This window comes from Nocardia sp. NBC_00403, from assembly GCF_036046055.1.
Taxonomy (GTDB): domain Bacteria; phylum Actinomycetota; class Actinomycetes; order Mycobacteriales; family Mycobacteriaceae; genus Nocardia.
Map to the genome: position 1 here is coordinate 5338440 of NZ_CP107939.1, position 56734 is coordinate 5395173.

Annotated in this window: 56 protein-coding genes, 1 tRNA gene and 2 pseudogenes (2 of these 59 only partly in view); 30 read left to right on the top strand and 29 right to left on the bottom strand. The window is 66.2% G+C overall.

The window, feature by feature from the left end:
• Nucleotides 1–264, bottom strand: the beginning of a protein-coding gene (locus tag OHQ90_RS23545) for a TetR/AcrR family transcriptional regulator (protein WP_328400878.1). Its footprint begins 285 nt before the window's first position; 264 of the gene's 549 nt are visible here — the first part of the coding sequence; it begins with the start codon at nt 262–264; its stop codon lies off the left edge, out of view.
• 238 nt (nt 265–502) lie between these two features.
• On the opposite strand from OHQ90_RS23545, the gene OHQ90_RS23550 reads away from it, so the two are divergent.
• Genes OHQ90_RS23550 through OHQ90_RS23560 form a run of 3 tightly spaced genes read left to right on the top strand, consistent with a single transcriptional unit; the run spans nt 503 to nt 2650 of the window.
• Nucleotides 503–1108, top strand: coding sequence for a helix-turn-helix domain-containing protein (locus OHQ90_RS23550; RefSeq protein ID WP_328400880.1), 606 nt, complete (start codon nt 503–505; stop codon nt 1106–1108).
• Nucleotides 1109–1141: 33 nt separating this feature from the next.
• The gene (locus OHQ90_RS23555; RefSeq protein WP_328400882.1) at nt 1142–1822 is read left to right on the top strand and encodes an enoyl-CoA hydratase-related protein; all 681 of its coding nucleotides are present in this window, start codon (nt 1142–1144) and stop codon (nt 1820–1822) included.
• 45 nt (nt 1823–1867) lie between these two features.
• Nucleotides 1868–2650 (top strand): crotonase/enoyl-CoA hydratase family protein, encoded by a 783-nt coding sequence (locus OHQ90_RS23560; RefSeq protein WP_328400884.1) that lies wholly within the window; start codon nt 1868–1870, stop codon nt 2648–2650.
• Nucleotides 2651–3125: 475 nt separating this feature from the next.
• Here the strand turns inward: OHQ90_RS23560 and OHQ90_RS23565 are convergent, their stop codons facing one another.
• Both OHQ90_RS23565 and OHQ90_RS23570 read right to left on the bottom strand, forming a co-directional pair.
• Nucleotides 3126–4256, bottom strand: a complete 1131-nt coding sequence (locus tag OHQ90_RS23565; protein WP_328400886.1) for an IS630 family transposase — start codon at nt 4254–4256, stop codon at nt 3126–3128.
• Between the two features lie 31 nt (nt 4257–4287).
• Nucleotides 4288–4815: a response regulator transcription factor gene (locus OHQ90_RS23570; RefSeq protein WP_328400888.1), complete on the bottom strand. Its 528-nt coding sequence runs from the start codon at nt 4813–4815 to the stop codon at nt 4288–4290.
• Between the two features lie 70 nt (nt 4816–4885).
• On the opposite strand from OHQ90_RS23570, the gene OHQ90_RS23575 reads away from it, so the two are divergent.
• Nucleotides 4886–6019 carry a sensor histidine kinase gene (locus tag OHQ90_RS23575; protein ID WP_328400890.1) on the top strand — a complete coding sequence of 378 codons (1134 nt, stop codon included), beginning with the start codon at nt 4886–4888 and terminating at the stop codon, nt 6017–6019.
• 282 nt (nt 6020–6301) lie between these two features.
• Here the strand turns inward: OHQ90_RS23575 and OHQ90_RS23580 are convergent, their stop codons facing one another.
• Entirely contained in the window at nt 6302–7084 is a 783-nt protein-coding gene (locus OHQ90_RS23580; RefSeq protein ID WP_328400892.1) for a GNAT family N-acetyltransferase, read from the bottom strand.
• Between the two features lie 735 nt (nt 7085–7819).
• Nucleotides 7820–8089, bottom strand: a complete 270-nt coding sequence (locus OHQ90_RS23585) for a hypothetical protein (RefSeq protein WP_328400894.1) — start codon at nt 8087–8089, stop codon at nt 7820–7822.
• 277 nt (nt 8090–8366) lie between these two features.
• Here OHQ90_RS23585 and OHQ90_RS23590 point away from each other — a divergent pair, with 277 nt between their 5' ends.
• A complete protein-coding gene (locus OHQ90_RS23590) occupies nt 8367–9257 on the top strand; it encodes a tetratricopeptide repeat protein (RefSeq protein WP_328400897.1) in 891 nt (296 codons plus the stop codon).
• 1021 nt (nt 9258–10278) lie between these two features.
• Here the strand turns inward: OHQ90_RS23590 and OHQ90_RS23595 are convergent.
• The gene (locus tag OHQ90_RS23595; protein WP_328400899.1) at nt 10279–10917 is read right to left on the bottom strand and encodes a dienelactone hydrolase family protein; all 639 of its coding nucleotides are present in this window, start codon (nt 10915–10917) and stop codon (nt 10279–10281) included.
• Nucleotides 10918–11131: 214 nt separating this feature from the next.
• On the opposite strand from OHQ90_RS23595, the gene OHQ90_RS23600 reads away from it, so the two are divergent.
• From OHQ90_RS23600 to OHQ90_RS23610, 3 genes are all read left to right on the top strand, one after another.
• On the top strand, nt 11132–12304 hold the full coding sequence (locus OHQ90_RS23600; RefSeq protein ID WP_328400901.1) for a lipase family protein: 1173 nt from the start codon (nt 11132–11134) through the stop codon (nt 12302–12304).
• Nucleotides 12305–12735: 431 nt separating this feature from the next.
• Nucleotides 12736–12882 (top strand): hypothetical protein, encoded by a 147-nt coding sequence (locus OHQ90_RS23605; RefSeq protein ID WP_328400903.1) that lies wholly within the window; start codon nt 12736–12738, stop codon nt 12880–12882.
• Nucleotides 12883–12912: 30 nt separating this feature from the next.
• On the top strand, nt 12913–14286 hold the full coding sequence (locus tag OHQ90_RS23610) for a hypothetical protein (RefSeq protein ID WP_328400905.1): 1374 nt from the start codon (nt 12913–12915) through the stop codon (nt 14284–14286).
• Nucleotides 14287–14597: 311 nt separating this feature from the next.
• Here OHQ90_RS23610 and OHQ90_RS23615 read toward each other — a convergent pair whose 3' ends face one another.
• A complete protein-coding gene (locus OHQ90_RS23615) occupies nt 14598–15563 on the bottom strand; it encodes a 4-hydroxy-tetrahydrodipicolinate synthase family protein (RefSeq protein ID WP_328400907.1) in 966 nt (321 codons plus the stop codon).
• Between the two features lie 70 nt (nt 15564–15633).
• Between OHQ90_RS23615 and OHQ90_RS23620 the strand changes: the two genes are divergently transcribed.
• From OHQ90_RS23620 to fadD11, 3 genes are all read left to right on the top strand, one after another.
• Nucleotides 15634–16518: a LysR family transcriptional regulator gene (locus OHQ90_RS23620; RefSeq protein WP_328400909.1), complete on the top strand. Its 885-nt coding sequence runs from the start codon at nt 15634–15636 to the stop codon at nt 16516–16518.
• Between the two features lie 356 nt (nt 16519–16874).
• Entirely contained in the window at nt 16875–17981 is a 1107-nt protein-coding gene (locus OHQ90_RS23625; protein WP_328413061.1) for a class I SAM-dependent methyltransferase, read from the top strand.
• Nucleotides 17982–18064: 83 nt separating this feature from the next.
• Nucleotides 18065–19882 (top strand): fatty acid--CoA ligase FadD11, encoded by a 1818-nt coding sequence (fadD11, locus tag OHQ90_RS23630; protein WP_328400911.1) that lies wholly within the window; start codon nt 18065–18067, stop codon nt 19880–19882.
• A gap of 427 nt (nt 19883–20309) precedes the next feature.
• Here the strand turns inward: fadD11 and OHQ90_RS23635 are convergent, their stop codons facing one another.
• From OHQ90_RS23635 to mshC, 3 genes are all read right to left on the bottom strand, one after another.
• Entirely contained in the window at nt 20310–21410 is a 1101-nt protein-coding gene (locus OHQ90_RS23635; protein WP_328400913.1) for an MBL fold metallo-hydrolase, read from the bottom strand.
• Between the two features lie 49 nt (nt 21411–21459).
• The gene (locus tag OHQ90_RS23640) at nt 21460–21582 is read right to left on the bottom strand and encodes a hypothetical protein (protein WP_328400915.1); all 123 of its coding nucleotides are present in this window, start codon (nt 21580–21582) and stop codon (nt 21460–21462) included.
• 99 nt (nt 21583–21681) lie between these two features.
• Nucleotides 21682–22920: a cysteine--1-D-myo-inosityl 2-amino-2-deoxy-alpha-D-glucopyranoside ligase gene (gene mshC / locus OHQ90_RS23645; RefSeq protein WP_328400918.1), complete on the bottom strand. Its 1239-nt coding sequence runs from the start codon at nt 22918–22920 to the stop codon at nt 21682–21684.
• Between the two features lie 275 nt (nt 22921–23195).
• On the opposite strand from mshC, the gene OHQ90_RS23650 reads away from it, so the two are divergent.
• Nucleotides 23196–24062, top strand: a complete 867-nt coding sequence (locus OHQ90_RS23650; protein WP_328400920.1) for an LLM class flavin-dependent oxidoreductase — start codon at nt 23196–23198, stop codon at nt 24060–24062.
• Nucleotides 24063–24098: 36 nt separating this feature from the next.
• Here OHQ90_RS23650 and OHQ90_RS23655 read toward each other — a convergent pair.
• From OHQ90_RS23655 to OHQ90_RS23680, 6 genes and pseudogenes are all read right to left on the bottom strand, one after another.
• Nucleotides 24099–24260 (bottom strand): annotated as a pseudogene (locus OHQ90_RS23655) (nitroreductase/quinone reductase family protein); the annotation flags it as partial.
• 104 nt (nt 24261–24364) lie between these two features.
• Nucleotides 24365–24778: pseudogene (locus tag OHQ90_RS39500) on the bottom strand (aldo/keto reductase); the annotation flags it as partial.
• A gap of 62 nt (nt 24779–24840) precedes the next feature.
• Nucleotides 24841–25641, bottom strand: a complete 801-nt coding sequence (locus OHQ90_RS23665; protein ID WP_328400924.1) for an SCO1664 family protein — start codon at nt 25639–25641, stop codon at nt 24841–24843.
• Between the two features lie 3 nt (nt 25642–25644).
• Nucleotides 25645–26229: a DUF3090 domain-containing protein gene (locus OHQ90_RS23670; protein WP_328400927.1), complete on the bottom strand. Its 585-nt coding sequence runs from the start codon at nt 26227–26229 to the stop codon at nt 25645–25647.
• 71 nt (nt 26230–26300) lie between these two features.
• Complete coding sequence (locus OHQ90_RS23675; RefSeq protein ID WP_328400929.1) at nt 26301–27071, bottom strand: histidine phosphatase family protein; 771 nt, start codon at nt 27069–27071, stop codon at nt 26301–26303.
• Nucleotides 27072–27084: 13 nt separating this feature from the next.
• The gene (locus tag OHQ90_RS23680; RefSeq protein ID WP_328400931.1) at nt 27085–28029 is read right to left on the bottom strand and encodes an undecaprenyl-diphosphate phosphatase; all 945 of its coding nucleotides are present in this window, start codon (nt 28027–28029) and stop codon (nt 27085–27087) included.
• 279 nt (nt 28030–28308) lie between these two features.
• On the opposite strand from OHQ90_RS23680, the gene OHQ90_RS23685 reads away from it, so the two are divergent.
• From OHQ90_RS23685 to OHQ90_RS23700, 4 genes are all read left to right on the top strand, one after another.
• A complete protein-coding gene (locus OHQ90_RS23685; protein ID WP_328413063.1) occupies nt 28309–29283 on the top strand; it encodes an aldo/keto reductase in 975 nt (324 codons plus the stop codon).
• Between the two features lie 62 nt (nt 29284–29345).
• Nucleotides 29346–30410, top strand: coding sequence for a heme/hemin ABC transporter substrate-binding protein (locus OHQ90_RS23690; RefSeq protein ID WP_328400933.1), 1065 nt, complete (start codon nt 29346–29348; stop codon nt 30408–30410).
• Nucleotides 30411–30768: 358 nt separating this feature from the next.
• Nucleotides 30769–31842, top strand: coding sequence for a FecCD family ABC transporter permease (locus OHQ90_RS23695; RefSeq protein WP_328413064.1), 1074 nt, complete (start codon nt 30769–30771; stop codon nt 31840–31842).
• Nucleotides 31843–32233: 391 nt separating this feature from the next.
• A complete protein-coding gene (locus tag OHQ90_RS23700; protein ID WP_328400935.1) occupies nt 32234–33097 on the top strand; it encodes a heme ABC transporter ATP-binding protein in 864 nt (287 codons plus the stop codon).
• A 235-nt stretch (nt 33098–33332) separates the two neighbouring features.
• On the opposite strand, the gene OHQ90_RS23705 is transcribed toward OHQ90_RS23700, so the two are convergent.
• Genes OHQ90_RS23705 through OHQ90_RS23720 form a run of 4 tightly spaced genes read right to left on the bottom strand, consistent with a single transcriptional unit; the run spans nt 33333 to nt 36738 of the window.
• On the bottom strand, nt 33333–33731 hold the full coding sequence (locus OHQ90_RS23705; protein ID WP_328400937.1) for a YrdB family protein: 399 nt from the start codon (nt 33729–33731) through the stop codon (nt 33333–33335).
• 17 nt (nt 33732–33748) lie between these two features.
• Complete coding sequence (locus tag OHQ90_RS23710; protein WP_328400939.1) at nt 33749–35842, bottom strand: MMPL family transporter; 2094 nt, start codon at nt 35840–35842, stop codon at nt 33749–33751.
• Complete coding sequence (locus OHQ90_RS23715; RefSeq protein ID WP_328400941.1) at nt 35842–36381, bottom strand: hypothetical protein; 540 nt, start codon at nt 36379–36381, stop codon at nt 35842–35844. Before OHQ90_RS23715 ends, OHQ90_RS23710 begins: the two co-directional genes overlap by 1 nt.
• Nucleotides 36382–36738 carry a hypothetical protein gene (locus OHQ90_RS23720; protein ID WP_328400943.1) on the bottom strand — a complete coding sequence of 119 codons (357 nt, stop codon included), beginning with the start codon at nt 36736–36738 and terminating at the stop codon, nt 36382–36384. It abuts the gene before it with no gap.
• A gap of 165 nt (nt 36739–36903) precedes the next feature.
• Here OHQ90_RS23720 and OHQ90_RS23725 point away from each other — a divergent pair, with 165 nt between their 5' ends.
• Genes OHQ90_RS23725 through OHQ90_RS23735 form a run of 3 tightly spaced genes read left to right on the top strand, consistent with a single transcriptional unit; the run spans nt 36904 to nt 39288 of the window.
• A complete protein-coding gene (locus OHQ90_RS23725) occupies nt 36904–37926 on the top strand; it encodes a YncE family protein (RefSeq protein ID WP_328400945.1) in 1023 nt (340 codons plus the stop codon).
• Entirely contained in the window at nt 37926–38207 is a 282-nt protein-coding gene (locus OHQ90_RS23730; protein WP_328400947.1) for a DUF5703 family protein, read from the top strand. The genes OHQ90_RS23725 and OHQ90_RS23730 overlap by 1 nt, the downstream gene beginning before the upstream one ends.
• A gap of 4 nt (nt 38208–38211) precedes the next feature.
• Entirely contained in the window at nt 38212–39288 is a 1077-nt protein-coding gene (locus tag OHQ90_RS23735) for a quinone-dependent dihydroorotate dehydrogenase (protein ID WP_328400949.1), read from the top strand.
• Between the two features lie 46 nt (nt 39289–39334).
• Here the strand turns inward: OHQ90_RS23735 and OHQ90_RS23740 are convergent, their stop codons facing one another.
• The 3 genes from OHQ90_RS23740 to OHQ90_RS23750 all read right to left on the bottom strand — a co-directional run bounded on the left by OHQ90_RS23740 (nt 39335) and on the right by OHQ90_RS23750 (nt 40429).
• Complete coding sequence (locus OHQ90_RS23740) at nt 39335–39751, bottom strand: hypothetical protein (RefSeq protein WP_328400951.1); 417 nt, start codon at nt 39749–39751, stop codon at nt 39335–39337.
• 54 nt (nt 39752–39805) lie between these two features.
• Complete coding sequence (locus OHQ90_RS23745; protein WP_328400953.1) at nt 39806–40084, bottom strand: hypothetical protein; 279 nt, start codon at nt 40082–40084, stop codon at nt 39806–39808.
• 168 nt (nt 40085–40252) lie between these two features.
• The gene (locus OHQ90_RS23750; RefSeq protein ID WP_328400955.1) at nt 40253–40429 is read right to left on the bottom strand and encodes a hypothetical protein; all 177 of its coding nucleotides are present in this window, start codon (nt 40427–40429) and stop codon (nt 40253–40255) included.
• A 137-nt stretch (nt 40430–40566) separates the two neighbouring features.
• Here OHQ90_RS23750 and OHQ90_RS23755 point away from each other — a divergent pair, with 137 nt between their 5' ends.
• From OHQ90_RS23755 to OHQ90_RS23770, 4 genes are all read left to right on the top strand, one after another.
• Complete coding sequence (locus OHQ90_RS23755) at nt 40567–42036, top strand: carbohydrate kinase family protein (protein WP_328400957.1); 1470 nt, start codon at nt 40567–40569, stop codon at nt 42034–42036.
• Between the two features lie 215 nt (nt 42037–42251).
• Nucleotides 42252–43088 (top strand): GTP cyclohydrolase II, encoded by an 837-nt coding sequence (locus OHQ90_RS23760; protein WP_328400959.1) that lies wholly within the window; start codon nt 42252–42254, stop codon nt 43086–43088.
• A 95-nt stretch (nt 43089–43183) separates the two neighbouring features.
• Complete coding sequence (locus OHQ90_RS23765) at nt 43184–43912, top strand: GTP cyclohydrolase II (RefSeq protein WP_328400961.1); 729 nt, start codon at nt 43184–43186, stop codon at nt 43910–43912.
• Between the two features lie 543 nt (nt 43913–44455).
• On the top strand, nt 44456–46015 hold the full coding sequence (locus OHQ90_RS23770) for an amidase (RefSeq protein WP_328400963.1): 1560 nt from the start codon (nt 44456–44458) through the stop codon (nt 46013–46015).
• 6 nt (nt 46016–46021) lie between these two features.
• On the opposite strand, the gene OHQ90_RS23775 is transcribed toward OHQ90_RS23770, so the two are convergent.
• The 5 genes from OHQ90_RS23775 to OHQ90_RS23790 all read right to left on the bottom strand — a co-directional run bounded on the left by OHQ90_RS23775 (nt 46022) and on the right by OHQ90_RS23790 (nt 49322).
• A complete protein-coding gene (locus tag OHQ90_RS23775) occupies nt 46022–46342 on the bottom strand; it encodes a hypothetical protein (protein WP_328400965.1) in 321 nt (106 codons plus the stop codon).
• Nucleotides 46339–46767, bottom strand: a complete 429-nt coding sequence (locus OHQ90_RS39505) for a helix-turn-helix domain-containing protein (RefSeq protein ID WP_442941162.1) — start codon at nt 46765–46767, stop codon at nt 46339–46341. Before OHQ90_RS39505 ends, OHQ90_RS23775 begins: the two co-directional genes overlap by 4 nt.
• Nucleotides 46768–46841: 74 nt before the next feature.
• Entirely contained in the window at nt 46842–47369 is a 528-nt protein-coding gene (locus OHQ90_RS23780) for a YbhB/YbcL family Raf kinase inhibitor-like protein (protein ID WP_328400967.1), read from the bottom strand.
• A gap of 20 nt (nt 47370–47389) precedes the next feature.
• Nucleotides 47390–48751, bottom strand: a complete 1362-nt coding sequence (locus tag OHQ90_RS23785; protein WP_328400969.1) for a M20/M25/M40 family metallo-hydrolase — start codon at nt 48749–48751, stop codon at nt 47390–47392.
• A 214-nt stretch (nt 48752–48965) separates the two neighbouring features.
• Nucleotides 48966–49322, bottom strand: coding sequence for a winged helix-turn-helix transcriptional regulator (locus tag OHQ90_RS23790; RefSeq protein WP_328400971.1), 357 nt, complete (start codon nt 49320–49322; stop codon nt 48966–48968).
• Between the two features lie 422 nt (nt 49323–49744).
• On the opposite strand from OHQ90_RS23790, the gene OHQ90_RS23795 reads away from it, so the two are divergent.
• The 6 genes from OHQ90_RS23795 to OHQ90_RS23820 all read left to right on the top strand — a co-directional run bounded on the left by OHQ90_RS23795 (nt 49745) and on the right by OHQ90_RS23820 (nt 54962).
• Nucleotides 49745–49829 (top strand) — tRNA-Leu (locus tag OHQ90_RS23795).
• Between the two features lie 109 nt (nt 49830–49938).
• Nucleotides 49939–50397: an AbrB/MazE/SpoVT family DNA-binding domain-containing protein gene (locus OHQ90_RS23800; protein ID WP_328400973.1), complete on the top strand. Its 459-nt coding sequence runs from the start codon at nt 49939–49941 to the stop codon at nt 50395–50397.
• 28 nt (nt 50398–50425) lie between these two features.
• Nucleotides 50426–51511, top strand: a complete 1086-nt coding sequence (locus OHQ90_RS23805) for a tyrosine-type recombinase/integrase (RefSeq protein ID WP_328400975.1) — start codon at nt 50426–50428, stop codon at nt 51509–51511.
• Nucleotides 51512–51524: 13 nt separating this feature from the next.
• The gene (locus OHQ90_RS23810) at nt 51525–51725 is read left to right on the top strand and encodes a hypothetical protein (RefSeq protein ID WP_328400977.1); all 201 of its coding nucleotides are present in this window, start codon (nt 51525–51527) and stop codon (nt 51723–51725) included.
• Complete coding sequence (locus OHQ90_RS23815; protein WP_328400979.1) at nt 51722–53089, top strand: hypothetical protein; 1368 nt, start codon at nt 51722–51724, stop codon at nt 53087–53089. Before OHQ90_RS23810 ends, OHQ90_RS23815 begins: the two co-directional genes overlap by 4 nt.
• Before the next feature lie 349 nt (nt 53090–53438).
• Entirely contained in the window at nt 53439–54962 is a 1524-nt protein-coding gene (locus tag OHQ90_RS23820; RefSeq protein WP_328400981.1) for a hypothetical protein, read from the top strand.
• A gap of 526 nt (nt 54963–55488) precedes the next feature.
• Here OHQ90_RS23820 and OHQ90_RS23825 read toward each other — a convergent pair.
• Nucleotides 55489–55917 carry a hypothetical protein gene (locus OHQ90_RS23825; protein ID WP_328400983.1) on the bottom strand — a complete coding sequence of 143 codons (429 nt, stop codon included), beginning with the start codon at nt 55915–55917 and terminating at the stop codon, nt 55489–55491.
• 363 nt (nt 55918–56280) lie between these two features.
• Here OHQ90_RS23825 and OHQ90_RS23830 point away from each other — a divergent pair, with 363 nt between their 5' ends.
• Nucleotides 56281–56734 carry the 5' portion of an IS110 family transposase gene (locus OHQ90_RS23830; protein ID WP_328400985.1) on the top strand. The gene runs 695 nt beyond the window's last position, so the window shows 454 of its 1149 coding nt (coding positions 1–454); it begins with the start codon at nt 56281–56283; the stop codon falls past the right edge of the window.

Here is a 56734-nt window from a genome sequence, read left to right on the forward strand (position 1 = left end):
GAGGTCGGACATGGCGCGGATGTCGTCGTCGGGGTTGCCCTGGTTGAAATTCAGTGTGCGCAGGATCAGCACCTGACGGTTCTCCCAGTGCTCGAGTAGCGCGTCGACGAAGCCTTGCCAGCTGCCGAAGTGGTGGTAGAACGAGCCACTGGTGACTCCGAGGCGGCGGCACAACACGCCGATGTTGAGGCCTTTGAATCCGAGTTCGGCGAGCACCTCCAGAGCGGTGTCGAAATACTGCTCCTTGGTGACCACTCGTGACATCGGTGTGCCGTTCTGTCGTTCGGGCAAGGCGGGGGGAGGACCGAACAGTACCGCATTGTATTGCCGGCCCGTGCGAGCGTAACGAACCTACGATGCGGGGCTCCCATCGCCGGAAAGTATCCGTGACCGACCGAAACGTGAAGTGGCAGTGCGCAACAGGGGTTTCGATGCAGGGAGTCGACGCCGGAGGATTCGTGCAGATCGATAACAGAGCAGTTGCTCTGTTATCGTGGTCGGTATGCCTCGCCCACGGACCCACGACCCCGACGCCGTGCTCGATGCCGCACAGTTGCTGGCGGTGCAATCGGGCCCGGCGGCGGTCACCATCCGCGCGGTCGCCGCGGCGACCGGGGTGTCCAACGGCGCGATCTATCACACCTTCGGCTCGCGCGCGGAACTGCTCGGGCGCAGCTGGTTACGCGCCGCGCGCCGGTTTCTGGCCATGCAGACCGAACTGGTCGACACCCACCTCGCCGCGACCCAGCCCGCGGCGATCGAAGCGGTGCTCGCCGCGGCCGAGACCCCGGTGCTCTTTGCCGAGCAGTTCCCCGAATCCGCGAGGCTGCTGCACCTGGTGTCCCGCGACGAACTGCTCGGCGACGAGGTACCCGAAGCGCTCGCCGCGGAACTGGCAGGTACCGACCGGACCCTGGTGGAGTTGATGATCCGCCTCGCACGCGCCCTGTGGGATCGCGGCGACGCCCGCGCGGTCGAGGTGATCACCACCTGCCTCGTCGACCTGCCCACCGCCATCCTGTTGCGCCGTGACCAGCTCACCGATCCCCGTGCCCGCCACCAGTTGCGCGCCGCGGTGCGCGCGGTCCTGGATGTCGGCCCGCGCTGACCCGTTTCCCGAAGCCCCTCGAAAGGAATCACCATGCCCACCCTCGACTACCACGACAAGATCGCCGTCCTCGACCTCGGCGGCGACGAGAACCGCTTCTCCCCCGACTTCCTCGATGCCGTCGAGGCCCACCTCGACACCGTGCTGGCCGAGGGCGCACATGGTCTGGTGACCACCGCCGGCGGCAAGTTCTACTCCAACGGCCTGGATCTGGACTGGCTGATCGCCAACGGTGAACGCACCCAGTGGTATGTCGGGCGGGTGCAGGCGCTGTTCGCGCGCGTGCTCACCCTGCCCATCCCGACCGCTGCCGCGCTGCCCGGACACGCCTTCGGTGCCGGCGCCATGCTGGCCATCGCCCACGACTACCGCGTGATGCGCGCCGACCACGGCTTCTTCTGCTTCCCCGAGGTCGACATCCGCATCCCGTTCACCCCCGGCATGGCCGCGCTCATCCAGGCCAAGCTCGCCCCGAAGTCGGCCATCGCCTCGATGACCACCGGTCGCCGCTTCGGCGGTGCGGACGCCCTGACCCACGACATCGTCGATGCGACCGCTGCCGAGGGCGCGGTGACTGCCGCCGCGCTGGAACTGCTGGCCCCCTTGGGCGGCAAGGACTCCGGGACCCTCGGCGCCATCAAGAACACCATGTTCGCCGGCGCCCTCGCCGCGCTCACCACCGAGTCGCCCTCGACGATTCCATTGTCGGAGTAGGTTTTCCCTCAGCTGATCCAGCGCGCACCATTCGAGGAGACCGTCTTGAGCGAGGCCGCCACCCTGCAACGCCAGGGGCACATCGCCGTCATCACCCTGAACAGACCCGAGGCGATGAACGCGGTCAATGCCGCACTATCGGTTGCCGTCGGCGCGGCCCTCGAGGAACTGGCCACCGACCCGCAGTTGCGGGCTGGCATCGTCACCGGCGCGGGCCGGGCGTTCTGCGCGGGCGCGGATCTCAAAGAACTCTCCCGCGGCAACGGCATCGGCGACCCCGAGCACCCCGAATACGGATTCGCCGGCCTCGTCCAGCATTTCATCGATAAACCACTCATCGCCGCCGTCAACGGCTTTGCCCTCGGCGGCGGCACCGAGATCGTGCTGGCCAGCGACCTGGCTGTGATGAGTCGGGACGCCACCCTCGGACTGCCCGAGGTCAAGCGCGGCCTCATCGCCGCCGCCGGTGGACTATTGCGGCTGCCGCGCCAGATCCCACCCAAGATCGCGCTGGAAATGGCGCTGACCGGCACCCCCATCGACGCCGCCGCGGCCGCTACCTGGGGCTTGGTCAACCGTGTCGTCCCCGCCGACCAGGTGCTGCCCACCGCCATCGCACTCGCCGAGACCATCGCCGCCAACGCGCCACTGGCGGTGCGTGCTTCGAAACGAATCATCCACCGCGTCAACGACTTCGGCTCCGAGTGGGAAACCCCCATCTGGGAGATGAGCATGCAGGAGGCGATGGGGGTGTTCCTCAGCAAGGACGCCCAGGAGGGACCTCGCGCCTTCGCCGAAAAGCGCGCACCGCAGTGGCACGGCGAATGATGCCGTCCCGCTGCGGGCGGGTCCCTGTCCGATCGTGGTGGCGAGCTCTGGGCGGCGCGAACCGATTCGATGGGACCACTTACTGAGGTCGGGTTCGCACGGCATCGGCCGACCAGCCGCAGCGCAGGTGACGATCGGCGACCGAGATCCGAGTGCGGGTGCGCGTGGACTCCGCTCACCCGGTGCCGTATTGCTTCGGTGCTCGCTGGCGGTCGTAATCGCGGGCAACCGCGACCGAACGAGACCGCTCGACCACTTCCTTGGCCGCCGCCTCCCGAAACTCGGGTGAATACCGCGAATTCTTCTACGCCACAACAACTCCTGTCAGTGAACCCCAATCCTACGTTGGGCAACTGTCCGAGAGCCTTCCGGCACCTCAACTTCAATAGCGTGGTCAATCTTCATTCGGTTGGGAGATCGCGAAGCCCAGGACGTCATCGGCGAGCAGCGCAGCCTGGGTTCGACTAGTGCCGCGTCAAGCAACCTTCGGTAGGTAATCCGGCAGCCGGATCTTGGAGTTGACGGCGAACTCGCGCTTGGGCTGGGCGTGTTGGTTGTGCCAGCGGAGGTAGGCGCCGATCGCGGCGTCCTGTTCGCCGTGGCTGCAATGGTCGGTGCCGTTGAGAGCGAAGTAGCGCAACGCCGCGAATTCGGACTCGATCCAGTTCAACCACGACGAATAGGTCGGCAGGAACACCAGTTCCACGTCGTTGGCTGCGGCCCAGTCCCGGACCTCGGCTCGCTTGTGCGGGGAGAAGTTGTCGGCGATGACGTAGAGCTTGTCCCCGGGCCAGCGCTCCCGCAGCGACTTCAACAACGCCAGAAACTCCTGCCACCGCTTACGATCCCGGATCCGATAGTGGATCTTCCCGGTAGCCAGATCCAGAGCACCGAGTAGGTGCCGCACACCCTGGGTGCGGTGATAGGTCGCCCGCAACCGTTTCGGGCTTCGTCGCGGAAACCAGCCACGACCAGTGCGGGGTTGCAGGTTGAGCGGCCCGAACTCGTCCACGCAAACCACCCGCCCATCGGCCGGCGGATGATCGTAGAGGTCGAGGACGCGGTTCATCTTGGCAGTGAACTCCGGATCGGTACCGGCTTTCCAGGTCTTGGTGGTCTGCCACGACACCCCCTCGGCTTTGAGGATCTTGCGCAGAGTCTCGCGGCTGATATCGGCGATCTCGTTGGTGACCAGTACTTCTCGCAGTTTCGACAGACTCCACACCGAGAACGGCCAGCCCAGGTCCCGCGGACAGCACCGAGCGATGCAAGCGATGCGTTCACGCGCCGCCCGATCCACCTTCTTCGGCCTGCCCGCGCTCCATTTTGGGTCCAGAGCCTCGAACCCCCGTTCGTTGAACTCGTGGATCACTTGCCGCACATAAGCTTCGCTGACCTGCATCAACCTCGCGATCGCGGGGACCGGCTGCCGCTGCGCCGAGGCCATCACCACGATCGCACGTCGCGTCCTGATCGGTTGTCTGCTCGTCTTCGTGATCTTCTGCAACCGGCGCCCCTCTTCCGGGGTCACCGCTCGCACAAACACTTCCGGCCTCCGGGCCACCGGCACCACCTCCACCGGCAGCATCACCGGCCACGTGCCCACGATCAACTCGACACCCGGTTACCGGGGCAACCTACTTAGACGAGGCACTAGCCACCTGCAGCTTGGCCAACAGATTGCTGACGTGCACCTTCACTGTGCGTTCGGCCAGCCCCAGACTCGCACCGACATCACGATTGGATAGGCCGCGGCCAAGCAACATCAGTACATCTCGCTCTCGCGGGGTAAGTGCCGCTTCCGCCCGAAAACTCAGCACGCGGGTCAGCGACGAACTCATCACCATGACACCCTGGTGGACGGCGCGAACCGCAGCTGCCAGGTCTGCACCGCTCATGTCCTTCAAGACAAATCCATCGGCGCCCGCGGCAAGAGCCCTGCGCACCTCCTGCGGCCGACCTATGGTCGTCAACATCAGAACTTTCGGCTGTTTTCCCGGCTTACCCCGGAGCCTGCGCAGCACTTCGATACCGTCCATGACCGGAAGGTAAAGATCCAACAATACGACGTCACTCAGCACAGCCGATTCGGCCAGCAACTCTTGCCCATCGGCGTGGTCGCCGATCACATGGATGTCATGTTGCGCGTCGAGAATCAATGCCAAGCCCTCACGGACCAGAGCGTGGTCGTCAACGACTGATACATGGATCACTGTCGGGGCCTACATTTGTGTCGTGACAAAACTGCTCCAAAATCGGTCGCTGACTGACGTCGCGATGGTTGTCCTGATCACAGTGCTTTTCTGGGTGAGCAGAGTGTGGTCGCCCGACCATGCGTCGATCGGACTGATACTCAGTATCTGCCAGATCTTCCCGTTGTTGTTCCGTCGGTACTTCCCAGGCTGGGTACTGGGAATAGCCACGGGCGCGACAGTGGCCCACCTGTGGGCAGGCTTGCCATACAACATCGGCTACATGCCGGTACTGGTAGCCCTCCACGCCGCGGCCAGCTCCCGTGCCTACGCGGTCCACTGGTGCCTGTGCGGGCTGGCGACCGCCGCGGTCGGAATCGCAATAGTAGCGGCGAAGGGGCCCGTCGACGGAGCGCTGCTCGCCACGGCCGCGTGCTGGGTGGCGTGGATGTCGGGAATGGACCGACGACGACACGCCGCCGAAGGAGCAGACCGCGCAGCTCAACGAACGCGCTACCATCTCGCCAAGCTGACCGCCGAGCGCCGTGAGCGAACTGCAAGGCAGCTGCACGACACTCTCGGACGCTCCACCACGGTGATGCTCATTCAGGCCGAGGCATTACGGACTGTCGGCAATCTCGTCCAGGACGATCGGAAACGCGTGGACATATTGCTCGCCGCAGGACGGGACGCCCTCACGCAAGTTCGCCACGCCATCGACGATCTTCACATCGATGGCACAACCGACCCGACGCCGAGGCTGACCGATGTGTTGGCGCAACTCTCGGACGCTGGATTAGTCCTGGAACACGTTCCGGAGCTCAACGACGTTCCTGCGTACGCCGGCGGCATCGTTGATCGTGTCATCATGGAATCGGCGACCAATGCTCTACGACACAACGGCCCGGGTGTCCGGCTCGTAATCCACGCCGTAGTGCAACACGACCACATCCGGATCACAGCCCGCAACCATCGGCTGACCGATCGCCCGACCTGTATCGGTTACGGCTTGGCCAGCCTGCGAAAGCAGGTGGTAGCAACCGGTGGTTCGTTCGAATTCGGTCTCATCGAGAACAATGACTGGAAAGTCACTGCCGTCATCGGCCTTACTCCCCTGCGCATTCGACAACTGCGAGGTGGTGTCCAACCGTCAAACGCGATCGATCGGTCGGCATGAATCATCGACCGACTCCGCTTCGATGCAACCGAGACGGCAGGGCTGACGCCGAGTGCCAGAGATTCCGGTCGGATTGCCCTGTGCGGATGTCCCGGCACGAGCCCCGCTGACGCAGGTCCCGATGCGCGTGGCAAGACCGCACATCGCCACCAGGCCCAGACGTCAATCCGCGTAGAGCGGTTCGCAGGACAACTCCGATGTGCGGCGCGCGACCGCCTCGGATACTTCGCCCGCTCAGGACAGCGCGGCCAGGTTCTCGCGTCCGCGATGACCAAGGCGCATTCACGCGCGCATACGTTCGAGAAACAGTCGCCGGGCGTCGCGCGACAGAACCAACGGAATCTGGGGCGCGGTCAGGCCCGCCTCCACCATCTTTTCCGGCGTCTTCCGCGACTCGTGGTCTTTCGGCACACTCTCGTCTTCCTTGAAACCGACGCGCCGATGCGCCGCCTCGGCCACGGTGCCCTCGGTTGTGCCGGAGTAGGTGTCGACGTCACCCAGGAACTCGAGTGCGGTACGCATCAGGTGACTGCCGATCTTGTGACCGTGGAACTCCGGCAGCACATGCCATGCGATCAGCTCGTCCGAACGGTGCGATGCCCAGATGAAACCGGCGAACTCACCGTCCTGTCTTGCGACGAAAATGCCTGGGCTGCCGTCGGCCAGGCGCTCCCGATACCGCGGGCGCCAGCGCAATGCCATATCTGCCACGAGACGCTCCACCCCTCCGGTTTCGGCACCAGGGAGATCTTTGTAGGCGATTCCGGCGCCGGCCAGCAGCGCGCGGACGATGTCATCGGCATCCGTGACGGTGGCCGGAAGAATATCGGGCGGGCGCATTGCCACGGTCGGAGCGCTCGTAGCGAGCGGAAGATCGACGGGCATCGACCGAGCGGCGCCGTCTCGGCCGTTGTGTGGCCGCAATCCAGCGCCGACTTTAGTGATTTCACCTTGGTTATCGACATCGACCACCGCACTGCGCCGCGCTATTTCACGCAGCCCGCCACTGTCGTTCGTATAACGGTGGTGGACCAAACCGGCAGCCTCCTCGGCCGAATCGACCACACGTTTGGCTCCTATGGAGAGCGTTCGACCAATATCAAAGACCACAAATGAACCTTCCTCGAGAGGTTCGGGAGTTCATGCCACGAAAAAGCGGGAACCGTCGCTGAGCAGCACAGCAGAAACCATCGCTACGCAAATATCCATTTGCGGGAATGGCGGGAGATATTACGACGAGACCCGCACCCGAGCATGCTGGAGCGCGCCTTCTCACGGAAGCGGCGTAGGTACTAGTACCTACGTACTACTATTGATCATTCATGGGGTAATTCGATTCGCGTGAAGATCTCGCCAAACAATTCACATGGGCAAATGCGAGTTGTCTCCGCGTCTCGGGATCAATCCGTTCGGGAGAACTCGATGCCGAGGATGTCGTCGGCGAGCAATGCGGCCCGGGTCCGGCTGTCGACCCTTTGGAAGTCACCGAAGCCACTCGTATCGACGGAAGCAGCAGGGTAGATCCAGGAGAGGGCGACGCTCGCGACTTTGGCCAGGTCAGCCGACGGTCATCGCCGTGTTGCCGACCTGGAGGTTGTCGAGCGGCGCAGTAGCGCGGCGTCGAGCTTCGTCATGGCGCAATCGCGCGGCGGCCTTCTGGTGCGAGGAGTTGTCAGCACACAGCATCGCTGGAATCGGTTGTGTCCAAACCTGCTTGACCGCCAACGCCTGACTCAGCGGATGACCACCACAACCGAGAACCTGTCCGACAGCGCCAGACTCATCGACGTGGCGCTCGAACTACTCGAAAATCCCCAACAATAGTATCGCCGATGCAACGACAAACAACGCCAGATGTTCAACCAGACCATCTTCCACGCCCTCTACATCGACGACGAGCAGATCACCGACCACAACTTCCGCGAACCATTCGGTCGTCTCCACTCCGTCCAGCGCACAGAGTATTCCAACCGCCCCGCCCCCGTTGGCGGGGCTGCAGACGCCGGGGCCGCCGACACCAAGAACGCCACCGCTCCCCATGGAAGCGATGGCGTTAGCGTCTTGCTGCACGGCGTTAATTTTGCGCCGTGTTCTAGTAAGCCCCCCAAGGTGGGCCTAACGCTCCACAACGCGAACACCCTGGTGGCGGTCGGGCCGCAGATCCGGGTCCAACCGGTCGGCACCCGCACGGCGAGCGCGGTTCGATAGCGGCAAGCCGTCGAGCGGCAGGCCACTGTCGTGCGACTGTGGACCGCCCGCTTAGCGGCATGAGCGGATGTGTCAAAATTCGTTCGCCCCAAGATATTTCGGGCCTGGACAGTCGCTCCTCGTCCGATACCCTCGTTGGATGTCTCTCGACATCACCCTGGCGAACGTGTTGGCCCACTGCGGCGGCGATCCCGAACAGGCCGCCCGCCACCTGTCTCGCGCGATCGCAACCGCGCCGTCCGACCCCGCGGCTTACACGGCCGCGGTCGAGCTACTGCCCGCACTCGGCGAGTTGTCCGCCGACGACCTGAGCGTCGCGCCGATCCTGGCATTCCGCCACTTCCTCGACGGCCGGATGGACGATGCCGCGCTCACGCTCGGTGCGCTCAGCGGCGTCAGCCCGCGGATCGCATGGGCTGACGCTCCCTGGTTCTCCGAGGCGTCTTTCCTTTCCGGGGTGAGCACCGAGGCCCTGCGCGAGGCGGTATACCGACTCTTCGACCACACGGCGGTGCCTGCCGACGCCGCCGCCCGGCCCTGGCTGCGGGCGGTCGAGACGGTCAGGTCTCGGGCGGGTCTGGGCCCCGAAGACTTAGCCGGAATGGCGATCTCGCTCCGCCTCTTGGGCCGAACCGACGAGTCGCTGGCTCTGTGCGACCGCGCCGACGCCGTGGGCCGAACCGTGCTGGCGGAGGTCGTTCGAGCCGGAACCTGGCGGCTGCTAGGGAACCACGACGAAACGGCCGCCGCATTCCGTCGTGCACTCACTCTGGAACCGGACAACTGGTCACTCCATCTCGACCTGTCCGACCTGTACGCAGAGCAGGGCGACCATCCCGCCGCTCTCGCCGCTGCCCAAGCGGGCCTGAGCCACGCCCCGAACGAACCCAAGTTGCTCGCCGCTCGCGCAGCCCACCATGCTCGTCTTGCCCGCACCGCCGAAGCACTTCGTGAATTCGAGCGCCTGGCCTCCGACATCGATCCTGCCTACTGCCAATGGCTCCGCGAACAGGCCACAGGCGCAGCCTGAGAACACCGCCAGCACAGAGCCCAGCTCCGCGTCTGCAACATCGACCCGTTCGTCGCTCGTCGATTCCCAAACACGACCCGACGCCGATGAGGCACTCTTCGTCATCGCCCGCACCATCGGCTGGATTGCGCATACCCTCGAGGAATACAACGAGCCGCCACTACGATTCCGGCCCACCAGCCACACACCCGAACCAATCGGATGAATGCACTCAATTCGGCATGAGCGGATGTCGGCGCACGCTGGGGGACACACTGAGATAGGGGATGCAAGCCTCGCCGGATCGACGGAGCCGGCGGGGCTGCTTGATCGGGTGTTCGCGCAATGCGGGCTTGTGGAGCTAAGGGGACTCGAACCCCTGACAGCAACCCATCAAACGACCAGGTCAGCGAATTGACCCCTGCGCAACGCCGCCGCTCAACTGCCGTTTCACGACGTGTCACTACATTTCACGACAGAAGATACCACTCTGCTGATGGCACGGTCATCACGCGGTCAGCGCATGGATCGGGATGCCGGGTGATGACGGCGTCATCACCCCAGATCCCGGTCCAACGTACTCAAATTTTACGGCTAGCCAGAGCAGCACGAACGGTTCATCGACGCCCCAGCTGAAGCGTTCAAACACCTCGTCGATGAGTACGTCACGGTCGCGCTCAACCGCAATTCCGGACTGTTCGGACCGGGCAAGTCGTTGACCGACTGTCTTCGACGGGATGGCGCCGAGCTGTCGGAGGCAATGTCCTCACGACTCCGCTGAGATGAACCGCGCGGTGGACACGCCTTCCTGGGGTTCCGGTAGTAATCGCCGAAAAAACAACGGATATGGCATAGCCCTGGTCAGGAGTGGTCCGTCGTTTTGGGCTATGGGGCAGTGTGTTTGGTGCTTGGCTTGGCTGCCGATGATGATGGTCGGCGCGGTGGAGGTCGTGGTTCGTGGCGCCGGGGTGTATACAGCACCAACACGAAAACCGGCTTGTACCAGCGCGCTACGCCATATCCGCCCAAAATTCGGCCGATACTACGGCGACCCCTCGTAGCCGAGGCCGGTGACGCGCAACAGTGGCTCGACCGGGAGAACATTGGCGAAGCCGTGCGTGGTGCCGGGGTAGGACTTGATGTCGTGTTCGACGCCGAGTTCGGTCAGTGCGCGGTCGAGTTCGGCGGGTGCGCCGATCAGTGACGGGTCGAGTGCCACGTAGCTGGCCACCACCGGGCACGAGCCCTCCAGCCGGGCGCGATAGTCGCCGTAGAGGCCCGGATAGAACGGCGCTGCCGCGTCGAATCCCCGGGGAGCGGTGAGCAACGCGAAACCATCGCCCATGCAGAAGCCGACGACCGCGATTTTGCGTGTGCAGTCGGCGTCGACCAGCAGGCGGTCACGCGCGGCGAGGATGTCGCGCACCGGCGGGCCGTCGCCGGTGACCAACAATGCGCGGAAGACCGAGCGAATGCAGCGAACTCGGCCGCGAGAGAACAGATTCGGGGCGATCGTGAGGTAGCCGTAGTCGGCCAGCATCTCGACATTGCTGCGCAGATCGGCGCTGAAACCCACTTCGTCGTGCAGCACCACAGTGCCCGGCCAACGCCCCGCGCCGGTGGGGCGGGCCAGGATCGCCTCGATGGTGCCGTCGGGCGCGTCGAGCTCGATGGTCTTCATGCCTAGCGAATCTAGGGCACTGTCTCAGACGTGTGCAGCACCGCGTCGGCAAATATCTCCGATCGCACACGACCATCGAAATCACCGAACTTCGCACTTCGGTCGGCTAACGTCTGCGCGGAAGGAGTCCGGAGCGGTACCCGATCGACAGCGCGCAGCAAGCCTTGCGTGGTGGGCGGAGCTCCGGTGGTGCAGCTTTCGACAGAAAGGCAACGTGGTCAAACTCCGGCCGCCATGGCGCGCGATTTTCGTCGCAATTGCTTTGGCCTTCACCGTGTTCACGACATCGACCCTTGTCGCGGCCCAATCTGTCGACGCGTCGAGTTTCGACCCCGATCCCACTGGTGACGCCTATCTCGATCAGCATTTCGCCACCGACGGATTACCCAACGGGGCGATCCTGTCGAGCCGCTCGGTGCGGATCCTGCCGCCGCTGGCCGTGACTTCGAGCTTCGACGCGTGGCAGGTGTGGTTCAAGACGACCGCCGCCGACGGTGCGGCGATCGCCACGTTGACCACGATCATGAAACCGAAGGCGTGGAACGGCAGGGTTGTCGGCAACAACTACGCGATCGACAGTGTCGGCCTGAAATGTAACCCGTCCTATCAACTGACCCATGCGGTGTCCATCGAGACGCCCGATATCACCCGCCAATTGCTGTCGAGCGGTTACGCGGTCGTGATGACCGACTATCAAGGCCCCCGGATGGCCTACGCACACGGGCCCACTCAGGGCCGGGAGGTGCTCGACGGGCTCCGTGCCGCGCTCGCCTTCCCGTCCGCTGGGCTGGCGGGCAGTCCGACCGCGATGATCGGCTACAGCGGTGGCGCGATCGCGACGGTGTGGGCCGCGCAAATGCAGCCCACCTACGCACCCGAGCTGAGAATGCTGGGGGCCGCGGCGGGTGGCACGCCCGCGGATCTGAGCTTGCTGCGCAAGACCATGGACGGCAAACCGCCGGCCTCGGTGCTGTACCTGATGGCGGCACTCGGCGTGGCCCGCGTGACACCCGGCGCCTTCGACCTGCTCAACGATGTCGGCGTGTCGACTGCGCAGCAGAACAAGAACCTCTGCACGAGTGCCGCGGTGCTCGGTGTCGCGCCGGTGCCGTTGCGCTCGCTGACGGAGGTCGACCCCTACGACACCGATCTCGTGCGCCGCGTCTACCGCGAGACGAAAGCCGGTGGCGCGACACCGACCATGCCGATCTACCTGTGGCACGGCCTGCTCGATGCGTGGATTCCGGTCGCGGGCGCGCGGGCGCTGCAGCAGACCTGGCAGAACGCGGGGGCCGACGTGTCGCTCACGGTGCTGCCGTGTGATCACATCACCTGCGCATACACTCCTGGTGCGCTGGAACGGATCGACAGCTGGATGGGCCGGTAGCAGGGTTGCAGCTCGGCGGACGGCGTGGTGGCGGGTTCGGTATGTACTGTCGAGTCACCGGCCACCTCCAGTTCGGCAGTGGCACAGCATGACTCGCCACGATGCCGTAAGTGCGAACCTGCAGTTCCGGGCGCGACGGTGTAGCCGGGTCGGTTCCAGCGTCTGTCTCATCATGCACGGCAAGCTACACCCGCGGCGGGCAGCACCGGGCAGTGTTACGACGCTTCATGTACCCGATGACCGATGACACGATTCTTGCCGGCACCCCATGATCGCCGAGGTGAGGTCTCGAGATCGGAGCCGTACCTGCACGCCTGGTCCGGAATCAATCCTCGTTCGACCTATGATCACCGGTCGGCAGTGTGAGGCTGGTCCGGAGGAGTTGATTCTGATGTCCGAGAAGATTTCGTCACAGAACGGGATGTTGACAGATGCGTTCGGTCGAACACGGGGCCAGGCTCGGCCTCGCTGTAGTGGCGATTCGTGCCCGATCACCGGCCGTAGCCGGCCCGGCGAATGCGGTAGCGACCCCGGCGCTCACCGAGGTCGATTTCACCACGCTCGACCTCGCCGCCTGACAGCTCGATAACAGGCGACAGGAAACCTCGATGGGCGATAGTGCGATCATCGCGAAAATGGTGCAGGCAGCCGAACGCATCGCCGACACGCTTGTTTACAAAGCCTCCATACGAATCAGTGAAACACACCACGAATTCCCGCACGAGATACGGAATACCCTCGGACGAATTCGGCACGAAGGCGAGCACATCGCATCCGAGATCCACAAGATCAAAATTGGCCCGGCTGCACACACGGACCGCGATGCCGCCACTGAACACCCAGAATCCGGCGCAAGTATGCGGGGACCGGTCCACGGGCCGGACCCGACCGCTGAGGACGGGTTTCTGGACTTGCCGATCGAGGAGCAGATACGCCGACTCGAGGAAGCACACGGCATCCACACCGACGCTGAGCGGGCACTCGAAATCAGCCTGTTCATGGAGGACAAGTTCCGCGACATCGCCTACATTTCCGGTCAGGCACGACCAGAAACGGTGTTCGATGGGCCCGAGGGGTGGGCGAGCTGGCTTGATGCCCGACTGTTCGCGCGGCGGAACCTCGATCGCGAGATGTCGGTGGACCTCATGCAGAAAATACACTACAGACTGATAATCCGAAGCAATCCGGTGCGGGCCGGGCAACTCGGGCCCGGCGGAAAAGGAGTGGGTAAATTACGTCAGACGTTGTCTCGGAACGAGCAGACTGCCATCGAGGCAAATCCGCTACTCACCCATGTTCCAGGTCCCTTCCGCAGTGAACCCTATGGCGTCGTGCTGTATCCCGAGGTTGAGGGTCAGCCCGGGCGCGCGGCTCGTTGGCTGACCGAACCACCCCGTGACGAGGAACTGGCTGCGATCAGAGACGACCCATTTCTCTCGTACATGAGGCCGGGTTGGGTCGATCCGAATAATCAAGGCATTATCATTTACCCGAACTTCGGCAGCGTAGATAATTCGCATGCATTCCATGAGTCGCTGTGCGACTGGTACAACGATGCGACGAGACGACCCGGGTTCAACCCGTATCAGTCTGCGGCCAGCTTTCAGAGGCAATTCATTTCTGCGCACGCATGGATCGGCGATTCCCATGGCAGGCATTCGCGGATCCTGATGAATCATTTATTGGAGCGGGCGGGCAAGCCGCCTGCCGCAGTCGCCGAGTTCGACAACGATATGCTCACTCCTCCATCACAGTGGGCTGATGCGGTCGAGGCCGGAAGCGGCCGCTATGAGCATTGGCAGGACAAAATCGAACGGTCGGGTGGAGACATCGAACCGGTGGACCTGTTCGATCTGGGACCGATGCAGCAGCTATATCAACAAATGGGGGGTGAGCCTTCTCCATTCACACCGGGAGAGAAACACGACGTTGCTAAATATAGCGAGCTGCACAGGCAACTTCGCCTCGCGTCTGGGGAGTAGACATCGGTCTACTTTCGTTTGCCCCCATCCTCGTCAACTCGATCGCACCGGATTTCCGCTCGGTGATCTCGAGCCACTCACACTTCGGAAGCACCGCGAACCGATAGCCAGCCACAACGCCGCGGATCCGAGTACCGAGGGCGCGAACACGGCCAGCATCAGCCGGTGCAGGTTGCTCACGATCAGGAGCACACCTAGCATCCGCGACAGCCCGGCACGAACTTCGTTGTTTTCTGCGCTGTTACTACAGGGACCCCCTGGCGTATCGGCGAATGTCGCATGCTCGCGTGACACACAGGTGGCGCTCGCCGTCAGGTGGCACTCGATGCGGTGACCAGTGGGTTCGCGTCGGGTGAGTTCGCCGATCGGGAGGTCCGCACTTCGGCGAGGGCGGAAAGACGCTGCATGGTCCGATCCGCAGCGCCCGGCCCGGCAGGGAGCAGGGGCAGCCGGACGTCAGGAGTGGGGATTCGGCCCTGGGCGTGCAGGACCGCCTTGATCACCGTCGGGTTGGGTTCGCTGAAGGCAGCGGCCGACATTTTCGCCAGTGCGGCTCCCAACGCGCGGGCGTGTGCATGGTTTCCGTTGCGCCAGGCGGAGATCAGGGCGACGAAGGGTGCGGTGGTCAATTGCGCGGAGGCGAGGATGCCGCCGGTGGCGCCGAGGGCGATCAGGGGGAACAGGAACTCGTCGTCGCCTGCGAGGACCGCGAAGTCCTCCGGCGGATCGCCGAGTAGGTCGACGGTATCGGCGTCGATGCCACCGGTCGCGTATTTCACCGCGACGATGCCGGGCAGGCGCCCCAATTCGCGCAGAGTGTCGGCGCTGACGGATCGGGCTGTGCGGTAAGGGATGTGGTAAATGATCACGGGGATCGGGCTGGCCGCCGCGAGCTGGGTGAAGTGTGCGCGGACACCGGCTTCCGACGGGCGCGTGTAGTAGGGCACCGGGACCAGGGCCGCGGTGATTTCGGGATGGGATTCGAGAGCCTCGAGCGCGGCGGTGCTGGCGCGGGTGTTGTTGTCGCCGGTACCGAGGATCAGTGGTGCGTTGCGGGTGCGGCAGACCTCGGCGCACACCGCAAGGACAGTGTGCTTTTCGTCGGCGTCGAGGGTGGCGGGTTCGCCGGTGGTGCCGAGCGCGACCAGTCCGGTCGCGCCCTCGTCGAGGACACGGTGAGCCAAGGATTCCAGGGCCTCCACCGCGACTTCTCCCATGGCGGTGAACGGGGTGACGAGCGGGACGAATATCCCCTGCGGAGGTTCGTGCTGAGCCATACGTCCAGCTTGTCCGGCGGATAACCGCAGGTCTAGTTCGCATTTGTGGCTTCGAGCGTAAGCTCAGCTGATGCTCGATGTTCGACGCCTGCGACTGCTGCGGGAACTGGCGCGGCGTGGGACGATCGCGGCCGTCGCCGAAGCCATGGCCTTCACACCCTCCGCGGTCTCACAGCAACTGAGCGCGCTGGAGCGGGAAGCGGGCGTGGCGTTATTGCAGCGCACAGGTCGACGGGTGACCCTCACCCCGGCCGGTCACACCCTCGTCGGGCACACCGAAGCCGTGCTGGCCCGGCTCGAAGAGGCCGAAGCCGATCTGGCCAACACTGAGGCGGGGCTGACCGGTCCACTGCGGATCGGTGCTTTCCCTTCCGCTACACAGGGTTTCATCCCCGCGGCCCTGAACACGCTGGCCGCGGACCATCCCGGCCTCGAACCCCAGGTGGCAGAGCTCGATCCGGCGCTGGTTTCGGACGCGCTGCGCGCCGGCGAGCTGGATGTGGCACTCGTGCACGACTACGACCTGGTGCCGTTCCCGCCCGAAACCGGAGTTCGCACCCAGCCCCTCTATCGCGAGACAATGTTCCTCGCCTCGACCACGCCCCGCGCCGCCACTCCCGGCGGGATGCTCGCCACCTGCCGCGACGAGCCGTGGATCGTGGCCACCACCGGCACCCGCTGCCACACCATGACCATCCGCGCCTGCCGAGCCGCGGGCTTTCTCCCGCACATTCGCCACCAGATCGACGAATTCGCCACGGCGCTGGCCTTTGTCGCCGCCGGACAGGGCGTCGCACTGGTTCCCGAACTGAGTGCCGCACACCCGCCGGCCGAAGTGATCCTCACCGAACTCCCGATCGCACGCCATACCAGAATCGCCTTCCGCGTAGGCGCTGACCGCCATCCGGCTATCGTCGCCTTCACCCGCGCCATGAACGCGACAGTGTCTGCTTGAGCTCGGGCAGGGCGATCCTCGCCGAACCCGCCCGGCGCCACGGCATTTCAGGCCTCCAGCAGCGGCCCTACCGCTCGTCGATCGCGACGCCGGCAGCCGCTGCCGGCTCTTGTCCCGGACCCCGACCTCCGACACCCCGCGCGGTGTGGGAGTCTTGTGGGGTATCTCAGTGGAAGGGCTTCTCGTGACGCTCGGCATGGTCCTCGGCGACTCCTTCGCTCGCGCTTCGACGCAGGACCGCTAGCCTTCCCCGTTCCGACCCCACCTCACGGGTCCGACACCGGCTGCTCTCTCCTGGTCGAAGTGCTCTCCGTGCCCATGCACGTTCGATCACGAGGAGCACCCCCGTGCCCACCATGCACTGGACCGAAGCTGACACCGACCGCAGCGCGCGCTGGCATTCCGAGAGCGCAGCACCGATGCCGCGACACGTCGTCGTCGCCGACGACACCTTGCGTGCCGACACCGCCTACCGGCTGGCGTGTGAAGGCACCGCGCTGTTGTGGCGGGGCGATTTTCAGCAAGCGCGCCAGTTGTTGCAGGCACTGCGCCGCCGCATCGACCGCATCACGCTGCCACGGGGCGACAGCGTTGCGGAATCGTTTCACCTGTACCGCAGGGCCCGCGGCCATCGCGCGCGGGTGCTGGGGAAACTGGTCGTCGAGCTGTCCGCGGACCACACCCTCGAGTTGCGTCGAGCGCCCGATCTGCGGCGGGTGTGCGCCGAAACCTATGGGTCGCCCGGCGAACCGATGGTCGTCGCGTTCACCGAGTTGCTCGGCGCCATCGGTGCGCAGCAGTGGCGGGCCAAGGGCGTAGAGGTGCCTGCGCTGGGTGCGCGCATCCACCCGCACTACGGGGTTTTCTCTCCCGTCCGTGGCGAATACGTCGATCTCGTTGCGCGGGCGCCACTGTCGGGCGGCGGTGACCGCACCGCGTTCGACCTCGGCACCGGAACCGGGGTGCTGGCAGCGGTGCTGGCCCGTCGCGGCATCGGGCGGGTTGTGGCCACCGACATCAACCCGCGCGCACTGGTCTGCGCTCGCGACAACATCGACCGGCTCGAGCTCGCCGGTCGTGTCGAGGTGATCGGGCCCGACCTGTTCCCGCACGGTCGTGCCGACCTGATCGTATGCAACCCGCCGTGGCTGCCGGCGCGGCCCACCGCCGCCGTCGAACAGGGCGTCTACGATCCCGACAGCGCCATGCTGCACGGATTTCTCGACGGGCTCACCACCCATCTGGCGCCCGGCGGCGAAGGCTGGCTGATCCTGTCGGACCTGGCCGAGCACCTCGGACTGAGGACCCGCAACGACCTGACCGACGCCATCGCCGCGGCGGGCCTGCGGGTCCTCGACCGCCTCGACACCCGGCCGCGCCACACCCGGCCGCTGGAGCCCACCGATCCCCTGCATACCGCTCGCGTGGCGGAGATCACCTCGCTGTGGCGTCTGAGCAGCTAAATAGCGCGAAACGTCCCACGCCGCTCGGCTCGCACCCTAACGTCGTGAACAGCAAAGCCGGGCGACGTGATTGAGATTGTGGGATGAATCAACCGAACACTACGTGTGCTGCGTTCCAGCGCATCGCCGCGATCGACCCCGAGGCGGTCGCGGTTCGCTCCATCGGAGGCGGACAGAGCCTGACCTGGCGTGAATACGCCGATCAGGTCAGGCACATCGCCGCCGGGCTCAACGCCCTCGGGATCGGCCGTGGCGACACCGTCGCGCTGATGATGGCCAACCGGGTCGAGTTCTATCCGCTGGAAGTGGGCGCCCAGCACATCGGCGCGACATCGTTCTCGGTGTACAACACCCTGGCTCCCGAGCAGTTGAACTATGTGTTCACCAATGCCGAGAACCGGGTGGTGATCTGCGAGGAACAGTACGTCGACCGGGTGCGGTCGTGCGGGGTGCCGATCGAGACCATCGTGTGCGTCGATGCAGAGCATGCGGGAACCATCAGCGTCGCCGAACTCAAAGCCAAGGGCCGCACCGATTTCGACTTCGAAGCGACTTGGCAGGCCGTGCAGCCCGAGGATGTCGCGACATTGGTCTACACCTCCGGTACCACCGGAAACCCCAAGGGCGTCGAGATCACCCACGCGAACCTGCATGCCGAGGCGCACGCCTTCAACGCGGTGCTGCCGGTCGAATTCGGCGACCGCCAAACCTCCTTCCTGCCCAGCGCACACATGGCCGACCGGATGACCGCGCTGTATTTGCAGGAGTACTTCGGAACCCAGATCACCGTCGTGCCGGACCGGGCGTTGCTGCCCGCCGCATTATTGGACGTACATCCGACAATCTGGGGTGCGGTGCCGCGAGTGTGGGAAAAGCTCAAGGCCGCGGTCGAATTCTCGGTCGCCAACGAACCCGACGACGCCACCCGCGCCGCTTTGCGGTGGGCACTGGAGGTGGCAGCGCGCAAGGCGGCCGCACAGCTGGACGGACGACCGGTCGAGGCGGAGCTGGCGGCGGAATGGGCGAAGGCCGATGCAGCAGTGCTGTCGAAGCTGCGCGCGAAACTCGGTCTGGACCAGGTGAAGTGGGCGATTTCGGGTGCGGCGCCGATCCCGCCGGAGACCCTCGGGTTCTTCGCAGGCCTCGGCATCCCCATCTCCGAGATCTGGGGCATGTCCGAGCTGACGTGCGTGGCCAGCGCCAGCCCGCCGGCGCAGGCGCGCCTCGGCACGGTCGGTCGGTTGCTGCCCGGCATGGAGTCCACTATCGCTGAGGACGGCGAATTCCTGATCCGCGGTCCCCTGGTGATGCGTCGTTATCGCAAGGAGCCGGAGAAGACCACGGAAGCCATCGACGCCGACGGCTGGCTGCACACCGGTGACATCCTCACCATCGACGCCGACGGATACCTGCGGGTGGTGGACCGTAAGAAGGAACTGATCATCAACTCCGCGGGAAAGAACATGTCCCCGGCCAACATCGAGAACGCGATCAAAGCCGCCACACCACTGGTCGGTGCTCTCGCCACCATCGGCGACGCGCGACCGTTCAACACCGCACTGATCGTGCTGGACGCCGAATCCGCCCAACCGTATGCCGCGCAGCACGGACTGCCCGACGCCTCCCCCGCCACACTCGCCGCCGATCCCGGCGTGATCGCCGAGATTGCGCGCGGCGTCGCCGCGGGCAACGCGCAGCTGTCGCGCGTCGAACAGATCAAACGCTTCACCATCCTGCCAACATTCTGGGAACCCGGCGGCGACGAGGTCACCCTGACGATGAAGTTGCGCCGCAAGCCGATCGCCACGAAATACGCGGCGGCCATCGAGCAGCTCTATGCCGCCGAGCCCGAGGCGACGGTGCGCGAGCCCGCCGAGTCGGTGGAACTGTCTGCGGGATAGCGGGTTTGGTGGTCGCCGACCAGCAGCGCAGGTCTACCCGCGCGGTCGCGAGAGCCTCTCAACTGTGAAACACCCTGTGCTGCACCATGTTCAGCGATCCCTCGGATCACCTCGGTGTCATTGTGAACAGGCGCGGTGGTGTGTGGGTGGTTTCGCGGGCGCGCAGCTGCGAGCAGGATCACCATCCGCCTGCACCCGGCCCACGCATCCAGCGGGCGGATTGTTACTGGCCGACTGAGACGCTACGGACCTGGGTATGGACAACGTCTATTGCCGGCGGGGTCGAATTCGTGCACTTTGTCTCGGCTACTCACACGGGAAATCCCAGGTCGAGACGCACGTCGACAACATCGACCTGTTGCCCTCTCGGTGATTGCCGCAGTCATGTCCTGCTCGGCAGCACCGATTCGGTCGGGGCGGGAAAGGTCTACAGCGAGAATGTCAGTCGCTGCGGGCTGAGGTAGTCGGCCGGGTCGTGCATGGTGCGCAATTCCGGGCGCCGTGCGGGGGTGAGGCGGGCCAGTTCCGTGCGCAGTGAGGTGTCGTAGCGGGCGGCGGGGCTGGTTAAACCAGGGAGCCAGTTGTCGTGGTGGCTGGGGACGAAGAGGTTCGGGCCGAGGGATTCGATGTAGCGGCGGGGGTCCCGTAGGCCGTTGGTGATCTGGTTGTAGCCCTGGACGGCACCGATCTGGACGTCGGTGGGGGCAAGGCCGGCCAGAACGTCGAACACGTGCGGGGCTTTCTCGGTGAGCGGGCCCGCTGAGTCGTGCCAGGTGAGTGTGAATCCGGGAACCCGGAACTGGTAGAGCAGGACACCGCCTTCGGGATCGCGCAGTCGCGGCAGGTTCTGCAGGACGCCATCGAGCGTCGGTGGGTGCCGCATGATCGGGCGTATATCCGGTGCCGGGAAGAACGGTGACGCCGGATCGCTGCGGTCCGGGGCGGTCGGGGCCGAATGCAGGTGACGGACGGCAGTCACCGCAACGTCGCCGACAGTGAATTCGTGACGTGCACCGATCAGGGTCTCGGCATCGCCGAGTTCGGAGGTAGGGAACGACGGGTCCGACACTTGCGCGCGAATAGCCGCACAGTGCTCGGCGGTGCCGTGTACGACCGCGCCGCAAGCCTGCGCGATCCGGCCCGCGTCACCCGCGTGATCGAAATGTCCGTGCCCGATGAAGATCGCCTCGGGGCGCAGGTCGGCCAGGTCCTGCGCAGTGGCGGGCACATACCCCGAACTGGTGAACCGAGGAACCCACGCGTCGAGCAGGAACACCGATCCGCCGATTGCCAGCGCGAAAGTTGTGCATCCCACCCACGACAGCACCACGCGGTCGGCGCGCACCGCTGCGGTTTGCGCGTCGACGATGTCGGCGCCGAAGAAACGCCTGCGCGCCACGACCGTTCGTTCGCCGTCCCGCTCGGTGGATGCTTCCAAACGACCGGCCTCGATCTGCGCGAGGGCATCGAAGGCGCCACCGAGCGCGGTGTGCCGACCGATCAGAACGCGCGGATGAATGTTGCACACGTATGTACCAGATCACGGAATCGCAGCGCGGGCAAGGGAGACCACTGGCTCAGCGCCCGCCGCCCTGCTCACCGAGCAGCCTGCCGCCGCCGACATGCGTGGACAACACCGAACCCGGTCGCAGTGCGGGATTCCGGCGGTGGTGGGCCGGTCGACGGTCTTCGGAGAACATCCGGGGCCGACCTCCGAAGTCCGTCGACGGCGAGAGGCAGACCACCACTGCGCACTAGCTGTTACCACTCGTCAGAAAACGGGCGGGTGGCACGAGGCTTTAGAGCTGCACGCCCAGCAACGCATCGACCGCGGTCGCGACGAGGGCCGGGACGTCGCGGTCCGCGCCGCCGTAATCGAGGGCCTGGTCGGCCCAGTTGTCCACGGCAGCCAAGGCTTTCGGGGTATCGAGATCATCGGCGAGGTGCTGGCGCAGGCGGGCGATGGTGTCCTCGGCGGCGGGGCCGGCGGCCAGCGATGTTGCGCGCCGCCACCGGTCCAAGCGCTGGGAGGCCTCCGCGAGGACGGTGTCGGTCCACATGCGATCCTGGCGGTAGTGACCGGCGAGCAGGCCGAGGCGGATCGCGGCGGGGTCGGTGCCCGCGCGGCGCAGCTTGGATACCAGGACGAGGTTGCCCTTGGACTTGGACATCTTCTCACCGTCGAGGCCGATCAGACCGGCGTGCACGTAGTGGCGGGCAAAGCGGCGGCCTGCAATGAGGGCTTCGGCGTGCGCGGCGGAATACTCGTGGTGGGGGTAGATGAGGTCGCTGCCGCCGCCCTGGACGTCGAACTCGGGTCCGACGCGGTTGAGCGCGATCGCTGCGCACTCGATGTGCCAGCCGGGACGACCCGCGCCGAAGGGGGCGGGCCAGGACGGTTCATCAGGGCGCGCGGCGCGCCACAGCAGTGCGTCGATGGTGTCACGCTTGCCCGGTCGGTCGGGGTCGCCGCCGCGCTCGGCGAACAGTCGCTCCATGGTGGCGCGGTCGTAGCCGGATTCGTAGCCGAACTGCTCGGTGGTGTCGGCGCGGAAGTAGATGTCGGGGAATTCGGCATCGTCGACGACATACGCCGCACCCGAGGCCAGCAGTTTCTGCACCAGTTCCACGACCTCGTCGACGGACTCGATGGCGCCGATGTAGTCGCGTGGCGGCACGATCCGCAGCGCGGACATGTCCGCACGGAACAACTCGATCTCGCGGGTGCCCAGCGCTCGCCAGTCCAAGCCGTCGCGGGCGGCGCGCTCGAACAGCGGGTCGTCGACATCGGTCACATTCTGCACGTAGTGCACGGTGTGGCCCGCGTCCCGCCACAATCGGTTCACCAGGTCGAAGGTGAGGTAGGTGGCCGCGTGCCCGAGGTGGGTGGCGTCGTAAGGGGTGATCCCACAGACGTACATGGTGGCGGTGGGGCCGGGGGTGACCGGCCGGACCTGTCGGTCGGCGGTGTCGAACAACCGCAACGGTGGCCCTGCGCCGGGGATGGTGGGAAGGGCGGTATCGGACCAGGACTGCATGGTTCGAGGGTAAAGGTGTGGTCGAGATCATCGGCCTTCGCCCCGCCTGATTGGCGACGTAGCACACCCTTATGGCGGGTTTCGACCTGCGCAAATGTCGTGACCGGCGGATGTCAACATTTACGGTCTCGCTGGTTCGATGCGATGCGGTGTCGAATTGCGATGTCGGCGAACCGGGCGAATCGCGATCTCGCAGTCACCGATAGGGCCGCGCGGCCCGATGATCGCGGGCCGGATCCAGCGCATCTGTCGGTGCTCGGGGATACCGTGGCCGGATGACTGTTCTCGGTGCCGTAGCGCTCCCCCGGATTCCTCCGGAACATCTTGCCGCAGTCAGCAATGCCGCGGAAGAGAGCGGGCTGGACGAACTCTGGTTGTGGGAGGACTGCTTCTGGGGCGGTGGTGTCGCGGCGGCCGCGACCGTGCTGGCGCGGACCGAGCGGGTGCGCGTCGGGATCGGGGTGATGCCGGTGCCGTTGCGCAATGTCGCACTGACCGCCATGGAGGTCGCTTCGTTGCTGCGGCTGCACCCCGGGCGGTTCCTGCCCGGATTCGGGCACGGTGTGCAGGAATGGATGGCGCAGGTCGGTGCCGGCGTCGAATCACCGATGACCTTGCTGCGTGAACAGCTCGGCGCGTTGCGCGGATTGCTTTCCGGTCGAACCGTCACCACCGCGGGGCGCTATGTGCAGCTGGACGAGGTCGCGCTGGACTGGCCGCCGACTGTGCCTGCACCGATACTGGCCGCCGCGAGTGGCCCGCGGACGCTGCGCCTGTCCGGCGAGCTCGCCGATGGCACCATCCTCACCTCGCGCACCGCTCCCGACGGTGTGCGCGCGGCGCGGGCGCTGATCGATGAGGGACGCGCCGAAGCCGGGCGAACCGAACCGCATCGGGTGATCGTGTACCTGGCCGCGGCCACCGGACCCGACGCAGACCGTCGTCTGGCGGCAAAGGCCGAGCAGAACGGATTCCAAGAGGGTGCGGGCATCGCCGGCGACCCCGATTCCATCGCCGACACGGTGCGCCGGTACGCGGCCGCAGGCGCGGACACCGTCGTGCTCGAACCCGCCGACGACGACCCGAACCCGGTCGAGTTCGTTCGATTCGTCGGCGAGAAGGTGCGCCCGCTGTTGGGTTGAGCTGTTCGGGCAGTGACAGCCACAGAGCCCGCCGCACTAGCCCTCGGTGCCGTCACCGGCCGGTGTGCCCACGCTGATTGGTTCGAGCACGAAGACCGGAATCCGGCGATCGGTCTTGCGCTGGTAGTCGGCGTAGTCCGGGTACGCGTCCACCGCCCGGCGCCACCAGAGGGCCTTTTCGTCCCCGAATGTGGCTCGCAGTCGGCGATGAAATCTCCGGGGAACCCGAGCTGGAACGGAGCCGCGGCCTCCAGCCGTCGCACCGCGTCGTCGGTCAGCGTGAGCTGCACCGCGCCCACATTGTCGGAGAGCTGGGCCACACTACTGACGCCGATGATCGGCACGACCGCCGCCAACTTGTGTCGAAGCCAAGCCAGCGCCACCTGCGCGGGACGCACGCCCAACTCGGCGGCGACCTCCGCGACGGCTTGGGCCGCGGCACGGTCGCGGGCAGTGAGTTCGGCCGCCGAGACCCGGCGGCCGTTCGCGCCCGCGTGTACTCGGTGCCGAGGACGAAACGGTCGCGGCGTTGGATCACCGCACCGAGCTGGCTCTCTCCTTCGCCGAAGGCCCGATGCGGTGTCCAGGACATTGCCACCCGCGTCGGCATCAGCGTCGATGATGCGTCGACTTTCCTCGGCGTGATCGAAACCCATTGTGCCCAAGACGAGTTCAGAGATTCGTAAGCCGGTCGAGCCGAAGAGTCGGTAGCGCATGCGCCCAGTCCGGTACACGACGCGACACCGGAGGGAGGCCCTGCCAGGGGGCACCCTGCCGATCAGAACGCGGGCCAGGGAATCGGGCGGGCGGTGCGCGGCACCGGCATCACCGGGTCGTCCAGCAGATCCTGGGTCCGATCGGCGAGTGCCCCGATCTCGGCGTCGGTGAGGTGCGGGGCGAGAGCGTCGGCGAGCTGACCGGGCAGCGCCTTCGCGAACGCGGTGATGTCGTCGAGCAGATCCTGGCCGACGCCGCGGCCTGCCCATCCCCACAGCACGGTACGGAGTTTGTGATCGCTGTGCAGGCAGATGCCGTGGTCGACCCCGTAGACCTGACCGTCGCTGCCTTCGAGTGCGTGCCCGCCCTTGCGGTCGGCGTTGTTGAGCAATAGGTCCAGCACCGCCATCCGCTGCAGGCGCGGATCGTCGGCATGGATCAGCGACACCTCGTTACCTGCCGGGTCGAGGGCGCGCAGCACTTCACAGAAGCCGTCGGGGACCGCGCCCGCGGGCACCAGGTCGATCAGGTCGAGCCGGTTGCCCTGCGCGGTGTGATTGTCCACGGCCTCCACCCAGCGCTGCACCATGCCGGGACCGTAGGGGCCCTCACGCAAGATGGTTTCCGGGATGACACCCCAGCCGAGCGCATCCGATATCAGGTACGAGGCCACCTCGCGGCCCGCGAGGGTGCCGTCGGGGAAGTCCCACAGCGGTTGCTCACCGCGCACGGGCTTGTACACCACCCGCAGTGGCGCGCCGTCGGGATCCGTGCTCGCGGGCACGTCACAGACGAGGGTGACATTGCTTGCGACGGTTACCCGGCCGATCACCGTCAGCTCGGCGGTGTGCCACGCGGCCACCGGCTACTCCTCCAGCTCGGCGGCGCCGAAAATGTCCCCGCGCTTGTATCCGTTGGTTCGCACACACATGTGCCCGCGCGCCGAGAGTGGTTCGCCGCACAGCGGGCACGGCGGCCGCCCCGCGGCGATGACACGGGTCGAGCGCAGCGCGAATTCGCGCGCCTGGATCGGGGTCAGGAACACCCGTACCGCGTCCGGACCCTCCTCGGTGTCATCGAGCACCACCGACTCGTCCACTTCGGTCTCGGTGATCGCCAGCAGCTCCACCACCACCGCTCCCGCGTCGGCGTCCCAGCCCAAGCCCATGGTGCCGACCCGGAATTCGGCGTCGACCGGCGTCACCAGCGGATCCACATCGGCCACGTCGTCGGCTTGCGGCGGCACCTCGGCGCCGAAGCGCCGCGCGACCTCGTCCAACAGCAGACCCATGCGGTCGGCGAGCACCTTCACCTGCTGCTTCTCCAGCAGCACGCTGACGACGCGCGGTTCCTGCACGGCCTGCAAATAGAACGAACGATCGCCCGGCTCACCGACAGTCCCGGCGACGAAACGATCGGGGGTGCGGAATACATGGATTGCGCGTGACACATGCACCTCCTGATACGTGACCCTGATCGACTACCCGCGGCGCACAGACATTCAACACGCCGACTACTCGTTTACAAGGAATCTCGACGCTCCGCATTCCCATTATCCGCACTTCCGGTATCGCCTACCTCCCCGCCAGGAACGGGACCGGAGGTGTCAACCGGTTCGCCGTCCTGCGTGGCGCGGGAATCGGCCACCGGGCGTGGCATATTGGACGCCGCCAGCGCGGAAAGGTCGGTCCCGGTGTCGTTGACACGCCAGACATACGGTGCCGTCGGGGTGTAGCGGACGACACTGATCGACGCGGGCTCCACCACGATGCGTTGAAATCCGTCCAAATGGATGCCGAACGCGTCGGCGAGCACCGACTTGATGACATCACCGTGCGAGCACGCCACCCACAGCACGTCGTGGCCGTGCTGCTCGGCGAATCTCCGGTCGAGTTCGCGGATCGCGGCCACCGCGCGGGCCTGCACCTGCGCGAGCCCTTCGCCCCCCGGGAACACCGCGCCGGAGGCGTGCTGTTGCACGACCTTCCACAGTGGTTCGGTGAGCAGGTCGGCCAACGGCTTGCCGGTCCAGTCGCCGTAGTCGACCTCGATCAGCCGGTCGTCATATTCCGGTTCCAGGTCGAGTTTGTCCGCCAGCGGCGCGACCGTGCGCTGGCAGCGCAGTAGCGGTGAGTGCACGATGTGCTCGATGGGCAGTGCGGCGAGGCGGACGGCGAGCGCCCTGGCCTGTTCGTTGCCGCGCTCGGTCAGATCGACGCCTTGGCTGCGGCCCGCGAGTGTGCGGGCGGTGTTCGAAGTCGACACACCGTGTCGCAGCAGGATTACCGTCATGCGGTCAGCCTAATCATGTCGCCGACACCACCCCGCCCGCCAGCAGGCCCATCATGGTCAGCCCGAGCACGATACGGTAGCCGACGAACCAGTCCAGCGAGTGCTTGGCGACGAACTTGAGCAGCCACGCCACCGAGGCGTAGCCGACACCGAACGCCACGATCGTGGCGACGAGCAGCTGTGGGCCGCTGGCATTGAGTCCCTCTCCTGCCGGTTCGAACGCATCGGGCAGGCTGAACAGGCCGGACGCGGTCACCGCGGGAATGGCGAGCAGGAACGAGAACCGCACCGCGGCCTCGCGCTCGAGCCCGAGGAACAGACCGGCCGTGGCGGTGGCACCGGAGCGCGACACACCCGGGATCAACGCGAGGCACTGAGCGAAACCCATGACGAGCCCGTCGCGGGTGGTCAGCTGCTCGATCGGGCGGATCTTGCGACCGTAGTACTCACCGGCGGCGATGACCAGTGCGAACGCGATCAGCATGAACGACACCAGCCACAGGTTCCGGGCTCCCGTGCGGATCTGGTCTTTGAGCAGGAAGCCGAGCAGGCCGATGGGGATGGTCGCGATGATCACATACCAGCCGATGCGGTAGTCGAGTTCGCGCTGCGCGTCCTCGTCGAGAAGCGGGGGCTCGCCGGGTCGCATGACGGGAAGCTTGGTGGTGACCTGGTCGGTGAGCGGCACGGTTTGCCTGGCGGGCCTGGACACCTTGCGCACCAGGGTGCTGAACCAGGCGCGCACGATGCGCCAGATGTCCTTGGCGAAGTACACCAGCACGGCGGCCTCGGTGCCCAGCTGGGTCACCGCGGTGAACGAGGCGCCCGCGTCGTCGCCGAAGAACACCGCCGACACGATGCGCAGGTGCGCCGAGGAGGAAATCGGCAGAAACTCGGTGAGCCCCTGCACCAGACCGAGTATCAGCGCTTGCACCCAGGTCATGGACTCGCCGACCATGTACCGTCCTCCGCTTCTGCCCGAAATATCCGTTCCGGCTGGGCAATTGGTCCACAGGCGGGTCGCACTGACATGATCACCGCCGCAATCACGCAGCGACAGTACAGTGTCGAAGCGAGGACCGGGTGTCGGGGCGGTGACCAGCGCTGCGGTCCGTCGCGGGTCCGTCGCGCCCGCGACACGCGGTGACAGCGGCAATGCGACGCACAGTGCACGTGACCGCCCGCATCCGCTCGCACGCTCTAGGCTTGGCGCCGTGACGAAATCGTGGACACGGTGATGGAACAGCGTACGGTCGGTCGCAGTGGCCTACGGGTGTCCCGGATAGGTTTGGCGACCCACACCTGGGGTTCGCATACGGATTCCGACGAAGCGGCCGTGCAGCTGGTGGCGTTCACCGATGCCGGTGGCACGCTGGTGGACACCTCCCCCGCCTACGGCGGCGGTGCGGCGCAACGGATCCTGGCCGAGCTGCTCGGTGACCTGGTCTCGCGTGACGATCTGGTGCTCAGTGGTTGTGCCGGTGTGCTGCCGAGGATTTCGCCTGCGCCCGCAGGTCCGTCGGTGCCCGAGCCGGAACCGGCCCGCCCGACGGTGGACACCTCGCGGCGCACCCTGCTGCGTCAACTCGACCGGACGCTGCTCGAGCTCGGCACCGACTACCTCGACATCTGGAACGTCGCCGCCTGGGATCCGCGGACCCCACTCGACGAAGTCGCGGCGACCCTCGAATTCGCGGTGCGCTCGGGGCGGGTCCGGTACGCGGGCGTGCGCGGGTTCGGCGCCTGGCAGTTGGCCAGTCTCGCCGCCATTGCGCCGATCTCCGTCGCGCAGGCGCCGTATTCGCTGCTAGCGCGCGGCTCCGAGGGTTCTTTCCTGCCTGCGGCCGATCACCACGGCGTCGGACTGATCGCGTCCGCCCCGTTGGCGGGCGGCATCCTCACCGGTAAATACCGTGACGGTGTGCCCGCCGATTCGCGGGGCGCGGACGAGGCGACCGCTGCCGAGATCCGCCACCGGCTCGACGAGCGCGCAACCCGGGTCGTGGACGCATTGGTCACCGCCGCCGACGGCCTGGCCACCTCGCCGCTCGCGGTGGCGCTTGCGTGGATTCGGGATCGCCCCGGCGTCGCGAGCATGATCGTCGGCGCCCGCGACATCGGGCAGCTCACCGGTGTGCTCGCCGCGGAGGCTCTCGAACTGCCGCGTGCCATCGCGGCCGCTCTGGACGACGTCAGCGCACGCACGGAATGACGCAAGTTAGCCTTGCCTGCATGAGGTGTGTGACGTCGAGGCATTCAGCTTCTCCGGCGTGCTTGTCCGCAGCCGCGCCCGTCCAGGCGCGACCGATCGGCGGCGTCCGAAGTGGATGGGAGCGTGCGGTCTATGCCGTCCTCGCGCTGACCATCCTCGTCGGGGTCGCCGCGTGCGGCACCGGCAGCGATGCCACGACCTCCGGGCGTCAGGGACAGAGCACTGCCACGCTGGCGAATCTCGACCCCACGCCGATCGGGCCGGAACCGACCCCGACCCTGCCTGCGACGGTGCGGTCGTTCGACGGCTCCGAGGTCACCGTCACCAGCGCGAGCCGCATTATCGCCGCCGACCGCTACGGCACCCTCGCGCAGATCGTGTGGGCGTTGGGCCTGGGTCCCAAAATCGTCGGCCGCAGCACCGCTGCCTCGTTCCCCGCGGTGCAGAACGTGCCCAACGTGACCGGCGGCAGCGGTTCGCTGAACGTGGAATCCATTCTGGCGCTGCGTCCTTCGGTGTTCCTCACCGACAGCACCAGCGCCGCGCCCGCAGTGCGCGAGCAGTTGCGCGCGGCAGGTGTCACCGTCGTGTACTTCGACCCGCAACGCACGATGGACGGTGTGGTGCCCCAGATCGAGGCCGTCGCAGGCGCCCTCGGCGTTCCCGACAGCGGGCAGGCTCTCGCCCAGCGCACCCGCGACGAGATCGCCGCTGCGAGCGCCGCCGTCCCGAGGCAGGACAAGCCCCTCACCATCGCCTTCCTCTACCTGCGCAGCACCGCCATCACCATGCTCGCTGGCCCCGGCTCCGGCGCGGATGCACTCATCGCCGCATTGGGTGCCAAGGACGCGGGCGCCGTGGCAGGACTGAAGGAACCCTTCGTCGCGATCACCAGCGAGGCCATGATCGGCGCCGCCCCCGACGTGCTGCTCGTCATGACCGACGGCCTGCATTCGGTCGGCGGCGTCGACGGATTGGAGAAGGTCCCCGGCATCGCGCAAACTCCCGCAGGCCGCAACCGACGTGTGGTCGACATGTCCGACGCGGTCCTGCTGAGCTTCGGCCCGAACACCGGCCGCGTCATCGCAGCCCTGAGCGAGGCCGTGTACGGCACCCGACCGGCATGAGCACGGGCGGTGAGCAAGTAGTCGATGGAACGGACTCGGGTCCGTTCGAAGCAGCTTCTGGTGTATTCGGCATCGAAGCCGGTCTATTCGGCACGAGTTCGAGCCTCATCGGAACGACCGCCCCGGCGGTCCGGGCAACCGACCCGTTCGGCACGAACCTGTTCGGGGCGGTGTCGGGTCGAAGAGCCACCGCCCGCGACCGCAATGGCATGTCCCAGGCGGTGCAGACCGGCACAGATTCCGGCCGGATCGCCGCAGAGTCTCGAAGGAACGGAAGCCCGAGGCCGGTGGCAGCACGCACAGGCGAGGTGCTGTGGTGAGTGGAGCGACGTCGGGGAGCACCTCGATCGATCGGTCGATGCCGCACAGCCCGCAGCCGACTGCTCCGAAATCCCGTGGCCGTTCGCGCACCGCGATCGTCTTCGTTGTCGCGGTGGCCGTGCTGGTTCTGCTCGCACTGGCTTCCGCTGCGATCGGGCAGGTGCCGACCACGCCCGCCGAGGTGGCGGGCAGTGTGGTGCATCGGATCGGCCTGGACTGGGGGCCGATGCCCGCCCATCCTGCCGGTGAGGTGACGTTGTGGCAGGTCCGTTTCCCGCGGGTGGTGCTGGCGATGCTGGTGGGCGCGGCATTGGCGACAGCGGGTGCATTGTTGCAGGGCGTGTTCGCCAATCCGCTCGCCGAGCCCGGTGTGATCGGAGTGTCGGCGGGTGCCGCAGTCGGTGCGGGGACCGTGATCGTGTTCGGCGGCGCGTTCGTCGCCGCGTGGTCGGTCGCGGCGGCGGCGTTCGTGGCGGGTCTGGCAACCACCCTGCTCGTGTATGTGCTTGCCCGATCCAATGGGCGCACCGAGGTGGTCACCCTGGTGCTCACCGGCGTCGCGATCAATGCCTTCGCAGGCGGCCTCATCGCCTTCCTGCTGTTCGTCGCTTCTCCCGCCGCCCGCGATCAGATCGTGTTCTGGCAACTGGGCAGCCTCAACGGCGCCACCTGGGCCTCGGTGCGCGTGGTCGCGCCACTCACCGCTGTCGGCGTGCTCGCCGCGATCTTCATCGCACCGCGCCTGGACCTGCTGGCCCTCGGCGAGTCCGCCGCCCGCCATCTGGGTGTCGACGTAGAACGCTTGCGCCGCAACGTCATCCTGGTCGTCGCGATCCTGGCCACCGCGGGCGTCGCCTTCACCGGCATCATCCTGTTCGTCGGCTTGATCGTCCCGCACCTGGTCCGCATGCTCGTCGGCCCCGCGCACCGCGTCCTGATCCCCTTGAGCGCCATCATCGGCGCGGTGGTCCTGCTCGCCGCCGACGTGGGCGCCCGCTCCCTCGTCGACAACGCTGACCTCCCCCTCGGCATGCTCACCTCCCTCATCGGCGGCCCCTTTTTCTTCTGGCTGCTGCGCCGAACACGCGCCCGCGCGGGAGGATGGGCATGACCGGCTCATCGACGCGTTTCCCGCGTACCTCGGCCACGGCTTCTGCGCCGGTAAACGGCTGGTGGTCGTTTCGTGGCGGCTGCCGCCAGAGCACTGACCGGAGTTTCGATGGCGCGGCACGGTCGGAACAGTCCCGACAGGCTCTGCTGCTTGCTGCGGACTCGAACATGTCCTCCCGCACTGAGCGGCGCGACCGCGCCGTCCCGGGACGTCCCCGCAAGTTCGGTCCGCACAGCGCGCAATCAAACCAGTCATCCAGCACTGGGCGACGTGGCGACCGGAGTCACCGTGTGACAGGCATGCCCTGCGGTCTCGATGGGGTCCTTGCCTGGACGGACGAATCGCCTGCGACAACCGGCCGCGTGGCCGAGTTGGTCATTGGGGGCGACACATGAGCGGCATGCGGCACGGGCTCGGCGGGGTTTTTGCGCGGACGCACGAGCTGCCGGTAGCGCACGAACGGGATTCGGTCACGCTGCGCGCTGTCGGTGTGAGCATCGATCGACGTGATGCCACCGGATCGGGAAGTCGTCGTGTGCTCGAGGCGGTGAACTTCGAGGTCGTTGCCGGGCAGGTCGTCGCATTGGTGGGCCCGAACGGTGCCGGCAAGTCCACGTTGCTTGCCGCCCTTGCGGGCGAGCTCGCCCCGGCCGAAGGGGCGGTCGAACTCGACGGGCGGTCGTTGGCCCACTGGTCTGCGCTCGATATGGCGCGCCGGCGCGCCGTACTCCCGCAGAGCCACACCGTCGGGTTCCCGTTCACCGCGCGCGAAGTTGTCGCCATGGGACGTGCGCCGTGGGTGCGCACCCGACTTCGTGCGCTCGATAACGAGAAGATCGCCGCCGCCATGGCCGCCACCGACGTGGAACACCTTGCGGCCCGGTCATTTCCGACACTGTCGGGCGGCGAACGCGCGCGCGTCGCGCTGGCCCGCGTCCTCGCCCAGGACACCGCAACCCTGCTTCTGGACGAGCCCACCGCCGCCCTGGACCTCGGCCATCAGGAGGCCGTGCTGAACCTCGCAACCACCCGTGCCGATGAAGGCGCGGCCGTTGTCGTCGTCCTGCACGACCTCGGCATCGCCGCCGCCTACGCCGATCGTGTCGCCGTTCTGGAATCCGGCCGTGTCGCTGCCGATGGCCCGCCTCGCGCCGTCCTCACCACCGAACTGCTCAGTCGCGTTTACCAACACCCCGTCGAGGTACTCGACCACCCGGTAACCGGCGCCCAACTCGTCCTGCCGGTCCGCCGCTGAGCCGTACAGTCCTCCGGTCGAAGCTGTCATGACGTGGGTCGGGGAGTAAAAGAACCGACGAGCGTGGTTGCCGCGAGCACTGAAGCAACGCTCGGCCACGGACTTGGACGCCGTGCGTACGCACCGGCGCCCGGATGTTGTCCTGCCGAGAGGCAGTATGAATCGGGCCCTCGTGATCGGCGTCGGAGGATGGCTATTGTGACCTACCGTGTGATTGGCCGGCAGCGGCACGGATCTAGCGGCGGTCACGCGCTGTCGGGAAGACTTCCGCCTGCCCGATATCGACAATCAATCCACCCTGCGCACCGGCGCGCACCGCGGCCGTGATCGCCCACATCGCGAAGAATCCGGCACCGGCGATCGGTCCGGCCACCTGACACCAGGCGAGCGCGCCACCGCCGAACCACAACAATTCGAGGGCCAGACGCCATCCGCCGTACAGCTGAAATCTCGCGGTCGTCCCGGCACCGAACAGCGCCCACATGAGGGTGAACAGTGCGGGCGCGCCCAGACCCGCGACGATCCGGGTTGCAGTGCCTGAAGGCAGGGTGAACCCCCAGATTCCCACCCCCACAAGCACCCCCAGCTCCAGCAGGAACACCACAACCAGATTCGCACCCTTGATCGCACGCACGATCGCTCTCCTTCGGCTCAGCGCCAGATCAGTTTCAGCACCGCGGGCGTCAACAACATGCGGATCACTGTCGCGTCGATGATCAGCGCGGCGATCATGCCGTAGGCGATGTACTTCATCAGCACCAGGTCGGAGAAGCCGAACGCGCCGGTCACCACGATGAGGATCGCCGCGGCGGAAGTGATGACGCCGCCGGTGTGGGCAATGCCGTAGCGGATCGCCTCGGGTGGGTCGGCGCCGCCCGCGCGGGCCTCGGCCATGCGCGAGAGCAGGAAGACTTCGTAGTCGGTGGACAGTCCGAAGATGACCGTCACGATCAGCGCCAGCACCGCGAACATCAGTGGCCCCGGGGTGAAATGGAAGATCCCCGCGCCGTGGCCTTGCACGAAAATCCAGGTGAGGATGCCCAGCGTGGAGCCTAGACTCAGTGCACTCATGAGGACGGCCTTGAGCGCGAGGACGAAGGATCGGAACGCGGCGTACATCAGTCCCAGCGCGGCGACCACCAGGATCGCGGCCAGTACCGGTAGCCCGTCGAGCAGTCCGTTGATGCTGTCGCGCTCCAGCGCAGGCACACCCGCGACCATGACCTCGACGCCGGGTGGTTCGGGGATGGCGCGCAGTGCGGCGATCACCGCGTCGGCGTCACGCTTGTCGGCGAGGCCCGCGTTCAACACATTGATGCCGTCTTTGGTCGGCGCGCCGGGTTCGAAGCGCCCGGTGAGCCCGGGAACCTGGTTGGCCTCGAACCGGATGTCACTGAGCTGCTGCGGATTCGCGCCGATCACCACCAGTTTCAGCGGTTCGGTGCGGAAGCTCGGGAAAAGCTCGTCGAAGCGTTCCTGCGCCACCCTGGCCGCGTTGTCCTCAGCGAGATAGCGCTCGCTCAGCCCGCCGAACTCGATGTGGCGGAACGGGATACTCAGCGCCAGCAGCACCAGCACGATCGGCGCTGCGACCAGCCACGGCCGCCGCATCGCCGTGGTGGCGAGCCGCGAGAAGAATCCAGCATCTATCTGGGCTTCGGTTTTGCTATGGGAGAAGCGATGCCAGCCCCACAGATCGATGCGCCGCCCGACGATGCTGAGCACCGCGGGCAGTGCGGTGACCGACAGCAGCGCGGCAAGCAATACCGAACTGATGCCGCCGTAAGGAACCGAGCGCAGCACACCGATGGGGAAGATGAACAACGCGCCCAGGCTGATCGCGATGATCGCCGCCGAGAACAACACCGTGCGCCCCGCGGTGGCGACGGTGCGCGCGGTCGCCTCCTCCACCGTGTGACCGGAGGCCAACTCCTCCCGGAACCTCGTCACAGTGAACAACCCGTAATCGATGGCGAGCCCGAGACTGACCAAAGTCACTACCGCGCTGGCGAATACGTTGACATTGATGTGGTCGGTGAGCACGCGCATGGTGCCCTGCGTGCCGAGCACCGTCATCCCGCCGATGAGCACGGGAAGCAGTGCGCCGATCACCCCGCCGAAGACGAAGTACAGCAGGATCGCCACGATCGGCAGTGCGATCATTTCGGCGCGTTTGATGTCGTGCTGCATGCCCTGGTTGATGCCCTCGACGACCGGCTGCAACCCGGCAAGCTGCACCGTCGTGTCGCCGGGCCCGCTACCGGCCGGTCCGGCGCCGAGCTCGTCCTTGACCGCGGCGTAGTTCTCCACGGTGGCGGTGCCTGCACCGCGCAGTCCGATGCTGGCGAAGGCGTGGGTGTGGGAGGCGTCGGTGGCCTGCGAGGCGAATGGGCTGTCCCAATAGCTGTCGATCTTCTGGACCCGGTCGGGGTGCCGGGCAAGCACCTGATTCAGTGCGGTCGTCACCGCGGCACGCACCGCCGGATCGTCGACCGTGCTGCCCTCGGGCGCGGTGTAGACGGCGATGATGTCGCTGTCGGTATCGCGTCCGAAGGTGTCGTCGGCGATCTTGGAGGCGGCCACCGATTCGCTGCTCTCGTCGAACCAGCCCTCTTGGGTCAGCCTGCCCGACAGATCACGGCCGTACCAGCCGGAGGCGACAACGGCCAGCGCGAACACCGCGAGCACGAGATACCGGTGGCGATGGACGACATGGCCCCACCGTGCCAGGCCGGTATCCAGCACTAGCCGCAGGCCGGGGTGCGGTAATCGGCCGAGCGCAGGATGCCACACAGATCGGTGCGGGAGATCTTCCACTTGCCGTCGATGAGCACGAAATGCACCACGGTGGTGCGCACGGCGGAACCGGTTCCGTCTTTGTCCAGGCGCATGGTCGCGGTCAAGGTGCCGTCGCGATTGTCGAAGATCGGGTCGGTGACCCCGTACACGGCGCGCGGATTGTCCTGCAGCGCCTTGTACATGTCCGGGATGGCGTCCTTGAACACCTCGCCGTCTTCGATGAGATCGGTGCGTTCGCTGTCGGGCAGCGCCGGGTCGAGTGCGCGTTTGATCTGCGCGTCCAGTTCGGCGGCGGTCGGCAGCGGCCGGTGCGCGGCGCTCGAGGAGGCGGCGACCGATGAGGACAGCGAGGCGTTGGCCGAGGAGCGCGCGGCATCGACGGCCGCTTCGTCCGGTCCCGAGTTGCATGCCGCGGCCGAGGCCAGCGTGATGAGGGCCGCTGCGGTCAGCGCGGTACGGGCGAATCGTGTGGTTGGCATCACCATCTACATACCATCGATGACGGAACTGATTCGTCCGAGCAGCGCCCGCACCGTCGTCATGTCACGCTCGGCGGCCGCTTCGACCGGCGCCGCGTCCGGAATCATGTCCCGCACCAGCGCCACCACACTGCGTTCATCGTCGAGATCGATGTCGGTGACGCGGGCCTGGGCGATCGCGACGACGTCCTCGGGGCCTGGCACGTCGCTGTCGAGGTCGGCACGGTAGATCTCCAGCGTGACGGTCGAGCGGACCGTACGGAAGGCGTAGGGCCTGCCGTCGGCGGTGGTGCCGAATCCGTGAGCAAACGGGCCAACGGTTATGTCATCGATGGCAAATCCCGATGGGTGGTCGGCTTTCAACCAGATCTCCCTGAGTTGGACACTGTTTCAACCTAACCGTAACCCCGAACACCGACATTCTCCTCGAGCCGCCACCCCGGTCGGCCGCGCCGGTGCGCCATCATGGTCAGATGGTGATGTTGTGGATGATCGGTCGGTAGTACGTCGGTAGAAGGAGTTCGGTGGATGCGCCCTCGCGGCTCGGTCCCCTCGACCATTGTGGGTGTCGCGGTGTTGGTGCTGCTGGCCGGATGCTCCTCCGACACCGACGGTAAAGACCTGCCGACCAGACCACCGGCCACCGCCGCGGTCTCCTCGGATACGACCGCCGCACCGGCCGATCAAGTTCTGTCGGTCACCACACAGATCACCGACCTGCTCGTCGTCACCGGAACCGGTCTGCTCGCAGCGCTCGACAGCAGCGCGACGGCGCTGCTGCTCATGGACCCGGCCACCACCCCGCCTGTGGTGCGCGCGGTCGCGCTGCCCGCGAAGGCCGCTGCCCTCGCCTCGGGACAGGACGGCGAAGTTCTTGTCGCCCTGCCGAATCGGGTGCTGCGCGTCGACTCCGCGGCATCGACAACCACTGCGGTGACCGTCGACGGTGACGTGCACGCGGTGCAAGAACGCGGCGACGGCGCACTCGTCGTCGGCACGGCTGACGGCAAGGTGCGCGTCCTGTCTCCCGCAGGCGAGGTCCTCGACACCGTGTCCGGGCTCGCTTCGGCCGACGCGTTGGCCCTCACCGGCGATCGGGTGAGCGTGCTCGACCGCCGTCAGACCTCGCTCACCGAACTCGACCTGGGCAAAGATCAGCTCGGGTTGGCTCTGCGCGCCGGGGACGGCGCCACCAACCTGATCACCGACCACTTCGGCCGCATCGTCGTCACCGACACTGCAGGTAACGAACTGTTGGTCTACACGGCCGGACCGCTCGTCCTGCGGCAGCGTTTCCCGGTAGGATCGTCGCCTTACGCGCTTGCCTACGACCAACGGTCCGAGACCGTGTGGGTGACGTGCACGCAGACCAACGAAGTCGTCGGATTCGATCTGTCGACGGGTATACCGAAGGAAGTGGGCCGATTTCCGACGGTCCGGCAGCCGAATTCGGTCGCCATCGACGAGCGCACCGGCGATCTGTTCGTCGGATCCGCGACCGGGAACGGTCTGCAGCGAATCCGGGCGGACCAGCGGAAGGGAGGGCAGTGATGGCGCCGAAGGATGACCAACCACCACAGCACCGAAGGACCCGCAGCCATCGCGCGGCGCTCCCCGCGAGCTGGGAAACCACCAGTGACGACTACGAATACGTGCCACTGCGACTACCGCCGGAGGTGAATCGGGTGACCGCGTCCATGCGGCTGGCCATTCAAGCCGAATTCGGCGGCTGGGAACTCTCTCGCGTGCGCGCCTATACAGACGGCAGCCGCCGAGTGCTGCTGCGCCGCCGAAAAACCGCGCTGCTACCCCAGCCCGAACCGGGGATGTGAACCGATGTACGCACTGCTATTGCGCTTGATGTTCCTGCTACCGCCGGAACGCATCCACCATCTGGTCTTTGCCGCAATGAAACTGGCCGACCGCTTCCCGCCCTCGCGCTGGGCAATGTCGAAGGTCCTGGTTTCCGACGATCCCATTCTGCGCAACACCGCCTTCGGCGTCGAGTTCCCTGCGCCGCTCGGCTTGGCCGCCGGCTTCGACAAGAATGCCGACGGCGTCGACGCGTGGGCACCGCTCGGTTTCGGTTTCGCCGAGATCGGCACAGTGACCGCCCGGGCCCAGCCGGGCAATCCCGCCCCGCGACTGTTCCGGCTGCCCGCCGATCATGCCCTCATCAACCGGATGGGCTTCAACAATCACGGCGCGGCCGCCGCGGCCGAGCAGCTGCGTGGCCGCCGCGGCGGAGTCCCGGTCGGCGCGAACATCGGCAAAACGAAGATCGTCGAACCGGAGGGCGCCGCAGCCGATTACGCGATCAGCGCGGCGCTGCTCGGTCCACTCGCCGATTTCGTCGTTGTCAACGTGAGCTCTCCCAATACCCCCGGCCTGCGTGACCTGCAGGCCGTCGAATCGCTGCGCCCGGTGCTGCAGGCCGTGCTCGACAGCGTGCAGGTTCCGGTGCTGGTGAAGATCGCCCCCGATCTTTCCGACGAGGACATCGACGCGGTGGCAGACCTCGCGGTCGAACTGCGCCTGGCCGGCATCGTTGCCACCAATACCACCATCCGCCGCGACGGTCTGCACACTCCTGTCGCCGAGGTCGAAGCCATGGGCGCGGGCGGCCTGTCCGGTGCTCCCGTCGCCGAGCGCTCCCTCGATGTCCTGCGCCGCCTCTACCGCCGCGTCGGCGACCGCCTTGTCCTCATCTCCGTCGGCGGCATCGAAACCCCCGACCAGGCCTGGGAGCGGATCCTCGCGGGCGCTACCCTGCTGCAGGGCTACACCGGCTTCATCTACGGCGGCCCTTTCTGGACTCGCAACATCCATCGCGGCATCGCCGCCCGGCTGCGCGACAACGGGTACAAATCGATCGCCGACGCGATCGGCGCCGAGCACGGCGATCGCTCCTGACACCTGCGGCGGCATTCGGTGCAGCCGTGCATGGTGTGCCGCGCTGCTATCCGAGCACGCGAGGCGGCCCACTGCGATGCATCGAAATGCGGCGTGAGCGGAAGGTGCGCCCAGTCGTGACCGGTGCACCGGCCGCGGCACCCTCAGGTTCCGGCATCTCGCCCACATGCTGATGCATACGCGCCAGGATCCGCTTGGACAGCAGGATCACCGCCTGCTCCCAGCGGATGCCGATGGTGTCCGCTCGCTTGGTCGCTTCGAAGTGCGCATCCCGGTCATGCACGCCACTCGGATCGCTGAGGATCTCGTCGAGTTCCATGCCGGCCAACGCCTGTCCCCTGGTCAGCAACTGGTCGGGCAGCCAGCTCAACGACCACACTGCCGCCCCCGATCCGGTGGTCTTGTACGCAGATTCGGGGGTTATGTCACTGATCATCGTCCATTCGGTCATATGCACGTTCATGGGTGCCTCCGGTGCAACAGCTCGAGCCTGGTGAGCTCTGGGGGTACAACATGGTCACGAATGACTCCGGTCGAGCATCCGTTGATGCAACAGGCCGATGGCTTGCCGCACGGTGATTCCGAGTCGATCGGCCAGCGCCTGCGCGGCGGGGTCCGATGCCAGGTCCGGATGGCTGAGGATCTCCTGCAGTTCCATGCCGGCCAGTGCCTGTTCGCGGGTCAGTGGCTGGGGCAACCAGCTCAGTCGCCACGCCGGTTCCTCGGGGCCTGCTCGCCATGCCCATTCGGGCGTGACGCTGCTGGTCATCGACCGGCTGCTTTCGTAGATCGTCACGGCTGTCTCCATGGGCGGAGGAATCGTCACCGATGCTGCGGCCGGGGAGCGTGGGCCCCGGTGGATCCGAGTAACTCGTATCGATCGGGTCTTGCTGCCATCGGAAGAAGCGGAGCGACGACGGTGGCTGATTTCTGTCGGATGTCCGGGTGAACGCGAACCGTTCGCCTAGACCGTGGCGCGGTTGGTCTCCTGCTCGGTTTCGGAGTCGCCGACGCGGTGTTGTCCGCGCCGCCGAGCATGTCGCATCAGGAGCAGCACCCTCATCACCAAACCCTCCCGAGTCGTCTGGTGGGCGATCAGATCGCCGAAACCAGTGTGGCATTTGCCCTTCATGATGGTCAATTGCCGGAGTAAGTTGGGGATTGCCGGATCGTGTTCGCGCTAAACCCCGATCGTCCGGTAGTTCGCCGGCAGAGCACAACGAATCGACAGCACCCAGGGAGGGGCGGATCTTGCAGAACCTTCCGCAGGACTCTCGCATGGTCGCGATACGCAATATCCTCACGCGGCTGTGCAAGTACTCCGGCCTGAGCTCGGATCGCTTGCGCAACACCGAGATCGATGTCGAGCCCTTGCTCGACCTGGTGGTCGTCCGGCAGCGCGCGCTGCGGACGGGCCGGTCACCGGAGGAATCCATGCTGCCCGTCGTCAGCGACATGGCACGCCGCTTGCAGCCGACCGACCGCTTGATCGCCGATGCGGCACTCTCGCTCGGGTTGTTTCGTGAAAGCCCCCCGGACGGAATCGATCTCGATCGCCTCTACGCCGAGAACCTCGGGCAGCGGCGGGAGTATCTGGCCGAGATGTGGCAGCGGTTGCACGAGACGCTGCGGGCCGAGGCCACTCCCGAGGCACCGACGGTGAAGCGGCTGCGCACCTCCTCGGAGCACGACGCGTTCACCGCGCTGGCCGGCCTGCTCGCAGGCGAATCCAGCTACACCATCCCGCAGATGGCCCCCACACCGAAAATCGTAGTGACGCTGCCGAACTCGCAGCCCCGACCGGGCATGGTGACGGTGGTCGGTGACGCGGTCATGGACCACCTCTTCCGTGTCGACCGCATCCCCGCGGTGGACGCGCCCGCTCGTGGCAACGGCTACAGCGAGCATCCCGGCGGCAAAGGGCTCAACCGGGCGGTGGCGGCCGCGCGCCTCGGACTCCAGGTCCGCATCGTCTCCGCGCTCGGGGACGATGAAAACGGCCGTCGCATCAGGGCATACCTCGACACGGCCGGTGTCAGGACCGAGCTGATCAAGACCGCCACCCGCGCACCCTCACCGATCACCGCGGTCATCATGACCTCGAGCGGCGACATGGCGTTGATCGGTGTGCAGGACGATCGGGTCCGCTTGGAAGGAGCGGATCTCGATGGTCCGAATGTGCGTGCGGCGCTCAGCGCCTCGGATGTGGTGCTGCTGACATTCGAACACCCGATCGGCATCATCGGACAGGTGCTGGCCATGGTCGCGAGCATGCGACCCAAACCGCGGTTGATCGTCTGTCCGACCCCGAGTCTGCGGGTACCACAGGATCTCTATCGCTATCTCGACGCGGTCGACTACCTGGTGGGTTCCGCGGACGAGCTCGACAAAATGCTCCCGGCCGTGACCACCGCGTCGAGCGACGATGTCGCGCAGCGGCTGCGCGGGCTCGGGGTCGGCGCAGTGTGCACGGTCGGCGAATTCCAGTGTGCGATGCGATCGGATCGGCTCAACGTCGACGTCACGCATTTTCCGCGGGCACTCAAGAACGCGCCGGGTGCGGCGGCCGCCTTCTCCGCGGCCCTCGCCTACCGGGTGGTCGTTTCGGAGGGGTCGCTCGGCCGGGAAGACCTCGACTGGGCGACCGCGGCCATGCTGTTGACGCAGAAGCTCGGTGACGTGCCGAGCGCCATGCCGCTGACCGGCGATATCGACCAGATCGTCGAGCGTTATGCCGCGAACCGGTGAGCATCGCATCATCGTGAACGGCGACTTTTTACCACCATGCCTCGCACTTCATCTGCACGACACCACACATCCGCTACAGTCCCCGTCGTGACCACGCACATCCAACGGCGTCGCTCCAGCTCGGGTCCGGGGCAGCATTGATCACAGCCGGGTCCCTACTCGGTGCGACCACTCATCGGTTCGCCCGCAAGGGACGCGAAATACAGGTTTCTGTCATGGAAGTCGCCGGTGGCGCCGAGTACGGATATGTACTGGTCTTCGGTGAGCTCACCGACGGGTGCCTGGTGCGGGTGCATTCCCGGTGTCTCTACGGTGATGCGCTCGGCTCCGACGACTGTGACTGCGGGCCCGAACTCGACAAGGCACTCGACCTCATCCAGGCGGCAGGCGCGGGCGTCCTGGTGTATCTGGAGCAGGAGGGCCGCGGCGTCGGGCTGATCGCCAAGGCGCGCGGCTATCAGCAGAGTGAGCGCACCGGCAGCGACACCTTCGCCAGCTACGAAGCACTCGGCTACCCGGCGGATGCCCGCACCTACAACCACGCGGCCAAGAGTCTGGTGCAACTCGGGCTGCGATCGGTGCAGCTGCTGACCAACAACCCGGCCAAGGCCGAGGATTTTCGGTTGGCCGGCCTTACGGTGACCGTCATTCCGCTGCGCACCCGTCCACTGAGCGCACGCGCCGCCGCGTATCTGGAGGCCAAACGTCGACGTCGACGTCATTGGATTCCGACCGACGACGCGCCATGGGCGCCCGCAGACTGGGAATCGGATGCTTTGGGCACTTTCCCGGCCGTGCAGCGTCCACGCCGCAGTCGTCGACTCAGGGGCGTCCGCAAGAGTCGTCTGGTGTTCTGGCGGCGAACCTCCGCTGCCGCGGCGGAAGAGCCGAGCCACGATCCCGCCCCGCTGCCCGGGGCGATGCCGAGCGAAGCCGTCGCATACCTGCCTGCCGAACCGGGCCTGTCGGCCCCCGCCACGCAGCCCGCTGTCGACAATGCCGCGCAGCACATCGGTTACGAAGTCCCCCAGCGAGCCGCCGTCCCCGCGTAGCAGTGCCATGGGAACTGACCTCCGGCTACCATGGATTCATTGTGCGACTGGCAATTTCACAGTTCGTGCACCGCTTCACTATGCATCGGAGGAGCATGGCCAAAGCGGCACCGGGCCTCTCCGCCACCGGACATCGGCTGACTCGTAAGGGGCGTGAGCTCCGCGTCCGGGTCATGCCGATTCCCGGTGGCGAAGACGGCGGTCATGCGCTCGTCTTCGGCGAGATCACCGACGGTTGTCTGGTCCGAATCCATTCCCGCTGTCTCTATGGCGACGCCCTGCAATCCGAGGACTGCGATTGCGGTCCCGAACTGGACAAATCGATGGACCTCATCCAGAACGCCGGGTGCGGTGTGCTTGTGTATCTGGAGCAGGAAGGGCGCGGCGCCGGTCTGGTCAACAAGGCGCGCGGCCTGCGCACCAGTGAGCGTCTGGGAGTCGACACGTTCGACAGCTACGAGCGCCTCGGACTGCGTGCGGATATGCGGTGCTACCGACTCGCCGCCGAGGCGCTGACGGCACTGGAGCTGCGCTCGGTGCGGCTGTTGACCAACAATCCGGACAAGGTGCGTGCGGTGCGGGATCAGGGCATCGCCGTCACGGTGGTGCCTTTGGGGACGCGGCCGCGCAGCGACAAGGCGCGCAAGTATCTCGAGGCCAAGCGGGAACGTCGCGGGCACATGATCCCGCTCGAGGATGTGGGCTGGTCGTCGAGGTTTCGGCGGTCACATGGGCCGTGGTGGTGTCCGCCGGTGTCCTGGTGCATGCGGCGATTCGCTCTCGCGGTGCGAACCGTCACGATCCCCGACGTCCGGTTACGATGATTGTCTATCGAAATCGTTGTGGCCCTGAGCATCTGGCGGATTCTGGGGGTCGTTGCGACACGCTGTTGGTCAACTGGTTTCGGCCAGGAGCTCAGTCAGACGCTCGGCTGTGGTTTCCCAGCCGAGCGTTTTGCGTGGACGGGAGTTGAGTTCCGCGGCAGGGATAGTCGCCCGAGATCCGGCGCCGAGGAGTTCCGGCACACCGTCGAACCGACACAACCCGGGCGAGAACCCTCGCGGTTGACCCACGCTGCGGAGAAGGGCGCGTCCACGCCGGTGCTGATGAAGCTGTCCGGGCATACGTCGGTTCGCGGCCTCGCGAAGTACGCGCGGGTGTCCGATGTAGGTCTCCTGAACTTCCAGGCCGACACCGATCCCGCCGCGCGTCGCCATGGCCAGCGGTCAGGCGAATTGTCTGTGGCCGGGGCAGGAACATGATGAGTATTGAGACATCTATCCCGTTGCACGGCGCGGCATTCTTATGCCCTGTGCTCATGGAGTTGGCCCGCTGCCGACGCTGTGACCTGGGGTGGGCCGTCCTCGATGGCAGAACGAGCGTGTGACTTCACCGGTGCAGGTGGTCCGTTCGACTTTCCCGTTGTGCGAATCGGCATTTTATGGCTTCTGCGGCGCGCCGATACCGTCGGATTCATGGAATGGAATCTTCAGTCGGCAGAAGAACTGTTGGCGGCGTTGCGGGCCGGTGAGGTGACCTCGGTGGAACTGACCGAGGAGGCGATCGCTCGTATCGAGCGGGACGACAAGGTGATCAACGCGATCTGTGTGCCGGACTTCGACCGTGCGCGGGCCGCCGCACGCGATGCCGACCAGGCGCGCGCCCGCGGCGAGGATCGGCCGCTGCTCGGCATTCCGGTGACGGTCAAGGAGTCCTACAACATGGCCGGGCTGCCCACGACCTGGGGCATACCGCAGCACGCGAACTATGTGCCGGCCGAGGACGCGGTGCAGGTGTCGCGGTTGAAGGCGGCCGGCGCGGTTCTGCTCGGTAAGACCAATGTGCCGTTGATGCTGCGAGATATCCAGAGCTTCAACGAGATCTACGGCACCACCAACAATCCATGGGATCACGGCCGCACGTCGGGTGGGTCGTCCGGCGGTTCGGCGGCGGCCCTGGCGTCCGGATTCGGTGCGCTGTCCATCGGCTCCGACCTCGCCGGTTCGCTGCGCACCCCCGCGCATTTCTGCGGTGTCTACGCGCACAAGCCGACACTCGGGCTGGTGGCGGCCCGCGGCATGGTCGCGCCGCCCGCGCCGGCCTTGCCGATCGACCTCGACCTCGCCGTCGTCGGCCCGATGGCGCGCACCGCCCGCGACCTCGCGCTGCTGCTCGACGTGATGGCCGGACCGGACCCGCTGACCCACGGCGTCGCCTACGACGTCGCACTGCCGCCCGCGCGCCACGAGCGGCTGTCGGACTTCCGTGTCCTGATCATCGAGGACCATCCGCTCATTCCGACCGGATCGGCGGTGCGGGCGGGCGTGAACCGGGTCGCCGAGGCGCTCGTCGACGAGGGCGCCCGCGTCGAACGGCGCAGTCCGCTGCTGCCCGATCCGACCGAAGCGGCGACGCTCTACATGCTGCTGATGCTGTCGAACGCCGCCGCAGGTATTTCCGTCGACGTGTACGAACAGCTGCAGACCCACGCCGCCGCCCTGAGCGCGGACGACCGGAGTCTCGATGCGGCGCGGCTGCGCGGGATGGTGCTCAGCCACCGCAACTGGGTCGAGGCGAACAACCGTCGCGAACTCCACCGCCACGGCTGGCGGCAGCTCTTCGCCGAGCTCGATGCCGTGGTGTGCCCCATCACGCCCACCCCCGCCTTCCCGCACGACCACAACGGAGGTCTGGAGAACCGGCACATCGACATCGACGGCGTCGAGTACCCGTACTTCGACCAGCTCGTCTGGGCCGGTGTGGCCACCATGCCCGGCCTGCCTGCCACCGCCATACCAGCGGGCCGGTCTCCCGAGGGTCTGCCGGTGGGAGTGCAACTCATCGGTCCGATGTTCGAGGACCGCACCCCGCTGCGGCTGGCCGAACTGCTCGAGCAGAAGATCGGCGGCTTCCAGGCACCGAAGTAGGGCGTATTACCGGGTGTCCGTCGAGGACGAGGTGCGGATTACGAATGACAAGCTGGTCGCGCAGAGCACGGTCGATGACCTCGACCGGTAACCAGCACGACCGACGGCGGCAAGACCGTGACGATCCTGCGGCTGTCGGGACGGTTGGCCCGATGAGTCAGTCGTCGGCGGCGCTGTCCGGGTCGCGCAGCGGCCGATGATTCCGCTCAGATCGGGCAGGTGGAAGGCGTAGTGCCCGTCGATGCCGATGTGGTCCCGGATGAACGCCGAGAGCCGGGCGACATCGGCGTTGAGCACCGGATAGTCCTGGGCACTGAGGTGGTTCACTGCCCGATCCATGTAGGCGGTGTTCCCACAGTACGTACGACACAGTTCAAGACGAGCCCGAGGGCGGAGAGTTGGTCTTCCACCCCTTCGTAATTAGTTGCGGGTGATCTCGCCTTTCTTGCCGTGGAAGATTCGCCGTCCGAGGTCGTGCCGGTATGGATACGGTCGCCCTCGGACAAGTAGCGACCTGGCACTGACGGCAAAGGCGGCACCACCGCATTGCTCGGTGGTGCCGCCTTGAATCGGCTACATGCGTTGGGTCCGTTCGCCCATCGCCTGCCGGTCCTCGCGTTGATCCCGACGATCCGGCAGGCTTCCTCGTTGCTCAGCCTCTCGCGGACGAGCTGCAAGTATGCAGCTCGCTCGCGGACCAACCGTCTGAAACCTTGCGACTTATCACGGTCGGCCCGAATCTCGAAGTCCACAACACCCCTTCACAGGAATGTTGCAACAACCACTGGAACCCAAGTCTCGCTCAGGGCCACAAAGGTTTTCGAGACTACTTCACCTCATAGGTGGCGACCACGGTCGCGCGGGCGAGGGTGTGGAAGAACAGGTTGAATCCGAGGAACGCCGGTGTCGCGTCTTCGGGGACCTCCAGGCTCTCCACATCAACAGCGTGCACCACCACGAAGTACCGATGCGGTCCGTGGCCCGCGGGTGGCGCGGCGCCGACGAAGCCGGGGAACGACGCGTCGTTACGCAGGTTGATCGCACCCTCGGGCAGTGTGCCGCCCTTGCTCCCCGCGCCCGCAGGCAGCGAGGTGGTCGTCGCCGGGATGTTCACGACGGCCCAGTGCCAGAAGCCCGCCGCGGTCGGTGCGTCCGGATCGTACACCGTAACCGCGAAACTCTTTGTCTCCTCCGGGAATCCGGACCACGACAACTGCGGCGAGATGTCCTTGCCGCCGACACCGAAGAACTCGCTCACCTGATCGTTGCGCAGCGACTCGCCTGGGGTGATGTCTTCCGAGGTCACCGTGAAGGTGGGCACCTGCGGGAGCGCGTCGTAGGGGTTGTAGGTCATAGGGTCCTCTCCGGATTGATTCAGCTGTGCAACAAGAAATGTTCCAATACCTGGGTGCCGAACTCGAGCGCGTCCACCGGAACGCGTTCGTCGACGCCATGGAAGAGCGCCGTGAAGTCCAGTTCCGGCGGCAGCTGCAGCGGTGCAAAGCCGAAGCAGCGAATGCCCAAGCGTGCAAACGCCTTTGCGTCGGTGCCGCCCGAAAGCATGTATGGCACGGTGCGGCCCTGCGGGTCGTGGGCGAGGATGGCGTCGTTCATAGCGTCGACGAGATGCCCGTCGAAGGTCGTTTCGTAGGAATCGAGCTTGGTGATCCACTCCCGTTCGACGTCCGGGCCGATCAGTTCGTCCACCTCACGCTCGAATGCCTCCTGCCGCCCGGGCACCACGCGGCAGTCCACGACCGCCTCCGCGGTCTGTGGGATGACGTTGGCCTTGTAACCGGCCTGCAGCATGGTCGGATTCGCAGTGTCACGCAACGTCGCGCCGATAATGCGGGAAATGGTGCCGAGTTTCGCGAGTTGGCCCTCGATGTCGGGGCTCGCCGGATCGAATTGCAGGCCCGTCTCCTCCGATACCGCGGCCAGGAATTCGGCGACAGAATCCGAAAGCACCAGTGGGAAGGTGTGTTTGCCGAGTCGAGCGACCGCGTCGGCCAAGATGGTGACGGCATTGTCCTCGTGCAGGAACGAGCCGTGGCCCGCACGGGCCTTGGCGCGCAACCGCATCCAGCCCAGCCCCTTCTCCGCTGTCTCCACCAGGTAAAGCCTGCGTTCGGTGCCGTCGGGGCGCGGGACCGTCAGCGAGAACCCGCCGACCTCCCCCACTGCCTCGGTGATCCCGGCGAACAGATCGGGCCGGTTGTCCACCAGCCATTGTGATCCCCACTTGCCGCCGTTCTCTTCATCGGCGAGGAAGGCGAACACGATATCGCGCGGCGGCACCGTCCCCTCGATCTTGAACTGGCGCGCGATCGCCAGCATCATGCCGACCATGTCCTTCATATCGATCGCGCCACGCCCCCACACATAACCGTCACGAACCGCGCCGGAGAAAGGGTGCACACTCCAGTCGGCGGCCTCGGCCGGCACCACATCCAGGTGACCGTGCATCATCAGCGCGCCCCGGCTGGAATCGGCGCCCTTCAACCGCGCGAACACATTTCCGCGTCCCGGCGCACCCGACTCCACGTACTCGGTGGTGTAACCCGCCTGATGCAACTGATCGGCCACCCACTGCGCACACTCGCGCTCCCCCTTGGTGGTCGCCAGATCGCCGGTGTTGGAGGTGTCGAACCGGATCAGCGCACTGACCAGCTCCACCACCTCCGACACCGCACGACTGCTGCTTTTCGGGCCGGATCCTTCGCCACTTGCTGACACGTACCCTTTCCTACCATCTACCCGCCGGGATCCCGTGCTGCGCCTCCCGCCGCGCCGGGTGAAGGACGCCCGCACAGCACCGCTTGTGGTGGGCAATCCTACGGACGCCCGCGGCCAACATCAGCCTGAGCGGAAAACCGCCCGGGTGATCGCCGACGAGTGGCACATGGCTTGGGCGAAACGCGAGATCGGGCCACCACGATGTGGCACTCGATCACGCGGACGAGTGGACTTTGGCCGCTCCGATGCGATCTATGCGGGCGCGGCCCCAAGCGCCGAGCGGTTCGAGTGCGGCGTTGAGCGCCGTGCCCAGCTCGGTCAGGCGGTATTCGACCCGCGGCGGGACCTCGCGATAGATCTCGCGGTCCACGATGCCGTCCTGCTCGAGCTCGCGCAGCTGCTGGATGAGCATCTTCTCCGACACCCCCGGCAGGCCGCGGCGCAGTTCACCGAAGCGGCGCACACCGTGGTTCTCCAGCTCCCAGAGGATCAGCACCTTCCACTTCCCGCCGACGACATCCATCGCCGCGTCGATGCCGCAGAAGTATGGTCCGGATCTCTTTTCGCCCATGGTCCGACCTCGCTACCTGTTCACAAGCCGAGTGGTAAGTACCCGACCGAATAGTAGGTACTTGTCGGTCCGTTGGGCAAAGAGCAACCTTGGTTCCAGCGCGCTGACCACCACATTCACCGACCAAGGGACGACCCGCAATGGCGGAAACCCAGCACCCTCCGGTGACAGTCCTCGGACTCGGCGCGATGGGCAAGGCGACAGCCGCGACGCCGGCGTAGCCCTCGACATCTCGCCCCCATCAAAAACCTCATCGACCGCCAAATCGCCGACGGCAACTCTGCTGCCCCGGCTACGGCGCCGTGCGTTCGCCACCTCCTCCGTGAACGCATGGCCTCCCGGCCACATCCCCGAGAATTGCCAGGTAGACGCGCGATTTGGTTCCACGCACTCACATCCGATAACCTTGCTGAGCACCACCGGTCCGGGTGGCGGAATGGCAGACGCGCTAGCTTGAGGTGCTAGTGCCCTTTAACGGGCGTGGGGGTTCAAGTCCCCCTCCGGACACAAAATTGTGGCAAATATGCCTCAGGAAAGGTGTCCAGGCTCAGCCTGGACACCCATCATCGGATTTCTCTCGCGACCTGCGGTTTCACCCCCTCTGGGGGTGATTCGTGTGAGTCATGACACACTCGCGCCGGTCCTTCCGTCGTTCTCTGCGCTCACCGCCACCGATGGCCTTGCTGCGATTCCCGGTGCGCCGGGGTTGCCGCTGGGCAACGTCGAGCTACCGCCGAAGTCCTCGGCGGTACACAGCATCCGTCCGGTCGATACCAACGGGCGCGTGATCGATAAGGCCGTCCTGACCGCGTTGGATTGGCGTCCCGGGGATCTGCTGTCGTGGCGGATCAACGGCGGGTTGATCGTGATCACCCGCCCCGGCTACGGCCGCCGCGGCGTCACCAAGCACGGACACCTGTCCCTGCCCGCGGCCGTACGCCGCGGCGCATACATCGGCATCCACGACCGTGTTCTGTTGGCCGCCGACCCCGAACAGTCTCTGCTGGTGGTGTACCCGGCCCACGTGCTCGATGAGATCCTCGCGCGCCGCTTCGCCGAAGGAGCCGAGGCATGAGCACGCGCACAGACTCCGACATCGCCGCATGCAGATGATGATGAAAAGTCTCGGGCTCACCCTCGCCGATCTGGCATCAGGGCCCGAAACCGTTCGTGCGGTGCCGACTTTCGCTGAGCACATCCCGAAGGTGCTGGCATCGATGCCGCAGGGGCGCACCCGCGATCACTACCAGACCTATTGGGACAAGATCCTCGCCCAGCCCGGGTGGGCCCAGCGGCGTCTGGACGAGCCGACGACCGCCGATTTTCAGGTGTTGTGTGAGGCGATCCGTGCACAGCGGGTGATCCGGCGCAGCGACCGCGGAGGCAACGATGTGGTGCGCCACGTCACTGACGCGTTGCGACGGCTGTACAGGCACGCCGAGGACAATCGGACGATCGATCCGCGTGACAACCCCGTCGCCGGGCTGAGGAAACCCAAACGCACCCGTTCCAACCGGCGCGCGCTGCCGGCGAATCTGCTCGCGCAGATCGTGCATGTTGCCTCGACCACGGGCAACGACCCCGAGCTCGACACCCTGCTGCTGCGGCTTCACACCGAGTCCGGTTGCCGCCGTGGCGGGGCGCTGAGCTTGCGTCCGCAGGACTTGGACCCGGTACAGTCGCTGATCCTGCTGCGGGAGAAGGGTGGCACCGAACTCTGGCAGCCGGTCTCTCCGACCCTGATGCGCGCGTTGTGCCGCCACGGCGAGGAGCGCGATGCGCTGCCGAACGAACAGCTACTGCGTGCGCGCGACGGCAAGCCCATCACCCGCCGACGCTACAGCGCGCTGTTCGAACGCCTCGGCCGCCACCTGCCGTGCGTGCAGACGCACGGCATCTCCATCCACTGGCTGCGCCACACCACCACCACATGGATCGAACGCCACTACAACCACGCCGTGGCCAGCGAGTTCGCCCGACACAGCCAGGCCAGCCGCGGCACCACCGGCATCTACACCACCGCCACCCTGAACGAAGTCGCCACCGCTATCGCTCACCTCACCGGTGAACCCCACCCCTTGGCCACGACAGAACCCAGCCTCGACCACGCCGGGAGCCGCGCAGCGATTTCCGGATCTCCGCCGAGCCTGCCGCCGCCGCGCGCTGGCATGTCGGGCCGAAACATCTGAGGGAGATCAGCTCATGACAACCTCCGCGATGGACGAACAATCCACCCACGCTGGCGAATTCAGATCCGACTCCGCTCCCGCGTTCACCGGCGAAGGAGTCGTCGAAGTGCTCGTCGCGCTCACCGGCGAGCTGCACCCGCTGTTGTCAGATGACGATCCCACCTGGGCCCATGCCGGTCTGAGCCCGTTCCGCTGGAAGGACCCCACCCGATGACCGCACCACCCCGCGACCGGGCATCACACGTCGACGATTCGGCCGACATACCAGCAACCTCCACCGCGCCGACACCCGAACCCGCTGCCATCCGGCGACCGTGGACACGGCTGTGGTGGGGGCTGATTCGCCGCAGCGGCCCGGGTTCTCGCCCGCTGCGACAGTGGCTGGACTATGCCTACGACACAGTCACGATCCAGGATGATCCGCTGCTGTATCGCGCGATGACCGAAGACGAGATCGCGGCCGAATACCGGCTCCATGTCCGGCTGCGCCGTCAGAAGCGACGTCAGCGTGCACGTATCGCCGCGCTGGACGGTGCCGACGTCTACCGCGACCACAAGCAAGTGGCTAAGGATCGTCGGGCCGTTGCCAGCGAGCGTCGTTGGCACGAGCGGGCATTGGCGGCGCGGCGGCGCGAAACCAGCCCGGACACACAGGTGGGCATGCTCTACCGGCGCACTACGGGTATGTCGACCCGACTGCGCGTCGCGATAGTCGGTGCGCTGTTGTGGTCAGCGATCAACGTAGGCATGAATTTTGCGCCGGACCACGCCGACCCAACGGGGCCGGTGCTGGTGCTGTGGATTTTGTCTTTCGGTCTAGAGGCTCTGATCTCTATCCCGATCCTCGAGATCATGGCTCAGGCGACCATCGCGGCCCGGCTGGGCAGGCTTGTCGATCGCTCGCGCATTGTGCTTTTCGAAGCGGCGTTGCTGCTCGCCACCGTCTCGCTGAACGCCGGACCGCACTTGGCGGCCGCGAACTTCGGGCGCGCCGCACAGTACAGTGTCGCGCCGACGATGGTCGTGGTCCTCATGTGGCTGCATGCCTGGCTGGCTGCACGCTACGCCAAGATGATCGACGAAGTGTCGGCAACGTTGGCAGCTCACGACACCGACGACAGCCCATCTGAGACCGCTGAGTTACCCCAAGCCGCGCCGGTCCCTGCGCCGTCGCCGATCACCCTTGTCCCGGCCTACGGTTCCACTGTCTTCCCCAGCACGGCCTCGCCCAGATCGGGGGCCACCGTTGCCGAGGTGACCTCACCTCCGACCTCCGAAGTGGTGCAGGCGGCCACTACTGTCGCCGGGATCTCAGAGAACGACGCGGACATCATCGTCCACATCGCACGGCACATGAGGAGCCGTAGGCAGACCCCGATGCCTGAGCAGCACCTGATCTCGGTGCTCGAGAAAGCCGCGCGTGGCCTGGCCCATCAATTCATCGCGAACGAGATGGCAGAAGAAACCGGTGAGCGCTTCCACGCATCCACCATCGGTCGCATCGTGTATCGAGCACAATCCCTCGGCCTGCCGATCAGCCAGCCGCAGGAGGTGAGAACTCCGATCCGAACAGCCTGATGCGGTGAGTAAGCGGGTGAACCTACCTGCAACACAAGAAAAGACGACCGCGCACCATCGCTTCACCTGATCACAACTCCAGATATAGCAAAGGCCCCCAGCTGGAACTGAGGGCCCGCTCCACAACCTGAAGGTCGCGCTAATGAGGCTCAGCACGTCCCAGGGTAGCTCACGCCTGCACGCGCCTGCAACAGCCCTCTTCTCGGGCGACACACCAGCGCGCACAGCCATTCCTGACCTACCTGGGCAACCCCTACTCCCTTGTCCCCCAACCCTTTCGAGCTACACTCACACGCAAGCGCAGGCGCTGTTCACCACCCTGGCGCCCCTGCTGGCCGCCCGCCGCTCCATGCGGTTGTGGAGCCCCGAAGACGGCGTCTATCGCGCGCATGCCCAGCAGCTGACTCGCCGACTGCCCGCCCATCCCGCGGCGGTGCCACTGTACCTCGGCGGCCGTACGCGGTTGCTCGCACTGGATTTCGACGCCAAACATTGTGGCCGCCAGGGCGTCGACAATGATGTTGCGCGGTGTCTGCGCTGGATCGGCGACTGCGGCGGCAAGGCGATCGCCGACCGCAGCACCAGCGGTGGCCGCCATGTCCTGATCCCACTGCCGATGGGCATCGCTCTCACCAGAGCTGACCTCGAACCTCTGCTACGGCTGCTCGCCGAGCAGTTACCCAGCCTTGACATCACCCCGATGCTGAACCCCGCCACCGGCTGCATCACCCCGCCCGGATCTCGCTGTCGTGAAGGCGGATTCCGCGAACTCGACGGCAGCCTTGACGACGCGGTCCAAGCGCTAACCGTCCGCTCCGACGCAGGGTTTGTTCTCCGCCTGGCCCGACTGTTGGAGATGCACGACCGTGCACTGCTCCCGCACTACCCGGCCAGCTCCGCATCGGCTCCGTGCACGGTGCGCACGACCACCGTGCACACATCGCGCGCGACGGGCACCGCCGGAGCCGAGGCCTCCCCGCTATGGGAGGACAGCGGCGACCGTGCACGACTGCGCACGCAGATCCGGCTCAGGACACCGATGCCGAGCGCGGTGCGCGCATTCGCCATGAACGGCTCGGCACCTGCGAACGGTCGCTGGCGCGCGCGGGACGGACGCCTGGACCGCTCCGCTGCCCGCCAGGCCGTCCTCGCCGCCGCCGTGCTGCGCGGGTACTGCCTCAGCGACATTCGTGCACAGTTGCCCGCCGCAGGTGGGACCTGGGCCGGATTCGCCGACGCCTACCACCGTTACGGGGCCGGGGGTGACGCCGCGCTAGGTCGCGACTGGGATGCGGCCTGCCGCTGGGCGAACCGGATCGCACCCGAATTCCGCTCACTCGCGCACAAGTCCAAAGAGCACACAGGGGGGTGGTGGGGGGACAATTCGCGAACGAAAAAACAAGCTCGCTGGCTCACCGCCGCGACACAGTGGGTCGACGCGCAATGGCCACGATCCCCCCGACGCTGGAGCGCGCTCGCTGTCCTTCAGGCATTGGCGTACGGCTCGGCCATCGGCGGGACCGTCGTGCGCGGTGTCCCGATCGTGGAGCTGGGCGGCCGGTCGGTATCGCTCATGGCCGCGGGAATCCCGGAGACCACCGTCTGGCAGGTCCTGCGCGAACTTCGCGAACTCCCCGGCTCTCCTATTCTGAGGACACGACGTGGCGCAGGGCTCCTCGCCGATGCTTACGCATTGGTCAGACCCGAAGACGACCGTCCGGACTCATCGAATCCGGCAGCGAGCCAAACGGTTCGGGTAGAGCCGGTGCATCCGGCCTGGAGCATCCTCGGACTGCACTGCCGCCGGCTGTACGAAATCGTGCTCGGCGATCGGGCAGCGACTCCGACAGAAGAATTGCGGCGGCCCGAATGAACCGCAGCAGCGGGTACGCCGCGCTGGCGACCCTTACCATCGCCGGGCTTCTCACCCACACCAAGGGCCGCATCAACGAAGGTCCTACCACTCTCGACGACATCGCGACCGCACACGGCCTCCCGCAGCTGCGCCGAGAGCGCATATCCCGCCACCGGCAACAACGTGCACTCTGGCGCGCCTGGCTCGCGACTCGATACGAACTACACGAAGCGCAGTCTGAAGACCAAGCCGCAAAACCCTCGCGGTCTCTTGCGCAGCTGGCCACGCGACGCGAGCGACGAACGGTGGCGGACCACGATGTCTGTCACCAAGAGCCATACCTGACCTTACGAATCAGATGCCCGGACGAACCGTTTCGGCGTTACGCACCGCAAGGCTTGGTGGATACGCCGCAGTCACCACCCTGACACCCTCGGAAGTTGCGTGGCCGCTGCCGGCCGAACCTCTCCGGGCAGGCCCAGATAGTCTCGGCCGCATTCCCGCGGCCAAGACCAACGACTGACCCAACGCGCGATATGCGGCATTATGGGATGTCCGATACCTCGTAATCGCCTCGCTCACCTACGACGTACTGCTTGGAATAGTTGCCTTGGCGATGCACCTGTGAAGGATTCCAGTCGTCGGGGCCAGGGTCGAGGTCGAGGACGAACTCGGTCGGTGACGCCGCGACAGCCAAGCCATCGGAGAGCACTCGATACGGGTATCGCCTGCTCTCCAGGAACCGATATTCGCTGACACCGTGGACGGTCAGCCGTACCAGGCACCACTCGGACTTCCGTGCGCCGACCAGGGGGCCACGCACTGGCCTTGTGGTGTCCATCGCCTGGATATCCAGCCTTACCGTCGCAAGCTTTCCAAGTGTGGCCCGAATATCCACTCCAACAATGACGCCGTCGTAGAAGTTGACGAACCTTTGCAGGAAAGCCGAGGAGTGCTCACCTGTGATCTGCACCGATACCGCCCTTTTCGTCGAGTTGCCTGATCGGACCCCACATGATGGCAGCGGCCGTACGGATGCCGTCCTACCGTGCCGCGATCGACCGTCGGTGTGGCATGTCGGGCTCCGACGAGTCGGTAGCAAGACCGATGAGAACAACCGGAATTCGGCATTTTCGGATGTTGGCACCGCTCACTATTCGTTACCCGTATGTTCGAACGCCTCCCGACCATGTCCAGCGGCGAGGACAGCGCGGCTGGATAGCGCGCCCAGCGGCATAGAAAGACGTTTAGTGCGTCGATTTCGCGGACGTGGGGAACGTCCTCCTGATGCGCTTGTCGGGCTTGGTGTCCCATCGCAAGAGCAGGAGGACGTTCCATGAGTAACGGTAGCGGTGTGTCCAGGGGTGATCGCAACCGCAACGCGCGGCTGGCTCGGTTGCGGAGGCTGGTCCCGACCACGAATGCGATCGTCGGGATCGATCTGGCCGATCGTAAGCAGATGGTCGTCGTGTGTGACCACGACTCGAAAGTGCTAGCCCGCAAGACGTTCCGCTGCCGAGCCTGGGACATGGGCGCCGCTTTGGACTGGGCCGCGGCCCGAGCTGCGGCGGCAGGATTTGCCGGGGCGACGGTGGCGTGTGAGCCGACCGGGCATCGGTGGCGGGTGCTGGGACAGCTGGCCACCGATCGGAACATGTTGTTCGTCTGCGTGCAGCCAGCGATGACCGCCTGGTCACGCCGCGCCGAGGACCTCACCACGGACAAAACCGACGAGAAAGACGCGGTGTTGATCGCGCGATTGACGGCGCAACTGCGCTGTTATGCACCCG

Excerpts from the sequence above, each read along its gene's own strand:
- OHQ90_RS23820 (WP_328400981.1), top strand. The coding sequence starts at position 53,439 with ATGCGGTTGTGGAGCCCCGAAGACGGCGTCTATCGCGCGCATGCCCAG.
- OHQ90_RS23735 (WP_328400949.1), top strand. The coding sequence starts at position 38,212 with ATGTACGCACTGCTATTGCGCTTGATGTTCCTGCTACCGCCGGAACGC.
- OHQ90_RS23675 (WP_328400929.1), bottom strand. The coding sequence starts at position 27,071 with ATGACGGTAATCCTGCTGCGACACGGTGTGTCGACTTCGAACACCGCC.
- OHQ90_RS23640 (WP_328400915.1), bottom strand. The coding sequence starts at position 21,582 with ATGTTCTCCGAAGACCGTCGACCGGCCCACCACCGCCGGAATCCCGCA.
- OHQ90_RS23550 (WP_328400880.1), top strand. The coding sequence starts at position 503 with ATGCCTCGCCCACGGACCCACGACCCCGACGCCGTGCTCGATGCCGCA.
- fadD11 (WP_328400911.1), top strand. The coding sequence starts at position 18,065 with ATGAATCAACCGAACACTACGTGTGCTGCGTTCCAGCGCATCGCCGCG.
- OHQ90_RS23755 (WP_328400957.1), top strand. The coding sequence starts at position 40,567 with ATGGTCGCGATACGCAATATCCTCACGCGGCTGTGCAAGTACTCCGGC.
- OHQ90_RS23810 (WP_328400977.1), top strand. The coding sequence starts at position 51,525 with ATGACAACCTCCGCGATGGACGAACAATCCACCCACGCTGGCGAATTC.
- OHQ90_RS23555 (WP_328400882.1), top strand. The coding sequence starts at position 1,142 with ATGCCCACCCTCGACTACCACGACAAGATCGCCGTCCTCGACCTCGGC.
- OHQ90_RS23590 (WP_328400897.1), top strand. The coding sequence starts at position 8,367 with ATGTCTCTCGACATCACCCTGGCGAACGTGTTGGCCCACTGCGGCGGC.
- OHQ90_RS23610 (WP_328400905.1), top strand. The coding sequence starts at position 12,913 with ATGGGCGATAGTGCGATCATCGCGAAAATGGTGCAGGCAGCCGAACGC.
- OHQ90_RS23780 (WP_328400967.1), bottom strand. The coding sequence starts at position 47,369 with ATGACCTACAACCCCTACGACGCGCTCCCGCAGGTGCCCACCTTCACG.
- OHQ90_RS23695 (WP_328413064.1), top strand. The coding sequence starts at position 30,769 with ATGCCGCACAGCCCGCAGCCGACTGCTCCGAAATCCCGTGGCCGTTCG.
- OHQ90_RS23615 (WP_328400907.1), bottom strand. The coding sequence starts at position 15,563 with ATGGCTCAGCACGAACCTCCGCAGGGGATATTCGTCCCGCTCGTCACC.
- OHQ90_RS23715 (WP_328400941.1), bottom strand. The coding sequence starts at position 36,381 with ATGGTGATGCCAACCACACGATTCGCCCGTACCGCGCTGACCGCAGCG.
- OHQ90_RS23685 (WP_328413063.1), top strand. The coding sequence starts at position 28,309 with ATGGAACAGCGTACGGTCGGTCGCAGTGGCCTACGGGTGTCCCGGATA.
- OHQ90_RS23760 (WP_328400959.1), top strand. The coding sequence starts at position 42,252 with ATGGAAGTCGCCGGTGGCGCCGAGTACGGATATGTACTGGTCTTCGGT.
- OHQ90_RS23770 (WP_328400963.1), top strand. The coding sequence starts at position 44,456 with ATGGCAGAACGAGCGTGTGACTTCACCGGTGCAGGTGGTCCGTTCGAC.
- OHQ90_RS23605 (WP_328400903.1), top strand. The coding sequence starts at position 12,736 with ATGCGTTCGGTCGAACACGGGGCCAGGCTCGGCCTCGCTGTAGTGGCG.
- OHQ90_RS23650 (WP_328400920.1), top strand. The coding sequence starts at position 23,196 with ATGACTGTTCTCGGTGCCGTAGCGCTCCCCCGGATTCCTCCGGAACAT.
- OHQ90_RS23620 (WP_328400909.1), top strand. The coding sequence starts at position 15,634 with ATGCTCGATGTTCGACGCCTGCGACTGCTGCGGGAACTGGCGCGGCGT.
- OHQ90_RS23595 (WP_328400899.1), bottom strand. The coding sequence starts at position 10,917 with ATGAAGACCATCGAGCTCGACGCGCCCGACGGCACCATCGAGGCGATC.
- OHQ90_RS23730 (WP_328400947.1), top strand. The coding sequence starts at position 37,926 with ATGGCGCCGAAGGATGACCAACCACCACAGCACCGAAGGACCCGCAGC.
- OHQ90_RS23740 (WP_328400951.1), bottom strand. The coding sequence starts at position 39,751 with ATGAACGTGCATATGACCGAATGGACGATGATCAGTGACATAACCCCC.
- OHQ90_RS23790 (WP_328400971.1), bottom strand. The coding sequence starts at position 49,322 with ATGGGCGAAAAGAGATCCGGACCATACTTCTGCGGCATCGACGCGGCG.
- OHQ90_RS23815 (WP_328400979.1), top strand. The coding sequence starts at position 51,722 with ATGACCGCACCACCCCGCGACCGGGCATCACACGTCGACGATTCGGCC.
- OHQ90_RS23765 (WP_328400961.1), top strand. The coding sequence starts at position 43,184 with ATGGCCAAAGCGGCACCGGGCCTCTCCGCCACCGGACATCGGCTGACT.
- OHQ90_RS23725 (WP_328400945.1), top strand. The coding sequence starts at position 36,904 with ATGCGCCCTCGCGGCTCGGTCCCCTCGACCATTGTGGGTGTCGCGGTG.
- OHQ90_RS23805 (WP_328400975.1), top strand. The coding sequence starts at position 50,426 with ATGCAGATGATGATGAAAAGTCTCGGGCTCACCCTCGCCGATCTGGCA.
- OHQ90_RS23700 (WP_328400935.1), top strand. The coding sequence starts at position 32,234 with ATGAGCGGCATGCGGCACGGGCTCGGCGGGGTTTTTGCGCGGACGCAC.
- OHQ90_RS23625 (WP_328413061.1), top strand. The coding sequence starts at position 16,875 with ATGCACTGGACCGAAGCTGACACCGACCGCAGCGCGCGCTGGCATTCC.
- mshC (WP_328400918.1), bottom strand. The coding sequence starts at position 22,920 with ATGCAGTCCTGGTCCGATACCGCCCTTCCCACCATCCCCGGCGCAGGG.
- OHQ90_RS23680 (WP_328400931.1), bottom strand. The coding sequence starts at position 28,029 with ATGGTCGGCGAGTCCATGACCTGGGTGCAAGCGCTGATACTCGGTCTG.